Consider the following 57,671-nt stretch of genomic DNA (forward strand, 5'->3'; position numbering starts at 1 on the left):
AGCGTCTTTAGGCGCAGTTTGGCAACAGGGGGTTATACCCCAAGAGCAAACCACCCGTTGGACGGGTGGTCATGATTCTGGATCTGTAAGGAAAGAACTGCTAATCAGCAGGTGAGAAAGGAGGAAGGAACTGTTCGCATATACCACATTTTGGGTTATGATGGACTAGTCATCATTTGAGCGGTAATTCGAGGACAATGGTGATATCATATTAAGTTACGATTTAAGTTGAGAGGTGGAACATGATGATCAGAGAGGCCGAAGCAAGGGATGTCGAAGTTATTGAAAGGTTGTACAACGAATTATTACCGAACAACCTGAATACGAAGGTACTGGCGGATCGGATTGAAGAAGTAAGGAATAATCCCAACAGTTTCTTATACGTTTACGAAGTCGAAGATCAGGTTATTGGGACTGCGCATTTACATATCTGTCTGGATGCCTTGGTGGAAAATAGACCGTTTGGCGTAGTTGAGCGGGTTATCATTACGGAGCATGTGCAGAGCAAGGGATATGGATCTGACCTTATGAAGTATATAGAAAATGTATGCATTCAGAAAAATTGTGTAAAGATATTTCTCACCAGCGGTTCATCCAGGTACGAAGCACACGGCTTCTACACGAAATTAGGATACGATGGGGAATCCAGCAAGGCTTTTAAGAAATATGTATAATACGAATTCAAGCTTGATTGTATATTCATATCCATATTTTTCTGAATAGATGGGCGGATATATAGATGAAAGACATGAACTATTATGAAACTTTTATTGCAGTAGCAGAAGATTGCCCTGTTAAAGTGGCAGAGATCCCCAAAACCAAAAATGGCGCCAAAACCGTTCCAGTTCTACAGTATGAAATGATAACAAACCATCCTTATCAATATACGCAAGAGGATGTTATGTTTGAAGTATTCGCGCAGCGCAATGATATTCCCGACGAACAAAGGTCGATAGAGAGAACCAAGTTTTTCTCCAAAGGACAACCCTGTCTTCGTACTTCTTCCTTAGGCAAACGTTATGGATGGGGCATTCATCATAATTCACAAGGAAAAGTGGCGATCTACGCTGTTGAATCGGAAGAATATAAAGACTTTTTAAATGATAGTAGTTTAAAACATGTAAAGGTGATGCGTTCGAGTCGTCAATAGCTCTATATTTTGCGGCAATTAAGAATCAACTATTGGTGTAAAAAGAAGGCAGGAGGTAAGAGATGCACACCTTAACTAAAGAAACTACAGATACATTATTGGAAGCGATGGACACGTACAAAAGAATTGCGCAAGAACTGATCAACAAATTGATCTTGGAAACCAGCCAGGCTGAAAAGGAAGAGATTATCGATGGAGCGTACTACTTGCTTTCTAACGAAGAAGTTGTAAACGGTGAAGACCATCTGAGTGGCAAATGGTATTTCGATGTTCATGGAGAGCATTGTTTGTTCGAGAATGCAGAAACAGGCCAAACGTTGGAGGTTTCTCTGGGCAGTAAAGATGATGTGGGAAACATGGACCCTTATTTTTTCTATAACTTCTTGAAATCCACTGCACATTTTGAACACCTGATTGCGTACTTTGAAAATCCCTTTGGGGATATGTTGGATTTTTTCGAAAGGTTGGCGCCCCAGAATGTGCTGATTCATGTTCATGGGGTTGAGTATAGAAAGCGTCTTTAACTGCGTACAACAGTATCCCGTTCATTCAAATAGGAGAATTCGTTTTGAAGAGAAGAACGGGATTATTCGATTCTACATAAACAAAGATTAACGTTGTACGCGTATGACAATATCCTGGTCATGATTGCCGAACCCGGAACCATAGAGTGTTAATCCACCGACGTTAGCCCCCTCCTCGTCAACCGTGAAACGAAGTGTCCAGAACGGTTCCTCCAGTTTGAGATCCTCGATCGTCACGTCCGACATTCGTTCTCCATCCATATACGTACCCGAGTCATCAACACGAATCGTCTTTAATAATCCATATTGATTCACATTTCGATGCCACCATGTTGGCGTATATTTGCCACGAGCAGCTCGTCCGAAATCAGCGGGACTTGTCCAGGTTCCAAGCGAAATTCCGTTAAACGTAAATAAGATATCCGATGGCCAATGATCTCGCAAACCCGGGGCTTCAGAAGCCATTTCCACGGAAATTTCAATGGCGCTGGCAGTCTGATCGGGAAGCATATAGTTAGGCGTTTTGTACTCGACATACCCCCTTCCAAACCAGAGGATGGCAGCGTGAACCCGCTCAGGATCGAGAAAGTAGCGTGGGTCGTCCCAAACACCGATTTCTTTCTCATGCGTTCCAAGACCGCAGGTAGGATGGACCTCAAATGCAGTATAGTGACCCACTGAAATTGTCTGCTCTCTAACCCTTGCTGTCCGACTGGCGGATGGTAGTTCGATCTCGATGTTATTTTGTTTGAGGAAACATAATTTGTGCGTGCCTCCATTCAGGCGTATCCTGCGGCTATCGATCAGTCCGGCTTGCTCAAGCTTGCGGATGTGCATTGTAACGATGGAGGGGCTAAGTTCTAACGCAGCGGCTATATCCTTTACATTCATTTCGCTATCTGCAATCAGATCCATGATTCTCCATCTAACCTCGCTTGCCAGTGCTTCGTATAACGGTATGAATTTTGCTTCTCCGTTCGCTTTGATCATCTTTAACAATCTCCTAACCGGATCTATTGAAATCATATATATATTCATTTAATGAAATTAACTGGACTCTTCAACTCTAACGCATTGAAAGTATGTTTGCGATAGTGTTTAATTTTTTTATCTGCTTATGAAGCTGGATTCTTAAATATGTGAATTATAGAAAATGGGGTGGCTCAAATGAAATACAATAATCCGGTCATTAAAGGATTCTATCCAGATCCGAGCATCTGCAAGGTGGATGACACGTATTATCTGGTGTGCAGTTCCTTTCAGTATTTTCCGGGTGTCCCGCTTTTTGAAAGCAAAGATTTATTGAATTGGACCCAAATCGGTCATTGTTTAACCCGAAAAAGCCAGATTCATCTGGAGACGGTGAGCAGCTCAGGTGGCGTCTTTGCTCCCACAATACGATACAACAACGGGCGATTCTATATGACCACGACGAACGACACCACGCGTCAGAATTTCTATATATGGACCGATGATATATACGGGGAGTGGTCAGAACCGATTATTGTGGATCAAGGGGGAATCGATCCGGATTTGTATTTTGAAGACGGGAAGGCCTTCTTTATGAGCAACGGGACCGACGATGAAGGCGTTGGTGGAATCATTCAGTGTGAGATTGACATTGAAACGGGGGACAAAAAGACCCCGAGCCGTTCAGTATGGCAAGGATCAGGCGGACGTTATCTGGAAAGCCCACATTTGTATAAAATGAATGGATACTATTACCTCATGGCATCGGAAGGCGGAACCGAATACGGTCATATGGTCACGTATGCCCGGGGAGATTCACCCTCAGGTCCTTTCGAACCCTATGCCAACAATCCTGTTCTGACCAACCGCAATCTGGGCGGTTATGAACTGCAAGGGGTTGGTCATGGCGACCTGATTCAGGACGAGGAAGGCAATTGGTGGATTTTTCATTTGGGATTCCGTCAGAGTGGACAATGGCTTACGTATCATCATCTCGGACGAGAAGTATTCCTGACGCCAGTTACCTTTGATGAGGAAGGCTGGTTTACGGCAGGGCATCAAGGTACTACGCTTATGAGCTTTGAAACCGATCGTATTTCTGACACAGTCATTCAACAAGAGAAGAAAAGCTATACGTTCGAGAACACGGATTGGAATCTGGACTGGTGTTATCTTCGTCATCCCAATACAGAAAATTATTTGTTAGAGCAAAGTAAGATAAAGTTAAAAGGAACCGAAGTGACACTGGATGTTCCAGCATCCCCGACATTTATTGGGCTCCGTCAAAAAGACTTTGACGCGACCATCTCTGTTGATGTTAGTCTTACGAACGGAGAGGCAGGCATCACCATCTACATGGATGAACAGCACCATTATGACTTGGCCATTCGTAAAGAAGAGCAGAGTGGGTATAAGGTAATTGAGCGTCTGAATATTGGGGATATCAAATCCGTCGAAAATGAAATAGAACTAGGAAATGAGCATCAGGCCACATTGGTTATACAGGCAAGTCATGAACGTTACAGCTTCCTTATTCATGCAGATGGCAAGGACATCCTCTTAGGTACAGCTCAGACGAAATACCTTTCCTCGGAAGTTGCTGGAGGATTTACAGGGGTGCTCATTGGTCTATACGCTAGTGGCGCAGGTTCCGAAGCTGAGTTTTCTAAATTTAAGTGCGATTATCTTTGAAAAGGTAAGGGGAGGGACTTTTGTTCCTTCTCTTTTTTTGTGAATTCTCGTGATTTCTCAAACAAAAGTGTAGTAGCACTTGTTTAGTATTATGTAGCCGTATGCTAAGAATAGAATACATAATACACTGCATTTGGATAAACCACCGAGAATGTTTAAGTTGTAATGAGAGGGAGAAAGCAATGAATGATAATACTTCATATTCGTTAGTCGCAGCGAATCCAACTAGCTATGCCAAGTACTTTGCAACGTATAGAAAGAATATCTGGTTTAGACCCAGCTGGGCATCACTTCAAGAAATGATGCTAGACGCAAGAGATTGTTATTGGATCTATCAAGAAAATCAAAGAGTGGGCGGGATTTCTTTGACAAGCAGTGAGCTCGGATCTTTCTTCATGATTCCTCCGTCTACATTGACTGTAGATATGGTTCATTTCTTAAAGAATTATGCCATTCAAAATTCAGGGAATCAGTCGGTAGATGCGTACAATGTTCTGGCTGAACATATTGATGTGTTGAAGTCGGCTGGTTTCGAAGTGTTAAACACAAGAAAATGTATGATTAGACCTACAGAGAAGATTGAAAATGATCTCCATACTGATTTTATTTCTATTAAACCCAAATTGGAGCATTTGCCAAGCATGGTTCAAGTCATGAACGAATCATATCGTGGAGGAATGGATGAAGGAAGCTTGGATACATATCGGAATGACGTGAGTTATTATTTTGAACATAACCGTCAGGATGAGCTGTTGAATGCATCATTGGTTTTAGTAGATAAAAAGACGAACGAGGTCGTTGGATTTTGTTTGATTTCGACTTGGGAGGATATGCCTCTTGTTTATGATATAGCGGTTAAGCCGGGTTATAGTAATCAGGGTTTGGGCAGATATATGTTATACAAGGCGATTTCTCATTTGGAAGGTTTCTCTCCAACCATTCGTTTGTTCGTTACAATAGGAAATAAGGCTGAATATTTATATACCAAATTAGGTTTTCTTTCGGGAGAGGAAACATCTCACTTGGTTTATAGAGATCGTGCAGAGAAATGATGATAGAAACTATACTTAATGGAATTGAAGGGAGGATTACATGGAAGATCAATGGAGAATTGCATCATATGATCCTGCGTGGAGGCAGATGTTCCTCGAAACGGGGATGACATTAAGAGAAGCGTTGGGTGAAAAGGCTTTGCGGATTGATCATGTTGGATCAACCTCCATCGTTGGAATGGATGCCAAGCCGATCATAGATATACAAATTTCCGTATCTAATTATGATGATTTGCTAAATTACAAGCATGAAATCGAAGCGGTCGGCTTCGTATTCAGAGAAGAAAATCCGGATAAAACCAAGCGGTATTTTCGTGAAGTACCAGGAAGCAGGAGAACACATGTACACATAAGACAAGCAGGGAGTTTCTCTGAGCAGATGAACTTGCTTTTTAGAGATTATTTGAGAGTACATCCAGAGGACCGATTGAAATATGCAGAAGAGAAGCACCGGCTTATGGCATTATACAAGGACCAGCGTCCAAAATACGTGGAAGGCAAAGGACCGATGGTGTGGAGCATATTAGAAAAAGCCCATATATGGTCCCAAGAAATCGGATGGCAACCGGCAAAGTATGATGCATAGGAACATTCAACGAATACAGGTAACCTAAATGGGAGTGGTGAGATGAACATTGGAAGAAAGCTGCTGACGACTGTTCTAACCATCATTAGTTTTACTTTAATTGCAAGTATAATATCCATGAATGAATCCTACAGCTTTGATTTTTATATTCTTGTTTATGTTCTATATGCGACACCCCTAATCTTATTTATCGGGCTACCTTTATCCCTATTGCTGGACTATCTGTTGAGCCGAATTCAATTCGCCAATTATGTCTTGTATCTAACTACGAGGATACTTGGCTATGGATGTGCTGGAGTATTAGGGATGTATATCTATTATTTGCTCATAGGTGCTGGCGAAGAAATTTTGAATTTCAAAGAGACATTAATTTTGACTTTATTTGGCGTCATGGCTGCTATACTGTTTGTACTGGTCGATCTGGGAATGGAAGGTTTGTTAAAGGTGCGAAAACGGAAGACCTAGTTATATCAAGTGCTGATTTAATATTATTTTTCAGGAGGAAAATTAGATGCCAACCCACTGTGCACTTCTTGTAATCGATGTTCAGGTAGCCATGTTCGATGAATCAGATCCCGTATATCAAGGGGACTTATTGCTTCAGAGAATACAACACATCATTTCGAAGGCTCGGCAAAAAGGTCACTCCGTCATCTACATTCAACATAGTGAAGGAGCAGGGAGTCCCCTTGAACGTGGAACGGCAGGTTGGGCGATTCATCCGTCCATTGCGCCAATCACTGGTGACCTTGTCATTGAAAAGCAGACACCTGATTCATTTCACGAAACAGATCTGAATCTGAAATTACAAGAAAACGGAGTGACGGATCTTATTCTGACTGGCATGCAGACGGAGATATGCGTGGATACGACTTGTCGCAGAGCAAGTAGCCTTGGCTATGCAGTAACCTTGGTTCGTGATGCTCATAGCACATGGAATTCCAACATTCTTCAAGCTGAGCAGATAATAGAACACCACAATTCGGTTCTGAGCATGTTTGCGAATGTGGTGGATAGCGAAAATGTCATGAATGGATGAGATGAATTGACGTTTAATAAAAGAATATTTAATCTTTCAGCCTGGCTTGCAGTGTTGGCACTCATTTTTATTCCCGGAACAGCCTATACGGAGGGGCCTTTACGAACAGAGTATGGTTTTCCATTGCGATTCTTTACTGATTATCACTATAAGAAACCTGATGATACAATATGGTTCCTTTCCAATGTATATGTGAATGCTCTTCTGTATTTATTTAATGTTCTGTTTATTTACGCTGGAATTCATGTTTTACTCTATGTAAAGAAGAGAATGACGACTCCAAAAGAGTAGGGAGCTGCGACGATCGCGGCTCTTTTGTTTTTACCGTATCATGGGTTATGATAGAAGGCACGAATAGAGTGGAATGATGATATGAAACAGATTCCAGCAGAATGGAATTCAGACCGACTTTTCATGTCCGATTTGAAAGAATCTGAGATTTTTGTTATTCAATCCATTGTTGATACGAGTAGTTATGTGCAGGTATGGGACGGACGAGATCATGAGCCGGATTATGTGAGAACGTGCTTTGAGAAAGGCAATCTGCCTCCTGGGGGAAGATTGGAGAACTACCGAATTCAGACCATTCGTACGTGTGAGGAAAACAAAAGTATAGGTATGCTGAGCCTGTACCATGGCTACCCCAAAGAGGATTCCGTTTACCTCGAATTTTTGTATATCCATAGTGAGACTCCAGAAGCAAGGTTATGGACAAGAAATGATGCATGCGTTGACCCAATTATTTTCTGAGCTTGGTTATATGGAAATCCGAATCAACGTGGCACTCAAAAATTGGCCTGCATTACGATTTTGGACCAAATCGGGATTTGATCAGATTAGCGGGATATACGGAGATCTTGAACATTCAAACAAAACTTTTGCCAATATGGAACTGATCAAAACACTCAAAGCGCAAGATATAGAAAAGGAGAATGGCTAAATGGAATCTTTCTTTCGTTATAACTGGATCGTGCGTGAGCAGTGGTTTCAGTGGTGTGAGGATGTGCCGCTTGAAGAGCTGCTTCGGCCTCGGACGGGCGGAGTAGGCAATATATTGCAAACGTTTTTTCATATTATCGATGTAGAGTGGAGCTGGCTTCAATTATTGCAAGGCAAACCGGATGGTATGGAGAATTTTGATAATTATAAAACACTGGAGGCCGTACGACAATTCGATCGCAAGCTGCGACCTGATGTGGAAGCATTTGTTCTATCCTGGGACTCCAGCATGGAAAAGAGACCTTTCATCGATCCCGAATTGGATAGCGCCGTCGTCAAGGAATCGTGGGGAGAAGTGATGCGTCACGTGATTGCTCATGAAATTCACCATATGGGGCAATTATCGGTATGGTCCAGAGAATTGGACAAGAAGCCCGTATCTGCCAATTTCATTGGTAAAGGATTAATTTCACCTGACAACTAGAGTGAAAAGGAGATTATAGGATTCAAATTCTAATTTTACAGAGAAGGGTCGGACAAAATGAGGTTAGCGCTGGAAAGTATCCGCTGGGTGGAGCTGAGCGAAGAAATTCGTTGCTTGCTTGAAAAACCATACAAGGTGCTTCCCCTGTCACCAGGACTGGAAGCGGACGTTGTGAAGATCGAATGTGCTGACCGCTCTTACGTGTTAAAGGTATGGAATAAGGACTCCAGACCCGATATTGGCAATCAATACAGACTTTTATCTGAACTTTATCAAAGTGGCATACACGTTTCCAAGCCCTACGGTTGGGGTACTGACAAAGATCAGAATCAAGTTTTACTAACCAGTTATGATGGAGAGCCTATAGCCAAGTTAAACAAAAACAAGCTGGAGCATTTGGCTAAAATGTTAGTTCAAATTCATGGTTATGATATACATACTATCAATAACGCGGAGGCAAATTTCATACCACAATATGATTTTGTTGGCTATTTCTTTCCCTCCATTGAACTTCATGAGGATATGCATCTGATTCTGACAAGCCTTCTTCAACGGATTAAGCTTAGACAGGATACGTTGATCCACGGTGATTATAACCTGGGGAATGTTCTGGAGGCAAGTGATCAATATACGATCATCGATTGGACAAACGGGCAGCGCGGTGATCCCAGATACGATATGGCGTGGTCCATTTTTTTGATGACGATCTATACGGGGGAACGAAACGGTAAGATGTACAGTGCTCTATTCAAGAGTCTGACGGAATACACACCAGACGATGCGGAGATTTTTGAAGCTATGGCCTGTTTGCGCTGGATTCTTTTGAAGCGAGTGGCATATGTCCCTAATGGACCAGGTGTAATGAAGCGAATTAGAACAATCCTTGGAAATAATCCCTATTTAAATGAAGCACTTTTATTTCATCAAGAGTCATTGAAATAAACCTCAAGGTCCTGTCCTAAATCGTTCTCATTAGCATACCTATGGTATAGAGGAGCGTGATAGGTATGGAACAGAAAGTGCAAACCTATTTTGAATTAAAGCAGCAGCAAAAAGAAATTGAACAACAGCTCTCTGTACTACGAGATGAAATTGTAGGGTATTGTGAGGAGCAGGGTGTCTATGAGACGAAGGTTGGGGGATACGCCGTCAAAACGGTGCTTCAGCACCGCAAGGAATATGATGATCAGAAGCTGTACGCTTCTCTTCCCGATCCTGATATCTGGCGACTGCTGTCCAAGGTGGACAGTCATAAGCTGAAAAGCCTGATCAAGCTGAACATATTGACAGAGGAGCAGATTAGTCCAGCTTGTACCGTGAAGCCGGTAACTGTATTACAGGTGGACAAGTTGTAACTGGACAATTTCCCAGTGCGCTGACGCAAAAACTGGTCTTTATGTTCGATCAGCAGCTACAGCCCAAGGAGTCGTTTTGGCACATCATTATAAGCAGTATCAATCATAGACTACTACTTCATTTACACATATACACCAACGCTCCCCGAGGAGCTGATTGAATCGGTCACGAGATGGCCGTTTTTTTTGTTGTATACAAATGTTTTGCCGATTTCAGCCGTGCGCTTTAAAAACATATCTGAGCATAAACTTGATTCAGTGTCGGAAAGAAGATCCAGTCGAATGCTTTAAACCGTTATGCAAGTAGTTTATATGTTATAATCTGTAATTAATTCATGTACCATCTTCGATAAGGAGGGGAGAAAATGAAGATCAGGAAGAGACTGTATATCTTCAAAAGCTGTAGAACGATGAGTTGAGGAGATGGACTATGAAGAAAAAAATCATTTCGATCATACTTGCCATCTGGGTATTGATGATTGTGATCAGTGTGGTTCTACTATTTCTGCCCAGAACGATTCATCTTGATGGAGAGGCTCTAAAATATCGGTTGGGAGAAGACAACAAGGAACCAGAGCAAACGGTTCATATCAACATGGATGGCAAGCGTTATCTAACGACCTCGGGTGATTACATATTCAGAGGAACCATTGATATTGAAGGTGAACCTTTACCCATACCTGAAGATCAAAAGAGGCTCGAAATTCGTTTTCATAAAGGATACGGATTGATGGAATACATCATTTCTGAACATGAGAAAACGGATATCTTCGTATACGGAACACTATTCGTAGATCGTGCATTCACCAAACTCACCATCACCATTTCGGAGGAGGATTCGAATGGAGAGCAGCACAGTAAAAGCTGGAGCTCCGAAGATGGTCTTATGTTATCCATGCCCGCAACGAATCGTTCCGAAGCCATTCAGCTCTCTAATGAACTGATGGAAAACTATCTCGGGGGCTATACATTAAAATGAAAAAATTAAATAAAACAGGCAAGTCTTTACCTTGGAGGTTGGATCGCTATCTCCTTGTGTAAATGACATGCCTGTTTTTTTATTTATGCAGCAAATCTCTAGTGATTTTGCATCCCGTCAGGATCTGAACGAGACCGCCGCTACCAGGAGTGGAATCAAAGCCTGTGCATTATTTTATCATTCTAGATGGTTCTGTTGTTCAGATTGTCTGGAGAGGGGAGCTAGTTTATAACAGCGCTGCGGGCCTTGCTGACCGGGAGAAAAACAGATCCATGGAGCAAAATGCATTATCCAGATATTTTTCCGTAACTAAACCGATTGTATCCACAGCTGCCATGGTGCTGATATCCCGAGGTAAATTAAAGCTTGATGATCTTGTGAGCCCGGGCCCCTGTGGAGATAATCGATTGTAACGGATATACTCGGATACCTTAATTCATCGGCCTATCCCTCAGGTGGTGCGGGGATGAGTGGAAGTGCAGGAGACTTTCTTGTATTGCTTGAAACGCTGCGTCAAGGTGGAGGTTCTCTTATTTCCAAAGCGCTGGTCATCGAAATGACTGCCAATCAGATTGGCGATCTTACGATGCCTTATTGGCCGGGCCGAGGATTTGGCCTGGGGTTCACGTTGCTGAAAGATCCGATCGCAGCCAACACATCAGCGTCCCCCGGAACATGGCGCATGGGCGGAACCTATGGTCACTCGTGGTTTGTTGATCCTGCAAAAGAACTGAGCGTTGTCGCGTTCACAAATACGGCTCTGGAGGGCATGTCGGGCAGGTTCACAACTGAACTATGCGAGGCTGTTTATGAGGGAATCGGGGGGAAGCAGTAAGTTGAAATCTGGATTAATATGGAAAAATATGATAAGGTAGAGCAGTAGGTTCAGTAGGTTACAGTGAGTCCTGAATTTGATTCCGAAATGAGATGAGAAAATGGATCGCGTCCGCAGTTACCTGTTTGTTATTGCAGGCAACTTTGCAGTTGCCTATATGATCTTTCCTGAAAGAACTATTGGAAAATCTATGATATTCGCTGCACTGATGCTGTTGCTGAGCATGGGAATGGATTTCATGAAAAGCAAAAATCAGCATTCGCTTGAGCAGCAGTGAGCCAGTTTGCCATTACATTTTGGTGCGAAATACCTTGTCTATTTTAATGAATGAAACCGATTCTCGACAGAGGATCGGTTTTTTGTATACAGTTGAATCATGGATGATCTGAAGGTTGGTCAAGTCAGAAAGTGGGGAAGTTTTTCATATGATTCGAAACCAATTTAATCAATGGGCCGTGCGTCAGACGGAACGATTGCAATCGTTGGGTATCTCAACGGAGCAGGCCAAACAGGGGGACGTCGATGAACAACTTATCCCTGATCCTTCAACCGGATTCATTCATGAGTCCGAGTATGCTATCGGTCAGGTGACTGTATGGTTTACATCATGTCTATTGTTCATTACACTTGGTTTATAGCAACTACTTAAATCCAAACTCATTATCAGGGGGAATATATTCATGCATCAATCCGCACATATTCAGGAAGCCAGAGATTACATATTAAACCGGATTAACGCCAAGCCTGTCGTGGGCATGATTCTGGGTTCAGGGCTGGGAGCGCTCGCGGACGAAATCGAGAATGCTACCGTCATTCCATACACGGACATTCCGTATTTCGCTCAATCCGAAGCTATTGGTCATGCCAACGAATTGGTTGTCGGAGAACTAATGGGCAAGACCGTCGTTGCCATGAAAGGACGCCTTCATTATTATGAAGGGTTTACGCTGGATGAGGTAACGTTTCCGGTTCGGATTATGAAAGCACTGGGTGTAGAGCAGTTGATTATCACTAATGCGTGTGGAGCGATCAATACCAGCTTTGAACCGGGACAGCTTATGCTGATTACGGATCATATCAATCTGGTAGGCAACAATCCGCTGATGGGGCCGAATAACGCCGAGCTGGGAGTGCGTTTCCCGGATGTATCACAAGTGTATAACCGTGAGCTGCGCAGCATTGCCTTGAAGGTTGCAGAAGAGCAGAATGTAAGTTTGCAGCAAGGTGTGTATGCATGGTGGAGCGGACCGGCGTATGAGACCCCAGCGGAGATTCGCATGATTCGGACGATGGGCGCGGATGCTGTGGGCATGTCGACGGTACCTGAAGCGATTGTAGCCATTCATGGTGGCATGAAGGTACTGGGCATTTCCTGTCTGACCAATATGGCCTGCGGCATTCTGGACCAGCCGTTAAGTCATGATGAAGTGATTGAAGTCGCAGCAAAAGTGAAAACAACGTTCATCGGACTGGTCAAAGGTATTTTGAAAGAAATGTAATATGTAATCGAGAGGGTACTTTCAAAGCAGTCGTGTATGAAGCATTGTCCATAGCGGAATATTTCCGTTGGGCAGTGCTTTTTTACAATTGAAAATGTGCAAAATATTCCTATATCGGTCAAAACGACCTATAATAATAGAGATCCAAGCAAAAGGATTGTTATAGGCTGAAGAAGGAGACTGATAGAAATGGAAGAATTGGGCCCTCATGAACACGTCATTTTTGAAAGGATTCATGCAAACTGGTTAAGGGGTTTTGAAGGAGTCGGAGGAAAGCTTTTTCTAACTAATGAACGATTAGTTTTTATTCCTCATGGCCTGAATTTTCAGACGGAATGGGTTCAAATCGAGATCTGGGCTATGACTAAGATTGAGAAAAGTGCGACATGGGGACTAATCCCGAATGGAATTACTATTACATTAGACAGTGGACATGTCTTCAAGTTTGTTGTATGGAATCGTTCTAAGATTATCAAGGAGATTGTACAAGCCAAGAGAATTAATAACGAAATAATGTAAGAGTTTGAGATGAAGTACATAAACCAAAAAATGTGGGGGAATAAAGTGAGGATTCTACTCTGCCCTAGGGCCTAGGGTATTTTTAATCTAAATAGTTTATGTCGTTTTATATTTAATGGAACACAAAAGAATCGCTCCTTGGAGTGCAGGCATCGATATTTCAGGAACTCATGGCTGGTTTTGATCTCACCTCGATTACACTGATAGGAACTAATACACCTGAGAAGCATGCAGGATATGCGCTTGATGTCATTCTCCACATCTCCGGCTACCGGGGGCCACTTTTGGGTGGTTTACTAAGCCATTGGATTGGGCTGCGGATGTCAGTAGTGCAACACTTATATTGGCCTGAGCAATGTGTCTATGAATGGTGGGATGGCCCGTCATTCATAGACACCCGCCGAGATTCGCATGATATGGCTCGTGTCTCATTTCAAAGGGCTATACAACAGGCACAGTCTATACGGAGTTAATCCGTTGGGCGGTGCTTTTTGATTTGGGAAAATGATGGGATTAACAAGCTCGTCATGCCCTCCCTTGTATTTCCTATCTCTGATATCGTACAGTTGGAAGACATGATCGTATGAATGCATGATGGGAAGAAAGTGAGGTGCCACGGGTGCAAAAGATTAGAAGAACAAAACAGATTGAGGGCACAACGACCCCTGGCATCATACATAATGGCGGCCAGCATTTTCTCATTCCGGTGCAGATCTATGAAGACGGGATGATTAATTGCTGGGAACTGGTTGATTTGAAGGGATTGAAGCGGAAGATTGACGATTACTGGTTAGGCTCACATATACCGAATGGAGAGTTGCTTTCCATCCATGGGTTGGGAGCCTACCTAGTCGAACACGCGAACTGGGCGTATAACGAAAATGACTACTACGAACATATACAGTGTAAGATCAGAATGCTCAATCCGGAATTCCAAAATATAGCTGAAATCACACCACGTCAGCAGCAACTGATGGATACAAGAAGAATTTCACATTCGCCTAGAGCGATTGATTTTGCAGTTGTGAGCGAATTGTTCTATGAAACGATACTAGGGGATGGATTCTCCATTTTCATGAGGTACGAAGGTCAGCACTACCTGGTCCACCTGGTTGTGTATGAGGATGGTCAGGTGGTCATCTATAACTTGCCAAATCCAGTGATGGCTTCAATCGATGACCTAGCGGTTTGGTTCAAGAACGGAACCTTTTTTACAACCATCGAACGCCCAATAGTTATCAATATTTTGGATTTGGGAGAGGTTACATTCTCGGAGGAAAGCTACGCAGAAAATATGGATGACAAGTATCTGGAGCTGCTGGATATGTATAAGAAACTGAGTGGAGAGCAAACGACGTTTGAAGAGTGTCGCCTCGCATACCATATATACTTGGAAGACCCTAATGAATTCAATCGAGGCCAACTGAAAGAAAAATATGAACAGGTGCCTGAACATCAACGGATGTACCTGGGCGATATGGATACCAAGGACATGGATTATCAGCGAATTATCTATACCCCGGAGGAAAAACGTGAAGTCTAGATTTTCTATATTATTAGACTATATAAATTGAACTAAACATATACACGATAACGGAGAGGACAGAAATAACCTGAAGAAGCGGAGCGTTCGCCTTTATCACCGGATTTTCCCTTTATATAAGGGATTTCAAAAAAATCTGGGGATAACAGCGATCGGAAGGTTGTTCTGTCATCGGAGTGGCAAGTGTAAATATTCTTTAGTTCAATTTATATAGACAATCTATAAAGCGCACAAGAAGGAGGATGGAGAATGATCAAGCAAGCAGAACTGCTGTGGGAACGTATTATTGCGAAAGGGACGGGAGCAAATACAGATGGTAGAGTTACGCTCAATCTCCAGCCGGGTGCGACAGACGGAGATCTTCAATCTGTGGAAAATCAACTTGGCGTGGCATTGCCTGAAGAGATGAAGGCTCTGTATCGTGTGTATAACGGACAAGCCTGGAATATAGACGTAGCTCCATTTGTTCGTAACCTGACATTGTCACCTCTGGATCAGGTGAAGGAGAACTGGGTGTTTTTGCAGGAGGAATTCGACCCGGACGAGATGGAACCCGAGATTGACGATGCTGCCATTAAGCCCGTGCTGTGGAACCCCAAATGGATACCTATTGCTGAAAATGGCGGTGGGGATTATCTGTGTCTGGATACCGATCCGTCAGGAACGGGGACGGTGGGACAGGTACTATATTTTTGGCATGATTGGGGACATCGGTCGGTTGAGGCTGCGGGTTTATTTGAATTTATCCAGAAGTGCATGGAAGAAGAGGATGAGGACGAAACAACGTAGGTAGTCGACTCCAGAGTATATCAATTCGGAAAAGGAGGTCATTCAATGATCCAGATCACGATGCGTCAATCCGAGCAGGCAGATCAGGAGCGTCTTGCTGAGCTGCGAGCCATGGTTCTGTATGATGATTTACACAGGCTGGGAAGGTACGATGAGGTGAGAGTTCGCGAACGTTTTCGTAATACATTCGACCCTGTCCACACGTGGATTATTGAGGCCGAGGGTACATGGGTGGGGTGTGTAGCGCTGAAGCCCAAGTCGGAGGAGCTGCTACTGGAACATTTCTACATACATCCTGATTATCAGGGTCAGAGAATAGGAACTCAGGTGCTGAAAACGCTGCTGGAACAGGATGAGGTCCGGGGCAAACGTGTCATTTTAAATGTATTGCAGGGAAGTCCGGCTCGGCGGTTGTACGAACGCTTTGGATTTGTCTTGGACAGTGAAGATGAGGTGGATGTGTACATGTCCGTTCAAGTGCAATAATCGTTACGGTCAAAATAGCAGCATCTAACAGATCCATTCATTTAATTCTTGAATGGGTCTATTGAACTTTTCTATTATACTTTCCAGTGACGGTATCCTAATATGGATAATAACCTACTTTTTATATAGGAATTATATAGTATGGAGAATGCCAAGATGCCGCATTGGAAGCGAAATCTGTACATTTTGTGGTTTGGCCTGTTTTTCAATCATATGTCTTACACCTTGTCTGTGCCGTTCTTTCCGCTATTTCTGCAAAATGATCTCGGTATTCAGAGCGGGTTGGAAGTCTGGTCAGGCATTTCGATCTCAATCAGCTTCCTGATCAGTGGACTATGTGCTCCCTTCTGGGGATCGCTGGCTGACAGATACGGCAGCAAACTGATGCTGATTCGTTCGGGTGTGGGTCTCGCCATTGCTCATCTGGCTAATTATTTCGTTTATGATCCTTACACGTTTATTGCTGTTCGGATATTTCAGGGACTCATGGCCGGCTTCAATCCCGCCTCCATTACGTTGGTCGGCACCAACACACCAGAGAAGCATGTAGGTTATGCGCTTGGCGTCATCTCCACATCCACGGCTGCCGGGGGAATTCTGGGACCGCTTGTGGGTGGTGTACTAAGCCATTGGATCGGGCTGCGCGGATGCTTTATCGCATCGGGAATCATTACGCTGCTCTCGGCTGTGATGGTGATATGGGTAAAAGAAGCCCGCGGTCCCCGTACTATGGTTCGCACAAGTATTCTGGGTGATCTGAAAAAAGCAGCCTCCACTCCCGGATTAATGCGAATCTATGGTTTGATATTACTCGTTTCGACTTCCGTGCTCATTATTGAACCTGTGCTGACGCTTTATGTGGTCCAGATTGGCGGAGACGTCAGTAGTGCAACACTTAGTGCAGGAATCGTTTTCTCGGCCATCGGCGTGGCAACGGTCATTATGGGTCCGCGCTGGGGTCGGATTGGTGGGAAGATTGGCTACGAGAAAACGCTGTTTATCGGTCTGCTGGGCGGCGGCATTGGCAGTTTGCTGCAATTGACGGCGTATAACCTCATTTATTTTGGAAGTCTGCGATTTGTCTATGGCCTGTTCTTCGCTGCAGTGTATCCAGCCTTAAATGCGTTGATTATCCAATATGCGGATCGTGATTTTCGGGGAAGGGCTGTCAGCTTGAGTCAGACCGCGAATCAATTCGGTATTGTACTCGGCCCGTTACTCGGCGGTTTTCTGAGCGGCTGGACGGGGATTCCTTTTGTTTTTCTCCTAACAGGCATTGTCCTTCTAGGAGCAGCTTGGACAGTCCGGGTAAGCGAAAGGAACCAGGTGAATAATAAACCGGGATTGGGCATGGCAGCAGCAGAAGCAGGCGGAAACAGCATAAAGAAATGATGAAACGACTCTCAGCGAAAAAAAGGATACTCGGACTGAATGGGTCAACACCACAATATAGGGAGGAATTCATATGTCACAACGACGATTGAGATTGGGAGCAAACTTGAATGGAGTCGGCAATAGCATCTCTTTTTGGCGACACCCGGATATTCCGATCAATGCCAGTGTTAATCTGGATTTCTACAAGAAGCAGGCGATTAAGGCGGAGGAAGGGAAGTTCGATCTGCTCTTTATTGCGGACGGCCTCTTTATTAACGAGAAATCCAACCCGCATTTTCTGAATCGTTTTGAACCGTTAACCCTGCTCTCCGTTCTTGCGGGAGCAACTTCACACATCGGGCTGGTCGCCACGTTGTCCACCTCATATAGTGAACCGTTCACAGTGGCAAGACAATTTGCTTCTCTGGACCATATTAGTGGAGGACGAGCCGGATGGAACGTAGTCACTTCGCCACTTGAAGGCTCGGCTCTGAATTTTGGCAAAGGTGAACATCCGAACCACGCGCTGCGTTACGAAATTGCAGAAGAACATCTGAATGTGGTCAAAGGGCTGTGGGACTCCTGGGAGGATGACGCGTTTATTGGAGATAAAGAGAACGGCGTTTTCTTCGACCCATCCAAGTTACATACCCTGAACCACAAAGGAGAGCATTTCTCCGTTCAGGGGCCACTTAATGTGGCGCGCTCGGAGCAGGGACACCCGGTCGTTTTCCAGGCAGGTTCTTCTGAATCCGGCAAGGATCTGGCAGCCCGATCAGCGGATGCTGTGTACACGGGGCATGAGACGCTGGAGGAAGCCAAGGAGTTCTATCGTGATGTGAAGGCAAGAGCGGTGGCTTATGGGCGTAAGGCAGAAGATATCTTGATTTTCCCTGGCATCGGTCCCATCGTGGGCAGAACGGAGGAAGAAGCCGAGCGTAAGTATCAGGAGATTGCGGAGCTGGTCAGCATCGATCAGGCATTGAATTATTTGGGCCGTTACTTCGATCATTATGACTTCTCCCAATTCCCATTGGATGAGCCCTTCCCGGAGATTGGTGATTTGGGCAGTAACAGCTTCCGCAGTACAACGGACAAGATCAAGCAGCAGGCACGAGAACAGGGATTGACCCTCCGTCAAGTGGCATTGCTTGCATCGACGCCTCGCACATCCTTTATCGGTACACCGGATCAGATCGCCGATCAGATTCAGGAGTGGTTCGAAGGCGAAGCCGCAGACGGTTTCAATATCCGTACGGTCGTACCGAACGGACTGGCGGACTTCGTGGATCTGGTCGTGCCTGTCTTACAAGAGCGCGGGCTGTTTCGTACCGAGTATGAGCATGAGACACTGCGGGGTAATCTGGGTCTTGAGATTCCACGCAATCGTTATTCATTGGAGACGGTAAAATAAATCAATCATGGTTCATTGAACTTGCTTCCAGTTCAGAATGCTTTAAAGGCGATCCATAAAGCCTCCATAATAACGACAGCACGAAGAAACCAGCAAGTCGCCATCATCGGGGACTTGCTGGTTTCTTTCGTTAAGCTGTTGCAGTTATACGATTATACTCTCAGATCAAGCTCAAACGTCTTGATCTCATACGGCTCAAGTGTAAAAGTTACCGGCGTATCATACAGGAGTTCGCCATCCGGCACTTCCATTAGATTGCATTCTCTCCACGCTTGAATCCGTAGATCGCTTGTCAGTTCATGCGTATTCATGCTGCCGGAATAATCATGAACGCGTACGATGACACGATCGGAATCCTCGGCCTTCTTGACCGCCGAGATCATGGCTGTACTGCCGGACAAGGTAAACATGGAGCGACTTGGCTGCTCTGATTGACCTTGTGTATATCGAAGTGGAGCATTCAGAAGCCAGGCCTGCTGCACGGTTCCACCCATCAGCCAATCCCCTTGATGCGGAAGAAGAGCATAAGTGAAGTGGTGCAGTCCTTGATCGGCATGTGGATCAGGATGCGTCGCGCTCTTGATCAGGGTCAGCCGCATCACGTTATCTTTAATGTCATAACCGTATTTGGAATCATTCAGCAAGCTGACGCCATAACCTCTGTCGGACAGATCGGCCCATTGATGGCCAACGGATTCGAAACGTGCCCAGTCCCAGCTTGTGTTCCAGTGCGTTGGCCGTTTAACGTTGCCGAACTGAATGTCATAGGTGGCTTCGGTAGATCGGATACCGACAGGGAAGGCAACCTTCAGCAGTTGCTGCTGTTCATGCCAATCCACCTCAGTGTCATAATCGATCCGGCGATGCCCGGCATATAAAGTCATGTTCTGCGTAATGGTAGAGCCAAGGTATTCCCAAGCGAAACGGATCACGGCCTGAAGCGGCCCGGTCTCTATGACTTCAATGCTGGTGCATTTCGTAATCTCTCGCATATCTTCCTGATAGAAGATATCAATATCCCAGGCCTCATGGGCCAGCGGTTTATCCTCGAATACCTGAAGCACATTGCCTCTTGCCCCTTTGGCAAGCACCTCACGTTGTGACTCTTTATCGTAAAGGCGGGTCAACTGTCCATCCTCGTTCCACTCGAGCTGATAGAACGGTGTCTCGATTCCATTCGTTGTATGGGTGAATGAAGAATGCACAAGGCTGTCGTTTACCGTACTTCTCTGGAAGTGAATTGTGGTATACCCCAGCGAAGGGATATCCTTCACCTCAACGGACCAATCTCCATCCTGGTATTGAGCGTTCAGGATTACGCCGGAATCGCTCAGCCAGGTCCCCGTTGCCAATTCGCCTGTTGCCGCAGGAATGCTCACGATTTCTGTAACGACCCATGGGGAGGAGTTCCAAATGGTATACGTATGTGGAGATTCTCCGCTGCCAGCGATAGCCATCCGAGCCTGCGTGTCCACGTGACGGCCAATCTGCTCGGCTTCTGCATATTCAATTCTGCTGTCCTCATACACCTCCGTGATAGAGGAACCGGGAATGATGTCATGGAATTGGTTGCGCAAAATGATTTTCCATCCCTCGGTCAGAGACTTCGCTTGATACAGATTCCAGTCATTGTGCACAATACTTTGCAATGCATTCAGCCATTCCGCTTCACGGTAAGCCAGCTCAAGCTTGCGGTTCATCCGTTTGTTGTACGCCTGGCTGGTATACGTTCCGCGGTGATACTCCAGATACAGTTCGCCATCCCATGTATGGATGTACGAATCGGTTTTCTCCACCGTCTCCTGCAGCTTCTCAAAATAATCATCTGCGCGTCCTGTCTTGACCTTGGGAAGTCCGGGCAGTTGATCCAGCCGTCGTCTCATCTCCAGCATTTCGCGGTTAACTCCGCCTCCGCCGTCTCCGTATCCGTACGACAGCAGCAGATCCTGGTTCATCTCCTTATCCCGGTAGGCATCCCAGATACCCTTGACCGTCTTCGGAATGATTTTTCCGTTATAGGTATAGAACCAGGAACCCGGTTCGGACCACGGCTCGGGTGTGGTAATGAAGTGGGTTAATACCTCTGAGCCGTCAATTCCGCGCCAGTGAAATGTATCGAATGGCATGCGGTTGTATTGGTTCCAGCTAATTTTGGTCGTCATGAACGTATGAATGCCGGATTTTTTCAGAATTTGCGGCAAGGACCAGCTGTAGCCGAATACATCGGGTAACCAGAGATATCTGCAATCTGTCCCGAATTCTTCTTTGAGAAAACGAGTGCCAATCAGTAACTGCCGAACCAAAGACTCGCCCGAGGTCAAGTTGCAGTCTGCCTCCAGCCACATGCCGCCGCCCGCTTCCCAGCGACCTTCAGCGACACGTTCCTTGATGGATTCGTACAGTTCCGGGTAGTCCTCTTTCACATATTCGTACAACTGAGGCTGTGTTTGAAGGAAAACGTACTCTGGGAACATTTCCATCAGGCGCATAACGGTGGAGAAGGAACGAGCGCATTTCTCACGCGTATGCTTCAGCCGCCACAGCCAGGCGACGTCAATATGAGTATGGCCGATACAGGTGACAGTCACATCAGAGGCTTTGTCCATCGTACTCAATCGGGCACTCAGGTCATCCCTTGCCTCATGCACAGAAGTATAGAAGACATCGGACTTAGGCTGCGACCAGTCAATGAGGCGGAAGGATTGCTGGAGCGCATGAAGCAGCTTCGTACGTTCCGGTGTATGGGCATCCAGAATTCGGACCGTTTCCAGAATCGCTGACCCTGTAAATACAAGATCATCCACAGCTTCATCCAGCCAGCACAGTTCTGCCTGCCTGAACGTATGTGTCTGATTGCGGGGCTGACCGCCACCTTCCAGACCAGACCATAAGCGGAAGACCAACTCGCTGGTGCTGCCTGCCGCAGAGGCTGGAAAGAACACTTCCTTGTGGTTGGAATCCACGCCTTGATAAGGCTTGCCATCCCAGTAGAACAGCGACTCAAAGCCGGAATTGTTACCACCGCCGGTATCGCCAAAATCAAACAGGCCGACAATTCGTTTATCCTTCCAAGAGGAAGGGAACTCGGCTTTTGTTCTCAGCCACAAATAGAGATCTCGACCAGTCCAGTTCTCTCCTGTATGCATAGGCTTCCAATCACTATCGTCTCCCGGCAGGGCAGGGTTAATCTCTTCTCTGCGGTCTTCGCAGGCAAGAAAAGCATGTAAAGGTAAACGATCCCGGTAACGGAGCTCGGATAATTCATTGATACGTGCTTGAAGTTTGTTTTCAGTAAGAAACATCGTTAAGAACCCCCAGTACATTTTATCGGGGAGTGATCCATAGTTAGAGAGCATCCAAAGCGAGTATGTATTACATATATTCATAGGGGAATGCGCCCATTATAGCGCTTCCATTCCCTTTTGACAAACCAAAATATGGATTACATACCTGGGAGCAGGTCATTGTCGAATTTAACCAAACGGTGATACACTGGGTTGGAAATGGGTCTGAGGAGGTGTTCAGGCGCGAATGTCCAGGATACGAACCATGTATAGAAATTACCTGAAGAAAAAAATGTTCAACAAAATTCTGTTGTTTTATTCCATGGTCATGGTCCTGTTATTCATCAGTGTCTCCGTGCTGGCCTACCGCTACTATGAGCAGCGGGTCGTACAGGAACAGATGGATGCCAGTCTGCAGGAACTGGATATTGTCAGTATCAATCTGAATCAGCAGTACGAACGACTGTATAACGCCGTGCAGCAGATTTATACCGACGCCATGATCGGTGACGATTTGAAGTATTTCCTGACTCATGAATATGAGGATTTTCTCAATTGGCGCTTGAATCAATATGCTTACAGCTACCGTACGGAGCGCGGGAATTTTGATTATCAATTGCGTCTGCTATTAAAGGATGAAGCCTCGATTGCAAATGTCGTGTTATACAGCACGGATCAGGATTTCTTCTATGTTCTCAATCGGGAGACCCAGCACTTTTATTATCAGCCCAAGCTATCAGCAGGGCATAAGGACTGGTTCCAGCGGCTGCGAAGTGCACCGTGGCAGTACATGGGCAGCGAACCGCTTTTCGAAGGGAAAATGGATGATGACCCTACCCCATACAGCTACGCCAATGTGCTCAAGGACTCCGTGACATTGAAGCAGTATGGTGCAATTATGTTTGAACTGAATACAGATCGGATCAAAGGGCTGCTGCGAGACAGGCTCGACGGCAAAGACAACAGGATCATGCTGATGACCGGGGAAGGTCAGGTGATTTTCGATTCGCAGGGCAAGTATGATAACACCGTCTACCCTTATTGGGGGCAGATGAATTTACCGGAGGATTGGGTGAATCTGGAGGAACGATCCAAGGTGCAGCTGCTGAATATCGGGAATACAGGAATGGTCGTGGCTGCTATTATTCCGGAGTCGCACATTAAACAGAGCCTTCAAGCGATTCGTCTCAGTCTTATCGGGATTGTTATCCTGTGCATCATTGTTAGTTTTGCGGTAACGTTCACCATCATCCGCCGATATTCCAAAAAAATTCACAGGCTTGTCCTTTACATGCGGCGCTGGCAGGAGGGGGATCTGAGTAAGCGGATTGAGATGGAGGGTGAAGATGAATTACAGCAGATTTCGCAGAGATTTAACCATATGTGTGATCGGCTGGAGTCTTACATAGAGACGGTATATGTGTCGGAGATCAAGCAAAAGAATGCGCAGCTCGTGGCTTTGCAAGCCCAGATCAATCCGCATTTTCTGTACAACACGTTGGAAAGCATCCGTATGAAAGCCATCAGCATGGGAGCCAGGGATGTTGGACAGATGATTTATATTCTTGCCACGATGTTCCGGCATTTGATCAAAAAGCAGACGCATGTAACCTTGGCGGAGGAAATCGAGCTGTGCGGCATGTACCTGGCTTTAGTTCAGTACAGGTATGAGGACAAGTTGGAAGTGGAGACTCATATAGAAAATGCAGCGGCGGGGAGCATGATCGTCAAGTTGTTAATCCAGCCAATCATTGAAAATTACATTGTGCATGGTTTTCGTACGAATGATGATGATAACCGGATTACCATTACCGCCGCAGAAGCAGATGGTGTGATCCGTATTCGTGTAAAGGATAACGGAAAAGGGATCTCTGCGGAGAGGTTGCTTGAACTGCAAGACGCGCTGCACACGGGCGATGAAACTACTGAGACATCCGATCAATCTTTGGGTCTTAAGAATGTCCACGACCGCATACGTCTGAATTATGGCAGTGATTATGGTCTTCACCTGAACAGTGTGGAGGGCGAAGGATGTGAGGTGACGATCAGTATACCAGTCACAAGGGAGGAAGCAGGATGAGAAGTGTAATGTTGGTCGATGATGAGCCGCTCATTGTAAAAGGAATGCAAGCCATCATTGATTGGGATCAGAATAATATGCAGATTGCGGGTACGGCTTGTAATGGGTTGGAAGCGCTAGCAATGATGGACGAGGGGCCTGTCGATCTGATTATTACGGATATCATGATGCCGCAAATGACCGGACTTGAGCTGATCCGGGAGATCAAAGAGCGCAATCCGTATACCAAATTCATTATTTTGAGCGGTTACGAAGAATTCAAATATGTGCGGGAAGGCATCTCGCTGGGGGTAGAGAACTACCTGCTCAAGCCAGTCAATATGGACGAATTGGAAGCAACCATCAAGCATATGCAGCGCGACTGGGAGCAGGAGGAAATCCGCCAGATTCAGATGGATCAGAGCTGGAGGATTCTGCGCAACAATATTTTGCAGCGGTGGGCGAACGAGACCATTGACGCCAAAGAATTTAGGGAGCGTGCACAGCTGCTGGAGATTCCCATGAACAAGTCCAGTTATTGTGCAGCCGCTCTGCGGATTGTAGGGGATGACGAAGGGAATGATCCGCAGATACACCTTGCAGGAATCGCTGAGAAGTGCGAGCTGCTCGGAAATCAAGGCCTTCCGGATGGCTGCTGGGTAATCTGCTTTCCCGATCAGGAAGGAGATATCATGGTGCTGTTCGTTTCAGCCCGTACGGAAGATCGTGATGAATGGCAACTTCAGGCACTCAGCAGGATGAAGCAAGCGGTCGCCGAGGACACAGGTGCACGTGCATGGGGGATCATCGGCCACTCGGAGTCGACCTATCTGGGTTTTCCGAAGAGCTGCAAGTCTGTAAAGCTGTGGCTTCAGAATCATTTGTTTATGGATGGTGATACCTTCATCATGCAAGTGGAGAGCGAAGAAGACGCCAATCCGCATCAGGAGAAGCCTGGGCCAGCAATGGAGCAGTTCCACAAGCTGCTGCGGGATGGGGAAAGTACAGAGGTGGACCGATTCATCGACGAATTCTTTATGGTTGAGGGTAAGGAACGCTGCTTCCCGAGAACGCCGTTCTTCAATTCTGCCATCCAGCTGATGCTGGCTGCCAAGGAATTGGAGAAAACACCTGACTACGGGGAAATCTTCGGACCCCTGTCCAGAATTCATACGCTCAGCAAATTGAAGCAACTGGTGAGAAAAAACGTTCATCGTACGCTGAATACATATCACACCACCGAGAAAACGTTCAGCCCGCATATCATGGCTGTGCTGGAGGTAGTGAAGAATCACTATCAAGATGAGCTTTCACTAAAGACGCTCAGTCAGCGGCTGGAGCTCCATCCGAACTACCTCGGCCAATTATTTCAGCAAGAGGTCGGCACCACCTTTTCCGATTATGTGAACCAGTACCGAATTGAGCGCGCCACTCATTTGCTGTTATATTCGGACAAAAAGACAGCTGAAATCGCGGGCGAGGTAGGTTACTGGGACTCCACTTATTTTTACAGACAGTTCAAGAAATATGCGGGTGTTTCTCCCACGGAGCTGCGCTCCATCTACATGAAAAAATAAGCCGGGCTTGCCGGCTGAGTGAAGACACACCCCGTGCGGGTGTGTTTTTTTGCTATGGAATGAATGCACGATCTTTAATTAATCCATCAATTTATTGGGTTTTTCAACTATCCCAAAATTGGTAGCGCTTGCATAATGGAGGAAGGAGTGAACGAGGAATCCAAAGCACCAAGAGGGCTTAGGTCTACCAGTGTTGGTCATAGGGGATTAATACTGGGTGCAGCTAAGCGACAGTGAATGCGATTATAAGGAGGGACAGCCGTGCTGGGCATCTTCAAAAGTCTGATGAAGAACAAGGCGTTTCTTCTGCTGGTACTGCCGGGAGCAGCGTGGTTTATCATTTTTGCCTATTTGCCAATGTTCGGAACGATTATTGCTTTTAAGGACTTCCGGATTCATCCGGGCGGATTTCTTGAAAGCGTTCTAAAAAGCGATTGGGTCGGGTTCAAGAACTTTGAGTTTCTGTTCTCAACCAGTGACGCCTATATCATCACACGTAATACCATTCTGTATAACCTGGGTCTCATCTTTCTCGGATTGGTGCTCGCAGTGACGCTTGCGATCATTATGAACGAACTGCTGAATAAACGGCTGGCGAAGATCTACCAGACCGCGATGTTTATGCCTTATTTCTTGTCCTGGGTTATTATCAGTTATTTCGTCTTTTCGTTTCTGAGTGTGGAAAAGGGTGTGTTCAACCAGATCATTACCTATTTCGGTGGAGATCCGGTCAGTTGGTACAGTGAGACAGGGTATTGGCCGTATTTTCTCATTCTGCTCGGCCTGTGGAAAGGTGCAGGTTATGGCAGCGTAGTCTATCTGGCAGCAATCGCGGGTATCGACCGCTCTTATTATGAGGCAGCGATGATCGATGGCGCCACCAAGTGGAAACAGATCCGGTACATTACGCTGCCGCTGCTCAGGCCGCTGATGATCATTCTGACCATTCTGGCGATTGGCGGCATCTTCCGTTCTGACTTTGGACTGTTCTATCAGGTTCCACGGGATTCCGGTGCGTTGTATCCGGTCACCAATGTCATCGACACGTTTGTATACCGCGGCCTAACCATTATGGGCGATACGGGAATGAGTACGGCTACAGGATTGTATCAATCGGTTGTTGGTTTGATTCTTGTCCTGCTGGCTAATTATGCTGTGCGTAAAATTGAAAAGGATTATGCCGTATTCTAGGCTGCGGCAAGGGAGGTGCTATCCATGAGTAACTTAAGCGAACCGATAAAGCGGGCATCTGCCCCTGGGAAGAGGAGCAGAAAGACACCAAAAGATCTGAATGCCATTTCACCGTTATCCAACGTGATTTTTAATATAGCGATCGGTCTGTTTGCCTTATCTTGTATCTTTCCATTTCTGTTCATCATCATCATCTCATTTACGGATGAGAAGACGCTGGCGATCAATGGATTTAAATTAATCCCTGAAGTCTGGACGCTGGATGCCTACCGATTCCTTATGGAATCCGGGCAGCAGATGGCCCAATCGTTTGGGGTTACCTTAACGGTGACGGTTGTCGGAACCGCGCTGACACTGTATTTGGTCACTACGTATGCGTATGCCATCTCGCGCAAAAATTTTGCACAGCGTCGGTTTTTCAGCTTTTTGGCCTTCTTCACCATGCTGTTTTCCGGCGGTCTCGTTCCCAGTTACATTGTGGTTACGCAGGTGCTGCACTTGCGGGATTCGATATGGGCGCTGATCCTGCCGTCGATCATGAACGCTTTTTACATTATCGTTATGCGTACATTTTTCACGACCACCGTGCCGGATGCGGTTATTGAGTCGGCCAAAATCGACGGAGCTACTGAATTCGGTATCTATACGCGCATCGTACTGCCGATTTCGTTACCGGGCATTGCGACTATCGGATTGTTCAGTACGTTAGGATTCTGGAATGACTGGTTCAATGCGCTGCTTTATATCGACAATGCGAAATTGATTCCGCTCCAGACATTGTTGATTCGAATACAGAACAATATGGATTTTGTTGTGCAAAACAGCAGCCGGGTCGTGTCCTACGACATTGCCTCGACACTGCCAACGGAGACCGTCCGCATGGCGATGGTTGTCTTGGCTACACTGCCGGTTGCACTGGCGTATCCGTTTTTCCAAAAGTATTTTATACAGGGTTTGACCATTGGTTCGGTCAAAGAATAAGTCTGGTTGTGCCTGCCCCAAAGGGCAGTAACAATAACATTAATAAGGGGGATACACATGAAGACAAGAAAAATCGCTCTGCTCATGGCTGCTTTAATGCTTGCTTTTGCTACGATGCTTGCAGGCTGCGGTGGCAGTAATACCAATGATACTAGCGGGAATACGGCATCCGGGGGAGAGTCCGGCGATAAGGACCCGGTGAAGCTCAAGGTATATCTAATCGGTGGTCCACAGCGCGACCTGCCCATTGTACAGGATGAGATGAACAAATACTTAATGGAGAAAATAAATACAACCGTCGACATCACGATGATTGACTGGGGCGATTATTCCAAGCGGATGCCGGTTATTACCGCTTCGGGCGAAAATTATGATATCGCTTTCACCTCTTCGTGGGCTTATGACTATCTGCCAAATGCTACTAGAGGAGCATTCCTGCCAATCAATGATCTGTTGGATAAGCATGGTCAAGGCATTAAAGAGCAGCTTGATCCACGCTTCCTTACAGGCTCACAGATCGGTGGTCAAAACTATGCCGTGCCAGTTAACAAAGAGCTGGCTTCCCAATGGGTATGGCGCTTCAACAAGCAGTACGTGGATAAATACAACATGGACATCACCAAGATTCGTACATTAGAGGATCTGGAGCCTTACCTGAAGCAAATCAAAGACAATGAGCCGGCCGACATCACTCCGCTGGCTGTTCCAAAGGGCTTTAAGCCTTATCTGGCATTCGACTTCCTGCTGGGTGACGAATTCCCGGTGGGCATCAACATGAACGGTGACACCAGTAAATACGTTAATGTGCTGGAATCCGAAGAGCTGAAGAGCTCCCTGAAAACCATCCGCAAATACTATCAGGCTGGTTATCTGCGCAAGGATGTAGCGACATTGGAAGGCATCGATAACATCAAGACGGGTAAATGGTTTGTTGACCGTGAACAGACTCAGCCTTACGCCGAACTGGGATGGTCCAGAAGCGCGGGCTATGACATCGTGACTACACCGATGCAGGATCCGGTTATTTTCACCGGCTCGGCAACAGGCGCTATGCATGCGATTTCGGCAAACTCCAAAAACCCGGAACGGGCCATGATGTTCCTGAACTTGCTGAATACCGATCCATATCTGCGTAACCTGATCAACTACGGCATTGAAGGTACACATTACAAAAAGATTTCGGATAATGTCATTGAGGATCTGCCAGCGATGAAGGACGGATTCCAGATGCCTGGCTTTGCCTTGGGTAACCTGTTCCTGACTTACATGCACAAGGAAGATCCAGCCGATAAATGGGAAGCGTTCAAAGAGTTCAACAATTCCGCGAAGGTTGCTCCAAGCTTTGGTTTCAACTTCAATCCGGACCCGGTGAAGACGGAAGTGGCTTCCATCTCCGCCATCGTGAAGGAATTCTACCCATCCATCATGACGGGTGCGGTTGACCCGGATGAGCATCTGCCGAAAGCAATCGAGAAGTTGAAAGCGGCAGGTTTGGATAAAGTGATTGCAGAAGCGCAAAAGCAATACGATGAATGGCAAGCTGCAAATCCAAAATAAGCCTGAATTATAAAGTAGACATGGAAACGTCTGTCCGGTTTGACGGGCGTTTCTTTTTACCCTGATTGGATTGCCAAAATTGGATTGGAGGGTATGGCATGAAAAAGCTTGGTGCTAGTCTCATATTGGTCATAATGGTATGCGCTGCTCTTTCCTCAGCGGCCTTGGCGAAGCAACCTTATTCATCGTATTGGTTGCCGGAGCAATTGCTCCAATGGAATCCGGTTTCCGACCCGGATGCGGCCTTCAACCGGAGCGCTGTTCCGCTCAAGAGCCGTTTCACGGGGGACGGTGTTAACCCGAATGCAACGAAAGATGCGAAAGTAATGGCGTTGTCTGCGCTGAATCAGGGAACCAGCGGCGTTCCATCGCAAGGATCGGATACATTCTCTGCGAATACGTTCTCTTACTGGCAGTATGTCGACAAGCTCGTATATTGGGGCGGTTCGGCGGGAGAAGGCATTATTGTGCCGCCAAGCGCTGATACGATTGATGCGGCACACCGGAACGGAGTGCCAATCATGGGCACGGTGTTCTTCCCGCCATCCGTGTACGGTGGCAAATATGAGTGGGTGAAGCAAATGCTTCAGCAAAACAGCGACGGTTCCTTCCCGGCGGCAGATAAACTAATCGAGGTCGCTGAGTACTACGGTTTTGACGGCTGGTTTATCAACCAGGAAACCGAGGGTGGAACAGCCGCAGACGCACAGTTGATGAAGGCATTCCTCCGTTATCTTCAGGACCATAAACCCGCGGGAATGGAGATCATCTGGTATGATTCCATGACGAGGGAAGGCAATATTTCCTGGCAGAATGCGCTGACGGACCGGAACGCGATGTTCCTTCAGGATAACGGGAACAAGGTATCAGACAGCATGTTCCTGAACTTTTGGTGGAATGACCTTGGCAGTTCTGCGGCCAAAGCCAAAAGCCTGGGCAGATCACCATTCGAACTGTTCGCAGGCATCGATGTAGAAGCTAAAGGGTACGATACCAGTCTGAAATGGAATTCGCTGTTTCCTGAGGGGAAACCGGCTGTGACTTCGCTCGGCATTTACCGACCTGATTGGGCGTTCAACAGCGCGGACAGTATGACTGATTTCTTTGCTCGTGAGAATAAATTCTGGGTAGGACAGAACGGCAACCCGGCCAATACGGCGACAAGCCAGGCTTGGAAAGGGATTGCGAACAATGTGGTTGAATCTTCGCCGATAGATCAGCTGCCATTCACCACCAGCTTCAATACGGGCAGTGGCGAGAAATTTTATGTGGATGGCACGCAGGTGCGGGAGAACGGATGGAATAACCGCAGTTTGCAGGATGTGCTTCCGACATGGCGCTGGTTAGCAGAGAGTAAGGGCACGGCGCTCAAGCCTTCTCTCGATTGGTCGGATGCCTACTATGGCGGCAGTTCCCTGAAGGTAGCGGGTGCATTAAGCCCAACGAATGCAACCCACCTGAAGCTGTACAAAACAGATCTCAAGATTGAGCCGGGTACGGAGCTTTCAATTACGTACAAGACGCAGAGCAAGCCGGGCATGAAGGTTGGCCTTGCTTTTGCAGACCATCCGGACCAGTTCGTCTTTCTGGATGTGAAGAACGAGAAGGCGCCCGACTGGACGACGGACACCCTCAATCTGACGCCTTATCAAGGAAAGCAGATTGCGGCATTGTCTTTGTATTTTGACAGTACAGAAACCGTATCGGATTATAACATCCATATTGGGCAGCTCTCCATCCACACGAACGGTAACCCATCGAACCCTCTTGAGGCCGTTCAAGCATTAAACGTCACCCAATCCGATTTCCGTGGGGGCATTTACGGCGATGCCAGGTTGCAATGGGACGCGTTGAACGAGGAAGTTCAACAATATGAGATTTACCGCGTGATGCCCGACGGCAAAGAGACTTGGATTGGTGCAACCGCCAATAACGTCTTCTATGTGCCTGAGATGAAGAGAATCAATGCGGAACAGGCAACTGTACTGAAAGTCGTGGCAGTGAATGCAAAATATGAGCCCGGCCAGGCTGCCAGCGTGACCATCCAGTGGCCAGCGTATCCGAAGCCGGAAGCAAAATTCAAAGCCGATGCAACACTTATTACACCCGGTCAGCAAGTGCATTTCACCGATCTTTCATCCGAGGTGACAGAAGGCTGGTCGTGGACTTTTGAGAATGGCAGTCCGGCTGTCAGCACGGAGCAAAATCCAGTGGTAACGTATGACAAGGAAGGCACGTACCGTGTGACACTTACAGCTACCAACAGCTCGGGGCAGGATACGGTGACGAAGCAAGCTTTGATCACCGTCAGCAAGGGCGCTTCCGGGGTCAAGAATGTCGCACTTGGCAAAACGGCGACTGCGGACCATGCCTGCGGACCTGCTGAAGGTGCGGGAAAGGCGATTGACGGCAAGGTGACAGGCAACAGCAAGTGGTGCGCACTGGGTAATCAGCAGCATTGGCTGCAGGTTGATCTTGGCAAAGAACATCAGATCAGCGGTTTTGTCATCAAACACGCGGAGAGTGGTGGGGAGTGGTCCGGTTTTAATACGAGCGACTATTCCATCCAGGTCAGTGCTGATGGCGTGAACTGGTCCGATGTAGTTCAAGTACAGGGGAACACGGCAGCCGAAACATCGGACGCGATTGCGCTGGTTAAGGCTCGTTATGTCAAGCTGAATGTGCTGAAACCAACACAGGGCGGCGATACGGCAGCCCGAATCTATGAGTTTGAGGTTCGAGGGTTGCAGCCGTAGTTGCAGTTAAGAAGTAATGAATGAAGCTGCGATATTAGCAAAAAAGGAACCATGCCACCAACACCGTTTCAATGACGGCTGGATATGATGAAGCAGTCAATCGTCTAGCGGGAGTACGGCACCGCATCACACCACGGCTGAATATGACTGAATTTGAGGCTCACAGATCATTGGATCTTGTGAGTCTTTTTACGTTTAAGCTGGATTCACTTGCAAAGGTTCTAAAATCGTTGTTTTAGATAAAAAATCGGTTTTGCAATCAAAGACATGGCTAATGAAAAGTCTTATATTGTAGTTAAAATGATAAGAAGGGAGTGAGAGTGATGAAGAATAGAAAGATCATGTTTACTCGTCCGATGCAAGTGGAGACGGTAGAGGAGGACTTTATTTTGCCAGCCCTAGGGGAGAAGGAAGTATTGGTAAAATTGATCTATTCCCTCATCAGTCCAGGAACGGAGCTGGCGATGTTATCGGGAAAAGAAGAGTGGGCCAAGCTTCCCGTATGTCCGGGGTATGCGAGTGTAAGTGAAGTGATCGAGGTGGGGCAAGGTGTACACCATGTTCAGCCTGGGGACGCTGTGTTCCATTATGGTCAACATGCTGAATATCAAGTGGTATCCACAGAGCACGTTTTCATCAAGGTACCTGAAAAGCTGGATTTGAAGTGGGTTCCCTTCACCCGCATGGCAACCGTGGCGTTCACCTCGGTTCGTGTATCCAATATTGAACTTGGGGATGTTGTCGGCGTGACGGGGCTCGGATTAGTAGGGAATTTGGCTGCTCAATTGGCGCGCCTGCAAGGTGCAACCTTGATTGGTGTGGACCTGTCACCGGAACGAATCCGAACAGCTCAGACATGTGGGGTTGACTATACGCTTCATGGCGGAGAAGATAAAGTAAAAGACAAGATACACGCCATCACCAATGGAACAGGTGTCTCCACTCACATTGAGGCGACGGGTGTGCCGAGTGTAAGTGTTCAAAGTCTGGAGTGGATCGCAAAGCTGGGAGAGATTATTTTCCTGGGCAGTCCACGAGGCGAATATAACACGGATGTCACCGATATATTGAACTATTGCCACCTGTATGGACGAGGGTGCATTACGTTTAAGGGGGCACATGAATGGCGCTTCCCGGTGGAGCCGAACGAATTCGTGAAGCATTCCCTGGTGAGAAATTCGAACATTGTATTTGAACTGATGTTAAAGAACAAGCTGCATATCGAACCGTTGATCAGTCATGTGATGAAGCCGGAACAAGCGCAAGAAGCCTACGAGGGCTTGAGAATGAATAAAGACCAGTATAACGGTGTACTGTTTGACTGGTCCTAGGAGGAGATTGGAATGATTAGAGGGTTAACAAGAGCAGGCTTGGGGAACATCGAGTCCAATGAACAATATATTACGAATGCTGCAAAATACGGATTTCAGTCTGTAGATTTGAATCCGCTCTCATTAATTCAAGAGGTGGGTCAGGAACAGGCCAAACATCTGTTGGAAAGCAATCAGGTGATCATCGGTTCATCCGATCTGACCGTAGACTGGAGAACCACAGATGAACAATTCCGCGAAGGACTTCAATCTCTGGTTCAAATGGCAGAAGCCGCTGCTTCGTTGAACTGTTACAGCTGCTGTACCTATATTTTACCTTCCACGGATCAGCCAGCAGCATCGTTTATGGCTGCAGCTACCAGACGACTGAGACTGTGTGCAGATATTCTGGACGCCTATGGAATTCGACTGGGATTGGAGTTTGTTGGTTGCCATCATCTGCGAACCCAATGGAAGAATCCATTTATTTGGAGTGTGGAGGATACGCTGGACTGGATCGAAACGATCCATGCTCCCAATGTAGGTTTGTTGGTGGATTCCTACCATTGGCATACGAACGGTTTAGCGATTGAAGAAGTACTGAATCTAAAGAAGGAACAAGTTGTTCATGTCCATATTAATGATGCCTATGATCTGCCAATCGAAGAATTGCTGGATTATGAGCGTTTATACCCTGGAGAGGGAGTAATAGATCTGCCGGGGTTCTTGAAGAACCTGAAGGCGATTGGTTACACAGGCGTCGTATCTCAAGAGGTGCTGGCACCAACGCCAACCCTCGATTCAAGTGAATTGTTTGCAAAGTCCAAAGCAGGCTTCGATAGGGTGTTTGCCAAAATATAAACCGGATCATTGAGAAGGCAGTTGGGGGGATCACATGTGTATGAGCCATGGATGAATAGCATTTCGCCATTCGTAAGGGCGGCGAGAATGACGGAATCATTTTCTTTGGCAGGGGAATGGATAGACCACGATCACGTATATACATACATTGAACAAGGGGAAGCGGAGTTCTTCTTGAGTGGTGTGAAATACCTGGTCCAAGAAGGCGATCTTGTGCTGATGCATCCATTCATGTCTCATATCATTCGGTCCACCTCCACGGAGCCATTGATTCAGTATATTTTTCATTTTGATCTGTATTATGAGGAAGAGCGAAGTTTATTGAAGAACACGAGTGCTACTCATAGTGAAAGACCCGATATGGCCGATAGGGAAATGAAGCTGGCTTCCATACGGCCCATCTCTCATTTGCAGCTAGCCGATCGAATCGAATGGAAAAAGAGATTTGCGCTTATGCATAAGGAGTTTCAGGAGCAGCGGGGAGGATCTTCGTTAATCACGAAATCCATATGTTTGGAGTTGCTGCATCTGTTTTTCAAAAATCAATCCGAAGATCAGGACCAAGAGGGGAACATGACCAAGGGGTGGGCATTCATCGAAAAGTCGATTCGTTACATTCATGAATGCTACGCCGACCCTCAATTAAATAATGTTGCTATCAGTAGACATGTCGGTGTATCGACGAACCATTTATCGCATTTGTTCAAAAGCAAGCTGGGGATTACCCTTCACAAATATGTGACACATATCAGAATAGAGCAGTCCCAGAAAAGAATTATAGAAGGAACACATAATTTAACCCGGATAGCCGAGGAGGTTGGCTTTTCGAGTATTCATCTGTTCAGTCGGTCTTTCAAGGCTGCTGTAGGCATCACGCCAAGTAGATATGCAGCGATGAAATCGAGGGTAGAGTGAAGTCAGTAAAGTTAAGGGATGGAGATCGCAGTGTAGTTGCTAACTAAACATAAAAGATATATAGTATATTCAGAAAAGAAATAGTAAGGATGAATCAAAGTGGCATATTCTACAGCCTTATCACAGGGAATCTCTATTCTTCTCTACGTTCACTCCTATACCGAGAAGAACTGTTACAATTATCTATCGACCAAAGTGATATCGGAGCAGCTAAATATTCCGGTTCCTACAACGGTTAAAGTCATTCGAAACCTGAATAACGCCAAACTGACGATGGCCAAAGAAGGTGCCAAGGGCGGCATACTGCTTGCTCAGCCTTTATCGGAAATCACGATGTTGGATGTATTCCTGGCAGTTGAACCCGGCAAAGACTTGTTTAAAATTCATACCGATGTAAAGCTTCAGGGACAAGACGTGGACGACGTGAAACGAAAGGTCATTCATCATCTTGAAGGTGCGGAGATCGCAATGCACAATTATTTAAAAGAAATACGGTTAACCGATCTGTTCTATGAAGAGAAAAAGGGTTAACCTCTTTTTTTGGATTTAACTAGATATAATATATATCAAGTATATTACGATTTATTTTTGGGAGGAGCAGTCAAAATGAATTTGCATACCAAAGTGGTTGAAACCAGAAACGGGGTTCCCATTCCTCAACTGGGGTTTGGAGTTTACAAAATAACGAAAGAAGCAGAATTTACAACAGCGATTCGCGAGGCCATTCAGGTCGGGTACCGACATTTTGATACTGCCCGAATCTATGGGAATGAGAAAGCGCTGGGGGCAGAGATCCGGCATAGCCAGATCCCGCGCGAGCAATTCTTCATCACGTCGAAAGTCTGGAATACGGATCATGGCTATGAAGCGACCAAGAAAGCTTTTAGAGAAACGATAAACAAACTGGGTGTGGATTACCTTGACATGTACTTAATCCATTTTGCCTCGCCCAAGTATATCGAAACGTGGAAAGCGATGGAGGAATTATACGAGGAAGGCAAGATCAAAGTCATTGGCGTTGCGAACTTTGAAATTCAGCATCTGGAAGAGTTAAAGAAGTATGCAAAAATCTTGCCGATGATCAACCAGATTGAGACGCACCCGGAGTTTCCGCAGAACGAATTACGAGCCTATATGGACAAACGTCAGATTTTGCATGAGGCGTGGGGTCCGTTGGGGCAGGGGAACAAGGTATTGTTGCAGCATCCTGTATTGAAGGAAATCGCTGATCATCACCATAAGACGGTGGCTCAAGTGATTTTGCGTTGGCATCTGGAACGGGGCGTCATCCTGATTCCCAAATCATCCAATCCAAAGCGGATCAGGGAGAATAGTGAAATCTTTGATTTTGAGCTGTCTGCAGAGGAAATGGAGAAGATCAGCGGTCTGAACTCGGGCAAAAGGTATTCAATCCATCCGACAGGTTATATTGTGAATCCGATTTTTAATACCTTGATGAAACTTTTTATTCGGTAGAACGAAGCGATCCGTTGCATCATTAGCATATCTAATTTTATATGAATGAAACATTTGCGATAGGAATGATCGGGTGCATCCGTCAATTCCTTCGTTTTTTTTTGAGGAAAAAAGGGCTTCCCCTCCGTATTCTATTGGTTCTGAGGTTTTCAGTGATTGTTAAGAGCTGCTATGTATATTGAAACAGTACGTCATCAGAAAGGTTAAGGAGGAGAACATTTGAGTCTATACATTGGAAGGGGTACAAGAGTGAAGTTTATACGGTGGACTATAATTGCGCTTGTCATAACATTACTCACAAGCGTGGGTTTTCCAGCTTCATCGGTATTGGCTGCAACAGATCCCGTTTCATTAAGTCGACCTACCGATATTGAGTTCTACACGGCGGCTAGTGGTGAAACAGAGATGCTAATTGCAGACAGCGGGAATAATCGGGTTATTCGGGCAACACCAGAAGGCGAAGTATTATCTACGATGGATGTCAATAATGTAACGGCGGTAACGATGGGTAACGATGGATTAATCTACGCAGCCCAATCAGGGGCATCCTTACAGATCCATATTTTTAACCCGGATGGCACAGTAAACGCAACACCTATCGACTTGAACAATAAATATTGGATGAACTTTGGTCAAGGCGTGGATCAAAGGTATATTCGAAATGTCATCAGATTTAAACAGTACAACAAAGAAGCTATAGGTGTAACCTATAGTGAGATCAGCATGGTGAATGATGCTATACAGAAAAAAACTAAATTTTCCTATAATTACCTGGACAACTCAGGAAGTGGAAGTAGGATAAATTTGGATGAATATTCCAGTGTAATCTCCGGTAATAACGAGGTAGGACAAAATACTTGGTATACCCATAGTAATGGAGTCTTTATCTACCCTTTGGTTAGTATACAGAATTCAACAGACAAGCTTGCAGATCTGACACTGGATGTAGTAAACAAACGTTTATACGTTGTGAGCGAGAATCAGATTATGCGCACAGGCTATGAAGGCTTCGAATATCCTAATGCTCCTGTCCTGAGTACGTGGGTGAGTGGAAACGAGGCATATCCCATTGATCTCAGTAATCAGATTGCTTTTGAACCAGAAGGTGAATTGTATATGGCTGATACAGCGAGAGACCGGATCGTTGTGTTCAGCGCAGATGGAACCTCAGCCCGTATTTTGGGCCTCAGCCAAGATAATACGCCTAAGCCGGCTGTGGGCGCATTTTCCAAAACGGTTAAACAAGGGCTACCAGTAACCTTTACATCCACCGATTTTGAAAGTAATTATGCCGATCCAGAGGAGCGGCCTATGACGGATATTCGCATCGCCTCCCTGCCTGACAGCGGTAAATTACAACTGAATGGTACAGACGTTGTGAAGAATCAGGTTATTCCTGTCGCAGAGTTGAACACATTGGCCTTCGTTCCTTCTTCGGCTTTTACAGGGATCAAGACAACGTTCGGCTGGCAGGCCAAGAATGGAGCTGTATTTTCGGATAGCGTGGAGGTAACGATCATGCTGCGTATTAAAGGGGATGCGAATGGAGACGGTGTGATTACACCTGCAGATGCCTTATTAGTGAATAAATATATCAAAGGTTTGATCACGTTAACACCGAGTCAGATTGAAGCGTTGGACATGAATGATGATGGTGTACTGGATGCCAAAGATTCAGCCCTGATTATGGGCGTTTTCTTGGGGATTAATTCATAAAATTAGAAGGGAGTGACTATCTTGCCAAACCATAAGGGGCATTTAATTTCTGTAAAATCCAAACGGTCCATGAAGACGCTTCTGACTATGCTGCTCACGGTTTCCATGATCTTTTCGTGGCTTCCTCAGGCACAGGCCAGTGTAGATCCTGTCATTCATATCGGAGAAGTATCCGGTAAACCAGGAGACATCGTCGAAGTACCTGTATCCTATGATTCAAAAGGCTCAGAATTTTCTTTTTATCACTCAGAATTGTCCTTTGCCTATGATTCGGCTGTGCTTGAACTCGTGGAAGGGGACGAGGTTGTAAACCGCCAAGCCTATGAACATTATCAGGGAGTCAGCCTAACTGAAGATACGTCTGCTCCAGGGAATATTTCAGTGGTAATGACGACGCAAAATTTCATTCAGGAATCCACGGCGCTGTATTCCCTTCATTTTAAAATTAAAGAGAGTGCGGTTATCGGTTCAAGCTCAGTAACTCTTCATGCGGGCGCACTGGTGAAGGAATTTGATCCGTTTCAGGTGACTGGAGAAGCCGGGCAAGTTACTGTGCTGGCAGATGAGAAGCCGGTTGGGAATGTTATTGTCTACATCGGATCAGAAGAAGGAAAAGCAGGTGACAAGGTAACGCTAACGGTCGAAACGGTGACGCTTAACCAACCGATTGGCTCTTACGGGGTACGCATGAAGTTCAATCCTGCAGCCTTGCAAGTTACTGATGTTACAGGCAATCCGGGAATACGACATCATGCGAATAATGAGACAGGATCGCTTATCGTGGGCTGGAGTGATGCAAATGGAGGGCTGAGTCCTATCCCGGCGGCGTCCGAGACCTACCAGACGTTGTTCAAAATTGAATTCACGATTACCTCCAATGCTGTTGCAGGCGAGTATCCGGTGGAGTTCGTCAATGAGACGCTACTCGAAAACTTCACCGTGACGGATACGGATGGGATTGAAATGAAGAAACAGGCAATATCAGGCGATATCACGGTCGTTGGTGAGCCAACAACACCAACAACACCAACAACACCAACAACACCATCCAATCCGGGTTCGTCCAGTTCAGGAAGTTCATCCGGTGGTTCGTCAACACCATCCACGCATGCAAGCACTTCCGAGAAAATTACAGTAAATGTGACTAATGAACGGAATGCGAATGCTATTGTTTCAGCAACAATCATCGAAAGAACAACAGGGGCAGATGGACGCAAAAAAGACGAGGTGAATCTGACGGCTGAGCAGACTTCTCGTGCAATTGAAAGCCTGAAGAAGGCCGGTTCGAATATTGCCCGGATCATGATTCCGGATGAGAAGGACGAGGTATCCGAACTGAACGTGAAGCTTCCAGCCAAGTCTACTTCACTGATGGCTGATGAGAAGATGAATCTGTATATTGAAACGGATAATGCTTCCCTGCAACTTCCGGCGAATTCTTTACAGGGACTTGTCTCGGATATTTTCTTCCATCTTGTGCCGATCAAGGATGCTGCAGGACGTGAAGTGGTGGAGCAGCGTATCCAGAAAGATCCATTAATCGTCAAACAGTCAACCAATACCGCCGATTTCCGCTTGGTAGGTCGTCCAATGACGATTGAGACGAATATGAGCAGTCGTCCAGTGACGGTTGTGCTGCCAATCAGAGATAAGAACCTGACGCAGAAGGAACTGGACAAGCTGCAAGTATTTATTGAACATAGCGATGGAACGAAGGAACTCGTTAAGGGTAAAATCGTTAAGTTTAATGGAACAGATCAACCCGGAATTGAGTTTGAAGTCACCAAGTTCAGCACATTTTCCATTATTTTGATGAACGCAGGTCAGTCATCAGCCTACATTCAAGGTTATGCGGATGGCACGTTCAGACCGAATCAGGCGGTTCAGCGTGCTGAAATGGCTGCCTTATTGTCTCGGATACTGCCGCCCCGCAGCGACGAGGCTGCGCTCAATACATCATATCGGGACATGCCGGTTGCTGAATGGGCACGCGAAGCGATTAAAAAGGCGACTGCGGCAGGATATATGCGAGGCAATGATGCCGGAGATTTTATGCCAGGGCGTTCCATTACACGAGCCGAGATGGCTGTCATTATTGAGCGAATTTTGAAAACTCAGGAATTAGCTGCGGATGTAAACGCAGAAGCAACTGCAGCAACAACGGCTGTGCCAAACGAAGCTACTGATCTTACACAGCACTGGGCTCGCGAAGCAGTTCAGCGTGTATTGGCAGCAGGCATCATGAGTGTGTCGCAAGACGGAGCATTTCGTCCGAACGATGCTGTGACACGAGCAGAGGCCGTTACATTGCTGAATCGTCTGGTTCATATCGAACCTGATCTGTCCGGTACATCCAGATGGAAGGATGTATCTGTAAATCACTGGGCATACGGCGCAATTCAGGCTGCATCCCAAAATTAGATGTTTAGTGCTGATGATGCTTGTTCTTATCCTGAGCTGGGACGAGCGTGATCAGATGAAATCCAGGAGGCATCTGCGGATGCCTTTTTTTCATCGTTATATTGTAGCCTTGAAAAAGAATGGACAGCGTCAAGCGTGAGTGCGAGAATAACGCTATATTGAGAGGTAGCTGCTACGGAAGAAGGAGAGATGACTGTCATCAGAAAGGATCGGTTTTTGTTAGGGGTTGGACTAATGACAATGCTGCTTGCACTCGTGGTTGTGTTGCAGATTACGGGTGGACGAGAGACGCCTGATGCCAAGCAGGGGACTCTGGAGCTGGCAGATTTCTCATGGACTAGCCATACTATTATTCCACTGGATGGAGAATGGGAATTCTATCCTGAGCAGTTGCTCTCACCACAGCAGATTCATCTAATGCGTATTAAGCCCATTATGATGCAAGTGCCTGGTAATTGGGATGAGGTTGTGATCAATCAAGGCTATCCAATGAGCGGGAAGGGGTATGGAACCTATCGCCTGATTGTGCGGAATGTCCCTCAGGGAGAGCAGCTGGCAATTGCCAAACGGTATGTTCGCTTCGCGGATACGATGTATCTGGATGGTCAGCTGATGAGTCGATCAGGGCTTCCCGGCACGTCTGCGGCATCCTATAAACCGCGCAATGAGCCATATACGATTTATTTTCATACGGAACAAGCTGAGCTCGAAATTGTGTTACAGGTAGCTAATTTTGATTTTCGCAGCGGTGGCATCTACAACTCGATTGAACTGGGGTATGCCAGTCAGATTGAAAGAAGAACGATGATTCAGTCTGGACTGGAGCTGTTCATCATGGGGATTGTAGTCATCTTTGGTTTGCTGTTTTTTTATCTCTATCTTCGTCTGCATCGTGATCGCATTCAGTTGCTTTACGCGCTATTCTTCTTGGGTTTTGCCGTCATTGTGGTAACGAATGGGGAGCGTCTATTATTACAGCTTGCGCCGGGAATTCCCTTTGAGTTGGCCTTTAAAATGAAATATGCAGCGGTATATGGTGTATCCGTCGTTGTTAGCATGATTACATGGAAACTTGCCCCTGCACTGGGGCAAACGATCAGAAGATGGCTTCAGCTGCCAAGTGTTTTGCTTGCTCTATACGTCGTCCTGATCGTGGTATCCCCATTTCGAGTGTATTCCTCCATTCAGGAAGGCATGTATATCGTTAACCTGTTGTCTTATGTCTTATCATTTGCTGTCATCCTGCATCACTATGTTATGAAGAAATATGAGAGCAAGAGTCGTTCGCAGTTACAACTGCTCATCATATGTATCTGGCTTATGCTTGTAAACAACGTTCTTGGCATCCTCGTAACGTGGTATCCGGTGAGTCAGATTCTACTGAATTGTACAACATTAGTTATTTTGAGTGTCTTCGCCGTGCTCCTGATCTATCAATATGTTCGAGCTTATGATGCGATGCAGCAGCTTACGAAGCAGCTCCAATTATCGGACAAGGTAAAGGATGAGTTTTTACTTTTGACATCGCATGAGCTGAACTCGCCGCTTCATAGCATCATTCATTTGTCCCGTTCTCTTCTCGGAACGTCGTTGAGACGTACGAATGAGATGGAAATTCGAGGCAAGCTTCAGCTCATACGCAATACGGCATACCGGATGTCCAATCTTGTAAATGATCTGATTGATATGTCCCGATTTAGAGACGGAAATATGAAGATTGCGGTAGGCAATGTTGATCTGGTGTCCTGCCTTTCTTTGGTCACGGAGGTGCTCGGGTTTCTGGCTACTGGAAAAGGAATCGTTATGGTACGCAGGCTGGAGCCTGAGGCCCGCTATGTCATTGCAGACGAGAGCCGTCTACTGCAAGTGCTGTACAACCTTGTCTATCACATGATTGGTCAGCATAGTCACAGGGAGCTGGTATTTGAGTGCGAGCGGCATCAAGAGAGAGTGCGGATTATACTTCGTTTTGAGGCACGTACAGAGCAAATTGCCCGATTTGGGACAGAAGAATCCCCTAATTTAGAGAGTATGCACAACGGTTCAGCAGGCTTGTCTGTTGCAGCAGAGATTGTCAGCATTATGGGGGGCCGGCTTAGCGTCAATGATGAATCAGAATCAATTCAGATCGAGCTTCCATCCGCAGCAGATGCTGACATGGGGAACGTCATAGAGACTGCAGTATCTCAGGAGAAGCACGGAAAGGATTTATCGGGATTGCCGTCCGGCAACGTTTCAGCAGCCATATTGATTGCAACAACCGATCTTGTGGACATGGAGCACCTGAATACATTACTTTCTACAGAAGGTTTTCAAGTGAGTTTTGCGGACTCTGACATGGAGGTGCAATCGCTACTTGCAAGCGGTAAGCTGCCAGATCTCGTTATTGTAGATGCGATGCTGCCTTCGGTTACCGGTTATGAGGTGTGTAAGCAGATTCGGCTGGAATTCAGCCAGGTGGACCTGCCGGTTCTGTTTATCAATATGCGCAGTACACCAGCGGATATTGAGGCATGCATTAAGGCAGGAGGCAACGATTTTATTACACGCCCGCTGGATGCGGGTGAGATTCTGGTCCGAGTACATACCTTGCTCGGTATGAAACGGTTAGTGAAGGAAGCGGCGAACAACGAAATGGCGTTTCTTCGTTCACAGATCAAACCGCATTTTCTGTATAACGCCTTGGGTACGATTATGTCATTATGCTTCACAGACGGGCCTAGAGCGGGAGAGCTGTTAGGCAGCTTCAGTCGTTATTTGCGAATTCTTTTTCATCTGGATAACTCGGAGGAATTAATTCCGCTCAGCAAGGAGATGGAGTTGATTCAGGCCTACGTAGAGATCGAGCAGGAGCGCTTCGGTTCACGTCTTCAGGTTGAATTGAATGTGGACAGATTACTGTATTCCTGTAAAGTGATGCCACTCCTCATCGAGCCACTGGTGGAGAATGCTATCCGGCATGGGGTGTCGAAGAAGATTGATGGAGGCACGGTTCGGCTATTCATTCAAAAATGTGAAAATCAAGTTCAAGTGGTGGTTGAGGATGATGGAGTTGGCATGTCTCCTGAGCAAGTGGAAAGTATCCTGGACAGAAGCCATACCGAGCAGGGAATTGGTTTGCAAAATGTGCAGAGGCGACTGAAACACCTGAACGGACAAGCACCTGTGATCCAGAGTGAGCAAGGTCACGGGACGAAGATAACGATTGAATTTCCATACCAATAAATGATGTAAAGGGGGAACTTGCATTGATCCAAGCGTATTTGGTGGATGACGAGCCGCATGCTTTAAATATGCTGGAAATGTTCCTTGCTCGAACAGGTAAAGTACACGTCGCAGGGCGTGCGGCTAATGGCTTCGATGCGCTTGCTGCACTTGGGGACATCCGGCCGGATATCTGGTTTTTGGATATTGAGATGCCAGGAATGAGCGGATTGGAGTTAGCGGCGAACATACACGATGTGGAACCGGATGCCGTGATCGTGTTCACGACCGCTTATGATCAGTATGCTGTGGCCGCTTTTGAACATGAAGCACTGGATTATTTGCTCAAACCGATCGAGATGGACCGCTTGTCACGGACCATTGAGCGATGGACGAAGGAGAAGAGCAGATCCATGGATCCCGTTGTCGTCAATTCCGATAGTACGGATAAGTTGTTTGTCCAATTGCTCGGAACCTTCCACGTTGCAATCACAAACGGAAAGACGCTGATGTGGCGAACAGCCAAAGAGAAGGAGCTTTTTGCGTATTTGCTGCTGAATAACCCTGCGACAAGTGCGGTTCACCGTGATCGTATTATCGAAAAGTTATGGCCTAATGAACCTTATGAGAAAGCTAAAATTTATTTGCATACCTGTGTGAGCTTGTTACGAAAAAACTTGCGGAACGTTGGTATTGAACATTTGTTGAGATATAAAAGTGAGCACTATATCCTGGATAAGGAACGGATCAGAGCAGACGTATATGATTTTCTGGACGTTTCGTTCAGGATGGAGCAAGAAGTAGATATGCCGATATCGCTAATCGAGCAAACCTTACATTTGTATCAGGAGGAACTGTTACCGCAGGAGGATTATCCATGGGTATTGGAGCTAAGTCATCGGCTGGAGCAATTTTCCTTGGAGCTTAAGTTGAAGCTTTCCGAGAAATATCTGAATTCCAATAACGGCAGAAAAGCAGCAGAGGCAGCAGAACGTGCAATCAGCCAATCACCATACGAAGAAGAAGCCTACCGTCGTGCCATGCAGGCATACTTGTACATGGGCAAACATGATCATGTGCTCCGAATCTATCGCAATCTTAAAGAAAGATTGACCGAGCTTAATATTCAGCCCTCTCTTGTCACGAGACAATTATATGAACAAATTGAGGTCTGAAGAATCAACATTTTCTGTAATACTGCAGCCGCATATTAACACAAAAAACGAGTCGTGGGTCGTATTCCAGCGACTCTTTTTTGTGTGTTATGAAAACATTGACAATTCGTTAACAATTCCAGGATTTCCCGTTTACAAATCTCTCCTATAATTACAATCGTGATAGGTAATTTTTACTATGAACGTGGAAGTTTGGGGGGATGGGCCGGACAAGCTCTCATAAAGACGATACATGCATTGAATACCAGACAGCAGGGCACGACAAAACAAGTCAAATTAAATGGAATAGAGAAGGGTGACAAGAGATAATGTCAATGAAAAAGGCGTTAGTAGTGTCCATGGTAGCCACAGTGTTAGGAACTTCTGTGGTTAGTGCTGTATCGGCTGCTCCTGCAGTCAAACCTGCGGCTAGTGCAGCCCAGGTACAAAATTCCACGCTTACAATAAACGGTAGCAGTATCATCGTCCGTTCCATCGTTAAAAATGGCGAGACTCTCGTGTCACTTCGTGATGTGATCAAAGCCATTGGCGCGCAAGCAGAAGTAAATAGTGGAACGACAGTGATCAAGTTGAATGATCACACCGTAACACTGCAAAACAAAAGCAAACAAATCGTTGTAGATGGCGCCAAAGTAAATTTGAATCAACCAGTTACCATTATTGGTGGTACAAGTTACGTTGCACTTCGTCCACTGGTGTCGGGCGTTGGCGGTACGATCGTTAAACGAAACGGACTGCTTGAAATCAGCACGGTATCTTTGCTCGAAGAAGTCGAGAATCCACGTTTTGCCGGAGCGGACAAGTTGATTGTTTCCAAGAGCAACAACGATGGCAGAACGGATTATCTCGTGAATACGACAAGCGGTAAATACGATCTGTTGTTAACCACAGACGGAGGATCAGATCTCGTCATTTCTCCGAGCGGTGATCAAGCGGCTTATACAAATGCGGAAGGAGCCGTATACGTCCTTGATCTGAAGACCAAGTCTTCCAAACTGATCACGAGCGACAACAGCATTAAGCCGGAACTGGTATGGTCTGCTGACGGGAATGCAATCTATTTCCTGCAAGGGGATAAAGGTTCCGTCATTGCCAAGCTGAATTTGGCCGATGGCGCGATTACGAAAGTGGTCGAAGACAAGGTGGACTATAAGGAAAACCTGAATGTTTCTGCTGATGGCAAGAAATTCATCTATACGGTAACGACACTTGGTACAGTAACTTCGGATACAACCAATGTAGATGAAGACAATGTCTCCATTGATTTTTCATCCAATCAACAGCAAATATTTTCGTATAACACAGATAGTTCGAAACCAGAGGCTGTGAAACTTACAACATCAACCGATGATAAGGTGTTTGTATGGTCTGCTGACGGACAAAAAGCCTACTACGTGAGTGTACCTTCCGAAGACGGTAAAGCATCGTTGTTATCCGTGGATGCAACTCAGAAGGCCACTCCAGTGTATGCCGAGTACGATGTAGAGCAAGCGATTCTGTCGGGTGGCATCTTGTATGTACTTGCGGCCCAGGATGACAGCAATAGCGTGATCCTTTCGATTGACCCGGTAACTGGCAAACAAACCAAGCTGTATACCGTATCTTCCGACGTATCCTCCATTTCCGTTGCCGGATCGCAAATCTCTGTGGTGGAGAACGGCCGAGTTCTGGTACAAGCTGGTGGCAGCTGGAGAGCTGTTACGAAGTAATTTTTGACATGAAGTAACATTAAAGCTTTTTAATTCGAGAGGAGTTTAATTAACATGAAAAAATGGATCAAACCCTTCACAGCAATGCTTATGGCTGTTTCTCTAATTGGTGGACTTGGTGGCGCAACAACGGCATCTGCTGCCAAGAGCACAGAGAAAGGCAAAATTGTCATTAACGGTTCCTCAGCGCTGCTTCCGCTCACGCTTCAGGCTGCGAGTGAATTCAAAAAAGATAATCCAAAAGTCAAAATCTCCGCTTCCGCGGCAGGTTCCATCACAGGTCCTCAGTCCGTTCGTAAAGGGATCGCGGACATTGGCGCTGTAGACTGGGATGCATCCAAAGATGTACCTGGCTTCAAGAAATTTGATGGCTTGGTAGCCAATCCGGTAGCTGTAACAGTGTTCACGGCTGTCGTGAATAGCAATGTGGGTGTAAGCAATCTGACAACCAAACAACTGCAGGACATCTTCTCTGGCAAAGTGACAAACTGGAAGGAAGTCGGCGGATCGGATGCCAACATCGTTGTGGTTAACCGTAAGTTTGGTTCCGGCACACGAGTTAACTTCCAACAAAAAGCACTGGATGGTAAGGACTTCATGAGCAAAGGAGATCACTATAAAGAAGTTGGTTCCAGCGGTGATATGAAAACCACGATTGAAACGACACCTAATGCGATTGGTTATATTGACCTTCCTTATGTAACTAGCAAAATGAAGGCTGTATCAATCAATGGTGTAGCACCAACTGAGAAAAACGTCCTGAACAAAACATATAAAGTATGGGGCATTGGATATTACATGACCAAAGGTCAACCTACGGGAGCAACCAAAGCGTTCATCGAGTATATCCAAAGCAGCAAGTTCCAGAACGGTTCCCTGAAAAAGCTGAAATTCATTCCGCTTGCTGCCGTTAAATAACAAGGCTGCGAACGTTCGCCATTTGTGTATTTCATAAGGAAAGGGATAGCCAGCTTCTGCGCACGGTCGCCAAGCTGGCTTCTCTATGTGAAAGGAAGAGTCCTTCATGATCGATTTGAATCCATCCACGAACAGCGCTGCTCCAAGTGAGCTCGGCTCAAGCCTTGGCAAGGCTCCCGGTTCGGGAACAAGGTTCGACCGCAAGGCCCGTTTAAGGTGGTCCAACAAACTGTTTCGTATGGTCTGCATCGGCAGTACACTGTTTGTTTGCCTGGTCCTGTTATGCATTCTGGTTCTTATGCTTCGCACAGGAGTGCTCACCTTTGCGGACGTTTCACTGACCGAGTTCTTCTTCTCCACCAACTGGGACCCGGAGAATGAACATTACGGGGCGCTGATTTTTATCCTGGGAACGCTGGCCTTGACCGGTCTTACCATGCTGTTTGCCGTTCCGATCTCCGTCATTATTGCCGTGTTTTTGGCCGAGATGACGCCAAAATGGCTTCGCCAAACGCTGCGTCCTGTCCTGGATTTGCTGGTTGGTATTCCTTCCGTGGTGTACGGTTTCTTGGGACTGACAATCCTCATTCCCTGGCTCCGGAATCTCAGTGGACATGACCTGGCGGACGGTTTACTTGCGGCGTCCATCGTTCTTACGATCATGGTGCTTCCCACAATCAGCCGGATCAGTGATGATGCCATATCCGCTGTACCGAACAAGTACCGGGATGCTGCATATGCACTCGGTGCCAACCGGTTTCAAACGGTAATCCGTGTGGTTCTGCCTGCGGCGAGAAGCGGAATCATGTATGCTGTCATTCTCGGAATGACCCGCGCCATTGGGGAGACGATGGCTGTAGTAATGGTTATCGGGAATACAGCACAGCTTGCAAACAGTCTGTTCACGCCCACAGCCGTGCTGACCAGTAATATTGTCATGCAGATTTCTAGTGTGGAATTCGATTCGACCTGGAATCACGGCCTGTACATGATGGGCTTTATCCTGCTTGCCATATCCATCTTGATGATTGTAGCTGTAAGAATGCTTCAGAAGAAAGGGGGACACTCCTCATGAGTATAAAAAAGCAGGCAACTCCGGTCCCCGCCTATTCATTTGCCAAACGGCGGAGCAGTTCCATGTTCATGGACAAGCTTTTTACAGGTTTGGTATGGGGTATAGGCATTATCGTCATTTTATTTATCGTCGGATTGTTGTTCTTGCTTCTGGAAAAGGGGCTGCCTTTGCTGAGCTGGGATTTCCTGTACGGGGTGCCGAGCGAGATTGAAGAAGGGGGCGGGATCGGCCCGGCGCTGTTCAACTCGTTCTATGTGTTGATTCTCTCCCTGCTCATCTCCATTCCGATTGGTATGGCAGCCGGGATCTATCTCGCGGAATTTGCGCCAAACAACAAACTTATGGAGATCATTAGAATTTGCGTGGAGGGTCTGTCTTCGGTGCCCTCAATCATCTTCGGGTTGTTTGGGATTGCGCTGTTTGTCGAGTATTTTGAGATTGGTCTTACGATTCTGGGCGCAGCGGTCAGTCTTGCCTTCCTGAATCTGCCTGTGCTCACAAGAGTGACGGAGGAATCGATCAAGGCGGTTCCGGTTGAACTTCGCAATGCATCCTTTGCGCTGGGTTCCACCCACCTGCAGACGATTCGTCATGTATTGCTGCCTGTAGCCCTGAACGGAATTATGACAGGCATCTGCCTGACGGCAGGCCGGGCATTCGGGGAGAGTGCGGTCATTATTCTAACCGCTGGGGTATCCACTTCAGGGGAGATGTGGGATTTCAGTCTGTTTTCGCCGGGAGGAACGCTGGCTGTGCATCTGTGGTACATTCAATCGGAAGCGATTGTGCCGGATGCCGAGGAAATTGCCCAGAAGGCTACGGCAGTGTTGATTTTTGTGGCCTTGCTTATTAATATTTTGTTCCGTGTGCCCCTGTGGCTGAATGCACGCAAAACACAGGTTTAAGACGTCAGCGGCGTACGGACCAGACTGCCAGAGGTCCATCCGCACCCTGCAGACGCATCGCTCAAAAGACGTATCGCCCAAAAGGCGTATCGGACCAACAGAACATAAGAATCATATGGAGCTCACCGTATTCATCCAGCAACACATTCTAATTCAACACCGGGAGGGCACGTTGTGCAGCCAATTATTGAGATCAACAAACTGAATTTATATTACGGCGAGTTTCAAGCACTTAAAAATGTTTCCATTGAAATTCCGGAGCGGGCCATTACGGCTTTTATCGGGCCATCCGGGTGTGGGAAATCCACGCTGCTGCGTACACTCAACCGTATGAATGACCGAATCCCCGGAACACGGATCGAAGGTCAAGTGGCTGTGGGCGGAACGGATATCTACAGTGGTGACGTGCACGTGGAATCCCTGCGCAAGAAAATCGGAATGGTGTTTCAACAACCGAATCCTTTTCCGAAATCCATCTATGAAAATGTGGCCTTTGGCCCAAAACAACACGGTATTCATGGCAAAAAGAAGCTGGACGAAATTGTGGAGCAGAGCCTTCGATCCGCTGCCCTGTGGGACGAAGTGAAGGATAACCTGAAGCGTTCAGCGCTAAGCCTGTCCGGAGGGCAGCAGCAGCGCCTCTGCATCGCACGTGCACTCGCGGTCGAGCCGGACATTCTGCTGATGGATGAAGCTACCGCATCGCTTGATCCCGTCTCGACTTTCAAAATTGAGGAACTGACGCATGAATTGAAGGAACGCTATACCATCGTGATGGTTACGCATAATATGCAGCAAGCAGCACGGGTTTCCCAGCAGACGGTGTTTTTCCTGAATGGGGAGGTCGTGGAATACTCCGCTACCCAAGACATGTTCGCCGAGCCCGTTGATTCGCGTACGCAGGATTATATTAGTGGTAGGTTTGGTTGAGGGGTGTGTGTAAAGCAATACAAGCCATTCATATGTATGCTGAATGGCTTTTTTTGTTACTTTTGTAGGGATGACAGAAATTTATGGATAGTAAAAATTACCCAAGACTGCTAGACTGACATTATTATTTTAGTACATATTAGGAGGATACAATGAAAAAGTTTTTCAAGGTTTGGTTAGTCTTAGTTCTAATTGTTCTCACAACAGCACCATCGTACACTAATGCAGCAACCTCTGTTAATGAAGTTCCACAACTCCAAAAAATCACTTCTTACTCAGGTACTCAGGTTCTAACGGAAGAAGGAATTTTGATATCATGGGGTGGTTTTGGTAGTGACGAAGGCAGCAAGACGAATTATACACAATCCGTATTACAAGGAATTAATCATATTGTAGACGTTTCTGTAGTGTACGGAGCGGCTATTGTGGTAACCCAGGATGGAACAGTATGGAAAGGTAGGGGAGTCGGTGAACTAGCGGAGTATACTAAGGTGTACTCAGAAGATAAGACTCACTTCAGTGAAAATGAAAAGGTTGTCCAAGTGGAGGCTACTCAAGATTTTATCTATGCACTACGAAAAGATGGGCAGGTCCTAGTTTGGAAAAATTCTTATTCTGAACCTTCGTTACCTACACTTATTCCTGGACTTGATAAGGTAAAAGACATCTTCGGGTCGTATTTCATTCGGCAAGACGGTACGGTATGGCATGTTATGCCTGGAAGTTCTGTAGCAAGACAATACATAAACATAACGGATGTCAAAAAGGTAGACCATGACGGATATGTATTCCTGAAAGAAGATGGCACCGTATGGTCGAAAAACGGTGACTCTACTGTGCAAATACAGCAGTTACCCCAAATTAAGGATATCTCTAGATCATCCGATGCGAATTTTGCTTTGGATGAAGCTGGAAACCTATATGGTTGGGGGTACAATCGTACAGGTACGTTAGGAGATGGGACAGCCAATCAAGTCACGATCCCCAAGATTATTCTCAAGAATGTACGTTTGTTAAGTGAAGCAGACAGTGGACACATGGTTGTTCAAAAAAAGGATCTGAGTGTATGGGCTTGGGGGTTTAATAATAGTGGTGGCCTTGGTGTGGAATTGCCCAATAAAAAGAAGAACTCACCTATCCCTATTCAGGTTCCATTTCAGTGGCCTACGCTCAATGTATGGGATCAGAGCATTCATTTGAATTTAAACGGTAAAAATCTCTATTTTACGTCGAACAAACCTTATCTAACGATAAAACAGGAAGTTTTGATCCCGGCACTCGCTTTTGCCAAACAAGCAAAATGGCCTGCTTCTATATCCAACGGCAAATTAAACATGAACGATTCTACCCATTCGTTATCTGTGACCAAAAGCAGTATGGTCGATGGCAAAGGGAATGTCCTTTCTTCAAATACCTCAGCGCAGTTCCGTAATGGGGAAGTCTATGTCCCGCTAAGGGTACTTTCTGAAGCATTCAATCTAACATTCAATTACTACTCATTCGATAGATCATATGGGATATATACTGCTGATTTTACACAAAAGGATAATCTGGATGACTACGGTAAACTAATTAGAACGAAAGCTTTGCCTGCTAAAGCGTCAAAATATCCATATGTTCTCGCGGGTATCCCTAATCAGTATTATGAGAAAGAATTTCCTAAGGCGAATTTTCCCAAAGGTTTATCTTTGAATGCAGCGCAGCTCTACCGGTCAAAAGCCGTGGGACTTCCCATTGAGTTAACCAGTGATGACTTTGGGCGTTACGCCAATCATATTTCAAAGTACTATGAGCTCTTGCTGAATACAGATTATCGCACCATCAATATGAATTGGGCAACAGCATTGGAAAGCCATGCTGGTGGTTCTACCAGCAAGATGGGTGATAAGACAGCCAGACAGCTGCAGATGGAAGCGTATGTGAAATGGATTAAGAACAAGAAAGTGATTATCCAGGGAGATGTTCGGCCCGAACCAAGTATGGTGACATATCGTAATGGGTTATTGTATATGCGTACCTACATTCAATATGAGATTGTGCAAGCCAATGCACCGAATGATTTGAAGCTTCGTAAGGATCGTGTTGTACAACTCATTTCTGCTCCTAAAGACAAGAAAATTATAGGTAGCTATGCGATGTATGTAGATGTTCCTTTAACTTCGGATCCTGAATTTAGTAATGGAAGTGCATGGGGTTCTTGGTCGAATGGCTTGAAAGTAGACACGAGGCAAAATGATATTATAAAAACGCCTTGGGAGAGTGTGTTTACGTTAACTATGTCTCCTGATTGATGAAGCATTAATTTCTAAAATTCTACAAATACCTACGGACCCAAGACAACATTGTCTTGGATGTTCGTAGGTATTTGTCGTTCCAAAACGAGCCTGGAGCACAGGCTAAGGTAAGTGAGAGGTTCTATAGTGTGGATTGTATTCGATACGCAAACCAAAGGATATGTCATCATTGAGCCAGAGAGACTGCAAAATGCATAGCAAAAGCGGACATTTAGTGATGTCCGCTCGCGATTGCAGCCAAATAATCATAGTTTCCAAGGAAGCTGTGGAAGCTTATATCGGAAAAAGGTAGTGTTTTCTTTCCTTACATAAATCCAAGGTGGTGGGATAGGGGTGCCTTTTGCTTTATATAAGACCGCCCCTTCATCGCTTGTCGAATATCCCTCGACACTTTGAATGTCCTCAAAATTAATCTTTCCCTGGTAAGATAACGTTTGTCCTTGAACCATGACATGGGGGGCACCTGCAATGACTCTTTTCGTCGTGTTGAGAATCCCAACTTTTCCTGAGAACAACATTACTAACTCGCTCATGAAAAGTATGACAATCAAAATGACTATGCTCTTAATCCATCGTTTTTTTCTCATTTCGTGACCTCCACTACCTAGGGAATCATCCCCATATAGTTCATGTCTTTTAATGACATGATCTCGTTGGATATGTAATTGAGTTTTACTGAATAAGGTCTAATCGCTTGAAGGAATTCATTAAGAATTTTCTTGCGATCTTTATCAAAGGAGGCTGATGTTATGTAATTCTCTTTTAATACATTATCGTTCTTTACGACTTGTTTAGAATAACTAACTGAATTACCATAATCGATTAGATGCGTAGACCCCGTGAATTTGCCACTAGTTAATGTGCCTTTGGAGAATTCGGAAGGTTTAATTCCAATATATTTTTCTGAAGAGCCGTCTTTCTTTTTATAATTGATAATCGTGTCAAAAAAGTACGGGTCCCCGATTAACTTTCCATTGAAATAATAGTTTTCGAGGGTGATTGTCGTCGTGTAATCTGTATATCTTAGTGAGACAATATCTGAGGAGTGGATTGCGTAATATCCCTGAGACATCTTGCCTTGATTGAATGTTCCATCGTTAATGGTGTTTATGTAACTTCCAGGTATAGGATGAACCTTGTCATCAGAAGTAAGATACTGTACTTCTAACCATTGCGTAATTTCTTTTCCTTTTCCATGATATGTATCATTATTCCACGATCCGGTGTAGGTTTTTGTGGTGAATTCACCTGTTCCTTTACCCATGTTAGATTCATCATAATCATCAAAGGGTACACCCGCACCTTCGACTAATTTATATGTATACTTGCCTTTTCCTTGCCGCTTACCATTCACCCAATCCCCAGAGTATACTTCGGTTTCTCCCCATCTCGCTGTCCCTTTACCATGAGGTTTCCCGTTTGAAACTTCGCCATAAAACGTCGCTCCATCTGACAATTTTAAATTTACTTTCTTCGATGCTGCTTCTGCTGTAGTAGAACTTAGTAATAGTAAAATTAAAGCTATAATAGTTAACGCCAAACCTGGATAAAATCTTCTCAAAAGTGTGCAACTCCTTCTATGTAATATGATCTGTGCGTAATATGCCATCTTCAACATTATCGGTTTATTGGGAGAATCTTTCTAGTTTAAATATAAAGTGGAGAATGCCCACATTTCACAACCCGTTAACTCTCGCTTCACAGAAGTAAACATGTAAAAGCTAGTCAAAACCCAGTCAAACCCAGAGTACCTACTTTATGAACTACATTAGCCATATTGGAAAGTAAACAACTAATAGATGACTTGTAGATGTAGAAAATTCCGGCAGAAATTAAAAGAACATATACCATATCAAACTTAACGGAGTTTACTTCCGTCTACTAGGCGGGTAAAACAAACGCTTGTGCCGCCTCAATTATTACTTTTTGGTGACTATATCACTAAAAAGTGGGTACTGTTTTTCTTGTAACTTTTCCTCCATACTATCGTTCATAGGAAGTTCATGAGGTGGACAGAGCATCCTATACAATATAAAAATTTATAATAGGAGTGTTATAGAATGGGGAAATTTGACGGAAAAGTAGCAGTTATAACCGGAGGTACAAGCGGTATCGGTCTCGCGTCGGCACAGCAGTTCGTACAAGAAGGGGCTTATGTTTTTATCACGGGACGCAGACAACGTGAACTGGATGAAGCAGTAAAGCAGATCGGTAAGAATGTTACAGGCGTTCCAGGTGACATATCAAAGTCAGAAGATCTAGATAAATTGTTCGAAACAGTAGAGCGAGAGAAGGGACATTTGGACATTCTCTTTGCAAATGCCGGACTAGGGTCATTGCTTCCATTAGGAGAAATTACAGAAGCACAATACTACAAGACTTTCGATGTCAACGTGAAAGGAACCATCTTTACAGTACAAAAGGCATTACCTTTGTTTCCAAATAAAAAAGGTTCGATTATACTAACGGGATCCACTGCCGGCTCGACGGGGATGCCAGCGTTTAGTATCTATGGTGCCTCAAAGGCAGCGATCAGACAGCTCGTCCGCAGCTGGATTCTTGATATGAAAGGGACCGAACTTCGTATGAACATCCTTAGTCCGGGAACAGTCGTAACGCCGGCGTACGATGAGTTATTTGGCTCCGAACTAGATTATTTCCTGGAACAGGCAAAAAATGATATTCCGCTCGGCAGAGTGGGACAGGTTGAAGAGATCTCAAATGCGGTCATGTTCCTAGCCTCTGATGAAAGCAGTTATATGAACGGCGTTGAATTATTCGTAGATGGCGGAGTGGCTCAAGTTTAACCAGGACATAATAATTATTAAACGACAAAGATTTATAAATAAACTTAACGCGCTTGAATTATCCCCTCCATGTAACGTACAATTTTTCCGTCAGTGATTCTTGAAGGATTAAGCGATACATGAAGGGGATATTCTCAGGTTGGGAGATGGTGCATTGATATGAAAACTTTTTACTGTGAACTGGAAGTTACACTGGAGGTTATCGGAGGAAAGTGGAAGGGGCTTGTTCTGTACTATTTAATAAAAGGACCTAAACGGACCGGGGAGCTTAAGAGACTCGTTAATAATATATCGCAAAAGATGCTGATTCAAACACTTCGGGAACTGGAAACAGACGGATTAATTCGCAGAAAAATGTACAATCAAGTACCGCCTAAGGTGGAATATTCAACAACAGAACTGGGTCAATCACTGGAACCCATTTTGAGATCGCTTTGTGATTGGGGGGGGAACTACGCAGAGCGATCCTACGCTCCGGGCGAGATTGAGATTTTGTATCTAGATTAAGTCTCTCGGACGCGGTTTAATGAGGCGCTTGTGTGCCCGGTTTCCCCACTCTATCTGAAATAAGATGTGTAAATGAGAGGAGAAGTCATGTAGAGAAATATAACTAACGTAGAGATTAGAGAGCTTAGCCGAAAACCATAGAATCTCTCGAAATGTGGATAAGGAGATTGACCAACTTCGCAGCGATATATACAGGTGCTGCGAGTTCACTAAGGCGGAATTTTGTTGGGAATTTATGTATACGTTAGAATAGTCATAACCAGTAGGTGGAATCCGAGGTGCCGCAAATAGGCGGACATCCATATAAGAAATTAAATGTAAAATCCTGTTTCATTCCGGATTGAACAGACGGTTCCGCTATAGAGTCCATCCGATATGTCGGTAGCCACATTCAAGCTGATTTAAACTCCAAATCCTTTGATGCGATCCTGTAAAATTACCCACGCCTATGAAACAATCGCCGATCAATGAAAAATCCGATAAGCAGAGATAGCATGCCAAGTATAATCGGCACAGCAAATGACTCCATTGAGAAAGGGTTTCCCTCCAGCTTCAAATGGTCGGTAGCGCGATATTCGAGTCGCTTGGCAGCAAATTTTGCTGTTAATACATCTTCTTGCTTGGACAAATCCTCAATTGCAGGGTCCATTGCAAACCGCCCTTGCGCATCCCTGTGTAAGAAAAGCATATTAGCACTATTGCTCGTTTTTTTCCATTGATGGACATCTTCAGCAGCTACAGACTCGGCTTGAGCACCGACGATAATCATCTTTGATAATGCGGGGGCCTCTTCCATCTGATAACGTGCAACCAAA

Annotated in this window: 54 protein-coding genes (1 of these 54 running past the window's edge); 49 read left to right on the forward strand and 5 right to left on the reverse strand. The window is 45.8% G+C overall.

All coding sequences use genetic code 11. From position 1 onward, the window contains the following. Window positions 1-242 precede the first annotated feature (242 nt). From P5G61_RS00005 to P5G61_RS00015, 3 genes are all read left to right on the forward strand, one after another. The gene (locus P5G61_RS00005; protein ID WP_301243125.1) at window positions 243-674 is read left to right on the forward strand and encodes a GNAT family N-acetyltransferase; all 432 of its coding nucleotides are present in this window, start codon (window positions 243-245) and stop codon (window positions 672-674) included. A gap of 74 nt (window positions 675-748) precedes the next feature. Then, window positions 749-1,150 (forward strand): DUF6157 family protein, encoded by a 402-nt coding sequence (locus P5G61_RS00010; RefSeq protein WP_301243127.1) that lies wholly within the window; start codon window positions 749-751, stop codon window positions 1,148-1,150. 62 nt (window positions 1,151-1,212) lie between these two features. Beyond that, on the forward strand, window positions 1,213-1,674 hold the full coding sequence (locus P5G61_RS00015; protein ID WP_301243129.1) for a DUF6896 domain-containing protein: 462 nt from the start codon (window positions 1,213-1,215) through the stop codon (window positions 1,672-1,674). 87 nt (window positions 1,675-1,761) lie between these two features. On the opposite strand, the gene P5G61_RS00020 is transcribed toward P5G61_RS00015, so the two are convergent. Next, entirely contained in the window at window positions 1,762-2,664 is a 903-nt protein-coding gene (locus P5G61_RS00020) for an ArsR/SmtB family transcription factor (protein ID WP_301243130.1), read from the reverse strand. 177 nt (window positions 2,665-2,841) lie between these two features. Between P5G61_RS00020 and P5G61_RS00025 the strand changes: the two genes are divergently transcribed. The 23 genes from P5G61_RS00025 to P5G61_RS00130 all read left to right on the forward strand — a co-directional run bounded on the left by P5G61_RS00025 (window position 2,842) and on the right by P5G61_RS00130 (window position 19,228). After that, complete coding sequence (locus tag P5G61_RS00025; protein WP_301243131.1) at window positions 2,842-4,335, forward strand: glycoside hydrolase family 43 protein; 1,494 nt, start codon at window positions 2,842-2,844, stop codon at window positions 4,333-4,335. A 182-nt stretch (window positions 4,336-4,517) separates the two neighbouring features. After that, on the forward strand, window positions 4,518-5,387 hold the full coding sequence (locus P5G61_RS00030; RefSeq protein WP_301243132.1) for a GNAT family N-acetyltransferase: 870 nt from the start codon (window positions 4,518-4,520) through the stop codon (window positions 5,385-5,387). Between the two features lie 40 nt (window positions 5,388-5,427). Continuing rightward, a complete protein-coding gene (locus tag P5G61_RS00035) occupies window positions 5,428-5,973 on the forward strand; it encodes a GrpB family protein (protein ID WP_301243135.1) in 546 nt (181 codons plus the stop codon). A 42-nt stretch (window positions 5,974-6,015) separates the two neighbouring features. Further along, window positions 6,016-6,438 (forward strand): hypothetical protein, encoded by a 423-nt coding sequence (locus tag P5G61_RS00040; protein ID WP_301243137.1) that lies wholly within the window; start codon window positions 6,016-6,018, stop codon window positions 6,436-6,438. 46 nt (window positions 6,439-6,484) lie between these two features. After that, on the forward strand, window positions 6,485-7,012 hold the full coding sequence (locus P5G61_RS00045; RefSeq protein ID WP_301243138.1) for a cysteine hydrolase family protein: 528 nt from the start codon (window positions 6,485-6,487) through the stop codon (window positions 7,010-7,012). A gap of 372 nt (window positions 7,013-7,384) precedes the next feature. Continuing rightward, window positions 7,385-7,762, forward strand: coding sequence for a hypothetical protein (locus P5G61_RS00050; protein ID WP_301243139.1), 378 nt, complete (start codon window positions 7,385-7,387; stop codon window positions 7,760-7,762). Further along, on the forward strand, window positions 7,734-7,952 hold the full coding sequence (locus P5G61_RS00055) for an N-acetyltransferase (RefSeq protein WP_301244276.1): 219 nt from the start codon (window positions 7,734-7,736) through the stop codon (window positions 7,950-7,952). The genes P5G61_RS00050 and P5G61_RS00055 overlap by 29 nt, the downstream gene beginning before the upstream one ends. Continuing rightward, complete coding sequence (locus P5G61_RS00060; protein WP_301243140.1) at window positions 7,953-8,435, forward strand: DinB family protein; 483 nt, start codon at window positions 7,953-7,955, stop codon at window positions 8,433-8,435. A 57-nt stretch (window positions 8,436-8,492) separates the two neighbouring features. Next, on the forward strand, window positions 8,493-9,377 hold the full coding sequence (locus P5G61_RS00065; RefSeq protein ID WP_301243141.1) for a phosphotransferase: 885 nt from the start codon (window positions 8,493-8,495) through the stop codon (window positions 9,375-9,377). 65 nt (window positions 9,378-9,442) lie between these two features. After that, window positions 9,443-9,790: a hypothetical protein gene (locus tag P5G61_RS00070; RefSeq protein WP_301243143.1), complete on the forward strand. Its 348-nt coding sequence runs from the start codon at window positions 9,443-9,445 to the stop codon at window positions 9,788-9,790. A gap of 430 nt (window positions 9,791-10,220) precedes the next feature. Next, window positions 10,221-10,769, forward strand: coding sequence for a hypothetical protein (locus P5G61_RS00075; protein WP_301243145.1), 549 nt, complete (start codon window positions 10,221-10,223; stop codon window positions 10,767-10,769). Window positions 10,770-10,918: 149 nt separating this feature from the next. Then, entirely contained in the window at window positions 10,919-11,182 is a 264-nt protein-coding gene (locus tag P5G61_RS31870; protein ID WP_363325717.1) for a serine hydrolase, read from the forward strand. Window positions 11,183-11,235: 53 nt separating this feature from the next. Further along, window positions 11,236-11,604, forward strand: a complete 369-nt coding sequence (locus P5G61_RS31875; RefSeq protein WP_363325718.1) for a serine hydrolase — start codon at window positions 11,236-11,238, stop codon at window positions 11,602-11,604. Between the two features lie 100 nt (window positions 11,605-11,704). Beyond that, window positions 11,705-11,881, forward strand: a complete 177-nt coding sequence (locus P5G61_RS00085; RefSeq protein WP_179132922.1) for a hypothetical protein — start codon at window positions 11,705-11,707, stop codon at window positions 11,879-11,881. Window positions 11,882-12,029: 148 nt separating this feature from the next. After that, entirely contained in the window at window positions 12,030-12,242 is a 213-nt protein-coding gene (locus P5G61_RS00090) for an immunity protein TriTu family protein (RefSeq protein ID WP_301243149.1), read from the forward strand. Between the two features lie 42 nt (window positions 12,243-12,284). After that, window positions 12,285-13,103, forward strand: a complete 819-nt coding sequence (locus P5G61_RS00095) for a purine-nucleoside phosphorylase (protein ID WP_301243151.1) — start codon at window positions 12,285-12,287, stop codon at window positions 13,101-13,103. A 189-nt stretch (window positions 13,104-13,292) separates the two neighbouring features. Then, window positions 13,293-13,622, forward strand: a complete 330-nt coding sequence (locus tag P5G61_RS00100) for a GRAM domain-containing protein (RefSeq protein WP_285078775.1) — start codon at window positions 13,293-13,295, stop codon at window positions 13,620-13,622. Window positions 13,623-13,792: 170 nt separating this feature from the next. After that, window positions 13,793-14,095 carry a hypothetical protein gene (locus tag P5G61_RS00105; RefSeq protein WP_301243156.1) on the forward strand — a complete coding sequence of 101 codons (303 nt, stop codon included), beginning with the start codon at window positions 13,793-13,795 and terminating at the stop codon, window positions 14,093-14,095. 146 nt (window positions 14,096-14,241) lie between these two features. Next, window positions 14,242-15,165, forward strand: coding sequence for a DUF7638 domain-containing protein (locus P5G61_RS00110; RefSeq protein ID WP_301243158.1), 924 nt, complete (start codon window positions 14,242-14,244; stop codon window positions 15,163-15,165). A gap of 249 nt (window positions 15,166-15,414) precedes the next feature. Then, on the forward strand, window positions 15,415-15,954 hold the full coding sequence (locus tag P5G61_RS00115; RefSeq protein ID WP_301243160.1) for an SMI1/KNR4 family protein: 540 nt from the start codon (window positions 15,415-15,417) through the stop codon (window positions 15,952-15,954). A 45-nt stretch (window positions 15,955-15,999) separates the two neighbouring features. Further along, on the forward strand, window positions 16,000-16,440 hold the full coding sequence (locus P5G61_RS00120; protein ID WP_301243162.1) for a GNAT family N-acetyltransferase: 441 nt from the start codon (window positions 16,000-16,002) through the stop codon (window positions 16,438-16,440). A gap of 141 nt (window positions 16,441-16,581) precedes the next feature. Next, window positions 16,582-17,832 carry an MFS transporter gene (locus P5G61_RS00125; protein WP_301243164.1) on the forward strand — a complete coding sequence of 417 codons (1,251 nt, stop codon included), beginning with the start codon at window positions 16,582-16,584 and terminating at the stop codon, window positions 17,830-17,832. 73 nt (window positions 17,833-17,905) lie between these two features. Next, the gene (locus P5G61_RS00130; protein ID WP_301243166.1) at window positions 17,906-19,228 is read left to right on the forward strand and encodes an LLM class flavin-dependent oxidoreductase; all 1,323 of its coding nucleotides are present in this window, start codon (window positions 17,906-17,908) and stop codon (window positions 19,226-19,228) included. Window positions 19,229-19,380: 152 nt separating this feature from the next. On the opposite strand, the gene P5G61_RS00135 is transcribed toward P5G61_RS00130, so the two are convergent. Continuing rightward, window positions 19,381-22,530, reverse strand: coding sequence for an alpha-mannosidase (locus P5G61_RS00135; protein WP_301243168.1), 3,150 nt, complete (start codon window positions 22,528-22,530; stop codon window positions 19,381-19,383). Window positions 22,531-22,777: 247 nt separating this feature from the next. On the opposite strand from P5G61_RS00135, the gene P5G61_RS00140 reads away from it, so the two are divergent. The 21 genes from P5G61_RS00140 (at window position 22,778) to P5G61_RS00240 (ending at window position 53,539) form a co-directional block, all read left to right on the forward strand. Further along, a complete protein-coding gene (locus P5G61_RS00140) occupies window positions 22,778-24,592 on the forward strand; it encodes a cache domain-containing sensor histidine kinase (protein ID WP_301243170.1) in 1,815 nt (604 codons plus the stop codon). Continuing rightward, window positions 24,589-26,148 (forward strand): response regulator transcription factor, encoded by a 1,560-nt coding sequence (locus P5G61_RS00145; RefSeq protein WP_301243172.1) that lies wholly within the window; start codon window positions 24,589-24,591, stop codon window positions 26,146-26,148. The genes P5G61_RS00140 and P5G61_RS00145 overlap by 4 nt, the downstream gene beginning before the upstream one ends. Before the next feature lie 285 nt (window positions 26,149-26,433). Further along, entirely contained in the window at window positions 26,434-27,339 is a 906-nt protein-coding gene (locus tag P5G61_RS00150) for an ABC transporter permease (RefSeq protein WP_373456334.1), read from the forward strand. A gap of 24 nt (window positions 27,340-27,363) precedes the next feature. Then, window positions 27,364-28,320, forward strand: coding sequence for a carbohydrate ABC transporter permease (locus P5G61_RS00155; protein ID WP_301243179.1), 957 nt, complete (start codon window positions 27,364-27,366; stop codon window positions 28,318-28,320). 57 nt (window positions 28,321-28,377) lie between these two features. Further along, window positions 28,378-29,877 (forward strand): ABC transporter substrate-binding protein, encoded by a 1,500-nt coding sequence (locus P5G61_RS00160; protein WP_301243181.1) that lies wholly within the window; start codon window positions 28,378-28,380, stop codon window positions 29,875-29,877. A gap of 98 nt (window positions 29,878-29,975) precedes the next feature. After that, a complete protein-coding gene (locus P5G61_RS00165) occupies window positions 29,976-32,633 on the forward strand; it encodes an endo-beta-N-acetylglucosaminidase (RefSeq protein WP_301243183.1) in 2,658 nt (885 codons plus the stop codon). 323 nt (window positions 32,634-32,956) lie between these two features. Further along, window positions 32,957-33,964, forward strand: a complete 1,008-nt coding sequence (locus tag P5G61_RS00170; RefSeq protein ID WP_301243185.1) for a zinc-dependent alcohol dehydrogenase — start codon at window positions 32,957-32,959, stop codon at window positions 33,962-33,964. Between the two features lie 12 nt (window positions 33,965-33,976). Next, entirely contained in the window at window positions 33,977-34,804 is an 828-nt protein-coding gene (locus P5G61_RS00175; protein ID WP_301243187.1) for a sugar phosphate isomerase/epimerase family protein, read from the forward strand. Between the two features lie 51 nt (window positions 34,805-34,855). Then, window positions 34,856-35,719: an AraC family transcriptional regulator gene (locus P5G61_RS00180; RefSeq protein ID WP_301243189.1), complete on the forward strand. Its 864-nt coding sequence runs from the start codon at window positions 34,856-34,858 to the stop codon at window positions 35,717-35,719. Window positions 35,720-35,818: 99 nt separating this feature from the next. Beyond that, window positions 35,819-36,250, forward strand: coding sequence for an RrF2 family transcriptional regulator (locus P5G61_RS00185; RefSeq protein WP_301243191.1), 432 nt, complete (start codon window positions 35,819-35,821; stop codon window positions 36,248-36,250). Between the two features lie 75 nt (window positions 36,251-36,325). Beyond that, window positions 36,326-37,195 (forward strand): aldo/keto reductase, encoded by an 870-nt coding sequence (locus P5G61_RS00190; protein ID WP_301243193.1) that lies wholly within the window; start codon window positions 36,326-36,328, stop codon window positions 37,193-37,195. A 219-nt stretch (window positions 37,196-37,414) separates the two neighbouring features. After that, window positions 37,415-38,911 carry a dockerin type I domain-containing protein gene (locus P5G61_RS00195; RefSeq protein ID WP_301243195.1) on the forward strand — a complete coding sequence of 499 codons (1,497 nt, stop codon included), beginning with the start codon at window positions 37,415-37,417 and terminating at the stop codon, window positions 38,909-38,911. Window positions 38,912-38,980: 69 nt separating this feature from the next. Further along, entirely contained in the window at window positions 38,981-41,332 is a 2,352-nt protein-coding gene (locus tag P5G61_RS00200; protein WP_301243197.1) for an S-layer homology domain-containing protein, read from the forward strand. Window positions 41,333-41,566: 234 nt separating this feature from the next. Beyond that, complete coding sequence (locus tag P5G61_RS00205) at window positions 41,567-44,557, forward strand: histidine kinase (protein ID WP_301243199.1); 2,991 nt, start codon at window positions 41,567-41,569, stop codon at window positions 44,555-44,557. A gap of 23 nt (window positions 44,558-44,580) precedes the next feature. Continuing rightward, window positions 44,581-45,711 carry a response regulator gene (locus tag P5G61_RS00210; RefSeq protein ID WP_079350564.1) on the forward strand — a complete coding sequence of 377 codons (1,131 nt, stop codon included), beginning with the start codon at window positions 44,581-44,583 and terminating at the stop codon, window positions 45,709-45,711. A 314-nt stretch (window positions 45,712-46,025) separates the two neighbouring features. After that, on the forward strand, window positions 46,026-47,420 hold the full coding sequence (locus P5G61_RS00215) for a stalk domain-containing protein (protein ID WP_301243203.1): 1,395 nt from the start codon (window positions 46,026-46,028) through the stop codon (window positions 47,418-47,420). Window positions 47,421-47,474: 54 nt separating this feature from the next. Beyond that, a complete protein-coding gene (locus P5G61_RS00220; protein WP_301243204.1) occupies window positions 47,475-48,338 on the forward strand; it encodes a phosphate ABC transporter substrate-binding protein in 864 nt (287 codons plus the stop codon). Window positions 48,339-48,444: 106 nt separating this feature from the next. Further along, complete coding sequence (pstC, locus tag P5G61_RS00225) at window positions 48,445-49,413, forward strand: phosphate ABC transporter permease subunit PstC (protein WP_079350562.1); 969 nt, start codon at window positions 48,445-48,447, stop codon at window positions 49,411-49,413. After that, the gene (gene pstA, locus P5G61_RS00230) at window positions 49,410-50,318 is read left to right on the forward strand and encodes a phosphate ABC transporter permease PstA (RefSeq protein WP_301243207.1); all 909 of its coding nucleotides are present in this window, start codon (window positions 49,410-49,412) and stop codon (window positions 50,316-50,318) included. The genes pstC and pstA overlap by 4 nt, the downstream gene beginning before the upstream one ends. A gap of 174 nt (window positions 50,319-50,492) precedes the next feature. Continuing rightward, window positions 50,493-51,248, forward strand: a complete 756-nt coding sequence (pstB, locus tag P5G61_RS00235) for a phosphate ABC transporter ATP-binding protein PstB (protein ID WP_301243209.1) — start codon at window positions 50,493-50,495, stop codon at window positions 51,246-51,248. A 152-nt stretch (window positions 51,249-51,400) separates the two neighbouring features. Next, a complete protein-coding gene (locus P5G61_RS00240; protein WP_301243211.1) occupies window positions 51,401-53,539 on the forward strand; it encodes an RCC1 domain-containing protein in 2,139 nt (712 codons plus the stop codon). A gap of 248 nt (window positions 53,540-53,787) precedes the next feature. Here P5G61_RS00240 and P5G61_RS00245 read toward each other — a convergent pair whose 3' ends face one another. Further along, window positions 53,788-54,129: a hypothetical protein gene (locus tag P5G61_RS00245; RefSeq protein ID WP_301243213.1), complete on the reverse strand. Its 342-nt coding sequence runs from the start codon at window positions 54,127-54,129 to the stop codon at window positions 53,788-53,790. Between the two features lie 17 nt (window positions 54,130-54,146). Next, window positions 54,147-55,103 (reverse strand): MORN repeat-containing protein, encoded by a 957-nt coding sequence (locus tag P5G61_RS00250; RefSeq protein ID WP_301243215.1) that lies wholly within the window; start codon window positions 55,101-55,103, stop codon window positions 54,147-54,149. A gap of 499 nt (window positions 55,104-55,602) precedes the next feature. Here P5G61_RS00250 and P5G61_RS00255 point away from each other — a divergent pair, with 499 nt between their 5' ends. Beyond that, entirely contained in the window at window positions 55,603-56,349 is a 747-nt protein-coding gene (locus P5G61_RS00255) for an SDR family NAD(P)-dependent oxidoreductase (protein WP_301243217.1), read from the forward strand. 159 nt (window positions 56,350-56,508) lie between these two features. Then, the gene (locus P5G61_RS00260; protein ID WP_301243219.1) at window positions 56,509-56,856 is read left to right on the forward strand and encodes a winged helix-turn-helix transcriptional regulator; all 348 of its coding nucleotides are present in this window, start codon (window positions 56,509-56,511) and stop codon (window positions 56,854-56,856) included. Window positions 56,857-57,292: 436 nt separating this feature from the next. On the opposite strand, the gene P5G61_RS00265 is transcribed toward P5G61_RS00260, so the two are convergent. After that, window positions 57,293-57,671, reverse strand: partial view of a DJ-1/PfpI family protein gene (locus tag P5G61_RS00265; protein ID WP_301243222.1) — the 3' end only. Its footprint extends 971 nt past the window's final position; the window shows 379 of its 1,350 coding nt (coding positions 972-1,350); the start codon falls outside the window, past its right edge — the gene reads right to left on this strand; the stop codon is at window positions 57,293-57,295.

This window comes from Paenibacillus vandeheii (assembly GCF_030433635.1).
Classification (GTDB): domain Bacteria; phylum Bacillota; class Bacilli; order Paenibacillales; family Paenibacillaceae; genus Paenibacillus; species Paenibacillus vandeheii.

Coding starts and splice junctions, on each gene's coding strand:
- P5G61_RS00095 (WP_301243151.1), top strand. CDS start 12,285: ATGCATCAATCCGCACATATTCAGGAAGCCAGAGATTACATATTAAAC.
- P5G61_RS00105 (WP_301243156.1), top strand. CDS start 13,793: ATGGCTGGTTTTGATCTCACCTCGATTACACTGATAGGAACTAATACA.
- P5G61_RS00170 (WP_301243185.1), top strand. CDS start 32,957: ATGAAGAATAGAAAGATCATGTTTACTCGTCCGATGCAAGTGGAGACG.
- P5G61_RS00045 (WP_301243138.1), top strand. CDS start 6,485: ATGCCAACCCACTGTGCACTTCTTGTAATCGATGTTCAGGTAGCCATG.
- P5G61_RS00085 (WP_179132922.1), top strand. CDS start 11,705: ATGGATCGCGTCCGCAGTTACCTGTTTGTTATTGCAGGCAACTTTGCA.
- P5G61_RS00160 (WP_301243181.1), top strand. CDS start 28,378: ATGAAGACAAGAAAAATCGCTCTGCTCATGGCTGCTTTAATGCTTGCT.
- P5G61_RS00015 (WP_301243129.1), top strand. CDS start 1,213: ATGCACACCTTAACTAAAGAAACTACAGATACATTATTGGAAGCGATG.
- P5G61_RS00255 (WP_301243217.1), top strand. CDS start 55,603: ATGGGGAAATTTGACGGAAAAGTAGCAGTTATAACCGGAGGTACAAGC.
- P5G61_RS00100 (WP_285078775.1), top strand. CDS start 13,293: ATGGAAGAATTGGGCCCTCATGAACACGTCATTTTTGAAAGGATTCAT.
- P5G61_RS00050 (WP_301243139.1), top strand. CDS start 7,385: ATGAAACAGATTCCAGCAGAATGGAATTCAGACCGACTTTTCATGTCC.
- P5G61_RS00260 (WP_301243219.1), top strand. CDS start 56,509: ATGAAAACTTTTTACTGTGAACTGGAAGTTACACTGGAGGTTATCGGA.
- P5G61_RS00035 (WP_301243135.1), top strand. CDS start 5,428: ATGGAAGATCAATGGAGAATTGCATCATATGATCCTGCGTGGAGGCAG.
- P5G61_RS00005 (WP_301243125.1), top strand. CDS start 243: ATGATGATCAGAGAGGCCGAAGCAAGGGATGTCGAAGTTATTGAAAGG.
- P5G61_RS00205 (WP_301243199.1), top strand. CDS start 41,567: ATGACAATGCTGCTTGCACTCGTGGTTGTGTTGCAGATTACGGGTGGA.
- P5G61_RS00025 (WP_301243131.1), top strand. CDS start 2,842: ATGAAATACAATAATCCGGTCATTAAAGGATTCTATCCAGATCCGAGC.
- P5G61_RS00055 (WP_301244276.1), top strand. CDS start 7,734: ATGCATGCGTTGACCCAATTATTTTCTGAGCTTGGTTATATGGAAATC.
- P5G61_RS00145 (WP_301243172.1), top strand. CDS start 24,589: ATGAGAAGTGTAATGTTGGTCGATGATGAGCCGCTCATTGTAAAAGGA.
- P5G61_RS00115 (WP_301243160.1), top strand. CDS start 15,415: ATGATCAAGCAAGCAGAACTGCTGTGGGAACGTATTATTGCGAAAGGG.
- P5G61_RS00215 (WP_301243203.1), top strand. CDS start 46,026: ATGAAAAAGGCGTTAGTAGTGTCCATGGTAGCCACAGTGTTAGGAACT.
- P5G61_RS00245 (WP_301243213.1), bottom strand. CDS start 54,129: ATGAGAAAAAAACGATGGATTAAGAGCATAGTCATTTTGATTGTCATA.
- P5G61_RS00175 (WP_301243187.1), top strand. CDS start 33,977: ATGATTAGAGGGTTAACAAGAGCAGGCTTGGGGAACATCGAGTCCAAT.
- P5G61_RS00125 (WP_301243164.1), top strand. CDS start 16,582: ATGGAGAATGCCAAGATGCCGCATTGGAAGCGAAATCTGTACATTTTG.
- pstA (WP_301243207.1), top strand. CDS start 49,410: ATGAGTATAAAAAAGCAGGCAACTCCGGTCCCCGCCTATTCATTTGCC.
- P5G61_RS00220 (WP_301243204.1), top strand. CDS start 47,475: ATGAAAAAATGGATCAAACCCTTCACAGCAATGCTTATGGCTGTTTCT.
- P5G61_RS00200 (WP_301243197.1), top strand. CDS start 38,981: ATGAAGACGCTTCTGACTATGCTGCTCACGGTTTCCATGATCTTTTCG.
- P5G61_RS00060 (WP_301243140.1), top strand. CDS start 7,953: ATGGAATCTTTCTTTCGTTATAACTGGATCGTGCGTGAGCAGTGGTTT.
- P5G61_RS00130 (WP_301243166.1), top strand. CDS start 17,906: ATGTCACAACGACGATTGAGATTGGGAGCAAACTTGAATGGAGTCGGC.
- P5G61_RS00155 (WP_301243179.1), top strand. CDS start 27,364: ATGAGTAACTTAAGCGAACCGATAAAGCGGGCATCTGCCCCTGGGAAG.
- P5G61_RS00190 (WP_301243193.1), top strand. CDS start 36,326: ATGAATTTGCATACCAAAGTGGTTGAAACCAGAAACGGGGTTCCCATT.
- P5G61_RS00010 (WP_301243127.1), top strand. CDS start 749: ATGAACTATTATGAAACTTTTATTGCAGTAGCAGAAGATTGCCCTGTT.
- P5G61_RS00065 (WP_301243141.1), top strand. CDS start 8,493: ATGAGGTTAGCGCTGGAAAGTATCCGCTGGGTGGAGCTGAGCGAAGAA.
- P5G61_RS00120 (WP_301243162.1), top strand. CDS start 16,000: ATGATCCAGATCACGATGCGTCAATCCGAGCAGGCAGATCAGGAGCGT.
- P5G61_RS31875 (WP_363325718.1), top strand. CDS start 11,236: ATGAGTGGAAGTGCAGGAGACTTTCTTGTATTGCTTGAAACGCTGCGT.
- P5G61_RS00180 (WP_301243189.1), top strand. CDS start 34,856: ATGAATAGCATTTCGCCATTCGTAAGGGCGGCGAGAATGACGGAATCA.
- P5G61_RS00090 (WP_301243149.1), top strand. CDS start 12,030: ATGATTCGAAACCAATTTAATCAATGGGCCGTGCGTCAGACGGAACGA.
- P5G61_RS00140 (WP_301243170.1), top strand. CDS start 22,778: ATGTATAGAAATTACCTGAAGAAAAAAATGTTCAACAAAATTCTGTTG.
- P5G61_RS00040 (WP_301243137.1), top strand. CDS start 6,016: ATGAACATTGGAAGAAAGCTGCTGACGACTGTTCTAACCATCATTAGT.
- P5G61_RS00030 (WP_301243132.1), top strand. CDS start 4,518: ATGAATGATAATACTTCATATTCGTTAGTCGCAGCGAATCCAACTAGC.
- P5G61_RS00020 (WP_301243130.1), bottom strand. CDS start 2,664: ATGATCAAAGCGAACGGAGAAGCAAAATTCATACCGTTATACGAAGCA.
- P5G61_RS00135 (WP_301243168.1), bottom strand. CDS start 22,530: ATGTTTCTTACTGAAAACAAACTTCAAGCACGTATCAATGAATTATCC.
- P5G61_RS00070 (WP_301243143.1), top strand. CDS start 9,443: ATGGAACAGAAAGTGCAAACCTATTTTGAATTAAAGCAGCAGCAAAAA.
- P5G61_RS00240 (WP_301243211.1), top strand. CDS start 51,401: ATGAAAAAGTTTTTCAAGGTTTGGTTAGTCTTAGTTCTAATTGTTCTC.
- pstC (WP_079350562.1), top strand. CDS start 48,445: ATGATCGATTTGAATCCATCCACGAACAGCGCTGCTCCAAGTGAGCTC.
- P5G61_RS00075 (WP_301243145.1), top strand. CDS start 10,221: ATGAAGAAAAAAATCATTTCGATCATACTTGCCATCTGGGTATTGATG.
- P5G61_RS00165 (WP_301243183.1), top strand. CDS start 29,976: ATGAAAAAGCTTGGTGCTAGTCTCATATTGGTCATAATGGTATGCGCT.
- P5G61_RS00150 (WP_373456334.1), top strand. CDS start 26,434: ATGAAGAACAAGGCGTTTCTTCTGCTGGTACTGCCGGGAGCAGCGTGG.